Here is a 53,115-nt window from a genome sequence, read left to right as displayed (position 1 = left end):
TACGCCATGCTGGACGAACCAGCCATGGCCGCATAACTCAAACCAAATGGCCTCCGGCAAACCCGGTGCGGTTCAGTCGGCGCTCCGCAATTTCCCTTCTGAAATGCTAATTGGCGTATTGATTTTGGGTGTCGTTGGTACACATCCCACTCTGCAGCGTTAACCATATTGGGAACCGCCACACCAAGTCCGCTTCAGTTATGTTAACCGTTGGTAAACAGGGGCGATTGGCGGACCAACGATGTGAGCTTTGTGTTGGAGAAACACTGGGAGCGGCTGCTCAGGGAGATCGCGGCCTGCGAAATGGCAGTTCGAGAGATCGAAACCGATCTTCGACTTCGGGCAATGTCGAACGACGCCAACGACAGAGAGTTGGCCCTCCTGCGGCGATTAAAAGGTGAAAATGCCGATTTGCTTCATCGTTACCGGAATCTGAGAGAAGCGTTCATTGCGTTGCTGTGTGAAGACGATATCGCGGCCGAGCAATTTCCTGCCTGAGATCGCAGGCTACCTATCCTCGTTGCTGCGCAGTTCAAATGTCCAGCCCATATCGAGATCAATCAGCACAGTGATTTCGGTGTCCGTGTAGTTCACGGCTGCGATCCCACTCCTGTCCTTTATGCTCCGTCACAAAACGCCCGCGGGGTTCGTTCAAGAGCAATGTTTATATGAGGAACCGCTGAAGACGCATTCATTTGGCCCTGTAGGTGCCTATTCGCCTTGTTGCTTTCCAAACAGGAGGAAGCCAAGATCTTGATCATCTTCCGTTCTGATGACAAACTCGCCACAATAGTGCCTCCCTCTCAGATTTTACTGGTGTCCATCGCGCTAAAAAATGGCAGCGTGAGCGGTACTGGACCCGATGATCTCCTTCCCTCCCAACTATGCGAGCGGTGGGTGGAATAGAAGCGTCCGTGCCACCAACCAGGAGAGTGACGATGACGCATGAAATTCATTGGCCTTGACATTATAAAGAAACGGTTGCGGTCGCAATCGCCGGCGCAAGAGCCATGCGTTCGACTGCATCGGTGATGGATTGTATGCAAACATCCAGTCCTTGAAGCCGAGCAGGAGGAAAAGCTTCGGCCTGCATGTTTTTCCTGTGGCCAATCTTCACGTCAGCGCACCGGTACGGCATGGTCTTGCCGGCGTGGCCCGCCGCCATACTTGCGTCTGAAAAGCTTGATAAGCGGTTTCTCGAACAGGAAATGCGCCAAGACCGACACGGCCAGTGCAACGATGATGATAACCGCTCCAGCGAGAATACCGGGCGCCAATATCTTATGAATGATTGAGATCACCAGGCCATGCAGAAGATAGAGGGCGTAGGACGAGTCCCCGATAATCTCGATTGGTTTCAGCAGACGTCGCGGCCATAGTCCGGCATTTTCGAGCCACACGCATCCGGCCACAAGGAAAAAGGCAGGTACGCCCCACGTCATCAGGCGCAGCATTCCAGATTGCTCGCTTATCATAGCCGCGGCAACAAAACCCGTCAGTGATATGACAAGCGCGGCGATACCCGCTTGTCTGCCCTGGAACATAAAGCGCGACAGCAGAAGCCCGCCGAGGAACTCCAGCAAGAGCGGCGAGGTCCAGGTTTGTATGAAGGGGGATTGTGAGGGTAAAACCTGTCCCGCCAAGGCCATGACGGACAGGATGCCGACCGTTACAGCCAGCGGTGCGCGCACGGCAAGTCCAAGCGCGAAGACAATATAGAAGAACATTTCCATATTAAGGGTCCAGCCCACGACCAAAAGGGGAGCTACCTCGCCGTTATCGCCTGTATAGGGAATAAAAAGCAGCGATTTCCATAAATGCTCGAGGGTAAAGGTAAAGGTAGAAAAAACGCCCGCCATCGCACCGGCGCACATCACCAAGGTCACGGCCCAGTATAAGGGCACAATACGGACCAGCCTGTGATATAAAAACGCCCCCGGTCCCCCCGCCGTTGCGAAAGAACCCATGATGAGGCCGGAGATGACAAAAAAGACATCCACACCTGCCGCCCCAATCGTAAATGGGTCACCGACTATATGAAACAGCAGGACCGAAAACGCCGCGAGCGCCCTCAGAAACTGGATGGAATAAACCTTTTGCATTACCGCTCCTGAAGTACTCAACCGTTCACGTCCTTCGCCTCAAATGCAGACAGAGGCAGCGATTCGCACCAACTCGAAAAAGTCGCAGAACTCTCCTGATTTCGATGCTTGCAAGAATTGATGAGGGATACGTTCAAAAAATACCTAAAATCTGAAGAGCCAGATGACCAGAATTATTCTTACCAGAAGCAGCCATCTCATGTGTAATTGAGTAAATGCCCTGGTTACAAACGTTTATATGCCGCAACGTAGTCGATTTTGACAGTGTTGGGATAATCTGCCGGGTCTGGCGTCCCTGGCCAAACGCCTCCCACTGACTGGTTCAGGATGAAGTAGAACGGAACATCGAATGGTTCTGCTCGGGCGTAAAGTCCTGAGCTGTTGGGAAGGGGAAATGTGGTCTTCTTGACAAAGTTGTCATCGATGAAGAACGAGATTCCTGTCGTATCCCATTCGGCGGCGTATACCGTCCAACGGTCGACGCTGGGGATAACGTTTGCCGAACCGGAGTCCTGTGTATGTCCACCAGTCGATGTACCCCAGTGCAAAGTACTGTGCACTGTTTTGTCTTCAGTGGCATTGGTCGTCGAGTTGAGTTGCCCTACATATTCAAGAATGTCGATTTCGCCGCCGCAGGGCCAGTACATGCCGCAAGTTCCCCAGTTCTTTTGCAACTGCGGCATCATCCAGAACGCTGGCCAGGCCCCCCTTGCGACTGGCATTCTGATCCGTGCCTCCAGACGGCCAAAAGCCTGCGAAAACCGGTCTTTCGAGATGACAAGCCCGCTGAGCCACGATTTGGTGATCCCCAGGCAGCTCACGGACTGCTGCTTTGCGGTCAACTGTAGCGATCCGTTTTTGATCGCTACTTGCGAAGCATCATAGCACTCCGTTCCCCAGGTCTCGCCAAAACCCTCCGTGCTAGACCCGTATGTTGGGCCCGTGGTGATTGCCACCCACTTTGCGGGATCAAGTGTACCATTCGAGAATTCATCCGAAAAAGTCAGAGCCCAACCATCGCGAACGGGAACGGGTACATTGTCTGGCTGAGTTGGGAGGGAGGCGGCGATGCCTGGATTCAGCATGACATCGTCCACCAGCACCGAGACCGCACCGCCATCCTGTCTTTCGGCTGTGATACCGATCAATGTTGTATTCGGCATCGGAACGTCAATAACGACGCGCGTCCAGGCCGTTGAAGAAACGGCAATCGGGCCGGTGTTGGTATCCCATAGTGTTTCGTCAGTTACCTGATCGACGAGTTTTGTGTGAACAAGAGCGCTTCCCGTCTCCGCTCGGACATAATAAGCAACTCGGGTTAATGGCTGAGGGCATTCGCCGGGGCTTATATCTCGCTTGGCGGTGCCATATGGAGAACCGCTCAGTTTGAGCGACCAGTCATCTGTTCGTCCGGGGGAGGTTATGGCCACCGCATTGCCGCTCCACCAAACCACAAACCCGCCGGTGTCTTGCGTGAAAGACTGGTTTGCGCAGGCATCGTTCGCAACGACGACATCATCAATATAAACTGTTGTGTTGGTTGCCGGCGAAACCGGCTCGGCGGTAATGCCAATGAGCGTCTCATTGGTGATCATGACGGGAATCGAAATCCTGGTCCAAGTCGTCCCCACAACGGTCGGTCCGGCGTTGACCGAATCGTACAGGACGGCGTCGGTCATCTGATCAACGAGCTTTGTGTAAATACGAGCGCTACCCGTTTGGGTGCGCACCCAATAATTCACATAAGCGATGCCGAGCGGGCATTCGGTGGGCAATATGTATCTGCTTGCCGTGCCAGGACCGCCCTGTAAGCGCAAGGATTGTGAATCCGTGTGGCCGACGGACGTATCCACGACGGGGGTCGACCCGCTCCACCATGGTCCCCAGCCTCCGAGCCCGGCCGAAAATGACTGGTTCTCCCCGCAATCTACACTTACAGCGTGAGCTGGAGAGCCCGCAGCATACAAAATCATGGCAAGTAGCCAAGTCAGTATAGAACCTCTCACGGCACCCCCAACAAAGACATCTTGTAGTTGAATTCCAATAAGCCTGAACTGGCATCTTCTCGTCAAGTGCGGAGTTGGGGATTCGTCGAAAAGGCACATCTTTATCGCGATGATGAAAGAAACTAACCCGAGCCAGAATCTGCGCACCGTTTGATTGCAGAAGGCGTCTGTTTTTCCGCTTAGGCCTCTTTTCTTCATGACGGATTTGCTATTCATCCGTGCATTCGGAATAACTAAAAAATAGGGTTTTCTCGGGATATTGGTGTTACCGGAATGAAGCATCGGGCACACATGGGAAAAATGGCAGAGAAGATCCCCTTATGGATGCAGCGCACGAAGAACAGACGCGTGGAAATTGGCGGAATACACTGTTTTATGTGACGTTCCTTTATTTTACGGTCGGTTTCTCACCCTATATTTCACTCTCGTCGACCTATCAGGGCTCTGCCATGGCGGAGGGGTCCAACCTGTTGAACCAGCTCACCGCGATCATCCTGCTTTTCAGTTTCATGGTGTTCATGGTGAAGGAACGGTCTTTCTCCATCGTCTTCACGCCGCGTCTGCTGATGGCGACGATTTTCGGCTGGTACGCCCTCACCTCTGTCGTGGGGGAGGCGCCGATGTTTTCGCTGCGTCGGCTTGTCATGTGCGCCATCATCTGCGTGCTTGCCGGTTGCTTTTTGCAATTGCCGCGCACGGAACGGCATTTCACCACGCTGCTTGCCAGCTGCGCGATGATTATCCTTTTCCTGTGTTATTTCGGCGTCATCGCCCTGCCGTCACGATCTATCCATCAGGCAAGCGACGCGCTGGAGCCGCTTCTGGCGGGTAACTGGCGCGGAGTCTTCCAGCACAAGAACGAGGCTGCCTCGGTCATGGCGGTGCTGATCATCGTGGCGATTTATCTCTGCAGGCGCTGGTCCTTCATCGGCGGCCTACTGGTGCTGCTATTATCGCTGTTCTTCCTGATCAAGTCAGGCGGCAAGACGGTGCTCGGCCTGATGCCGATCGTCGTCGCGGCGGGCTGGTTCATCGTGCACTGGCCCCAGTGGCGTTATGTGGTCTTGGCCCTGCTTCTGTTGGTCTTCACCGTCGTGACCGTCGGCACCACGGTCGACCCGGTGTTTTCGCAGATGCTGACTAGGATGGGTGTCGATGCCAGTTTTACTGGCAGAACCGATATCTGGGTCGTCGCCATCGATTACATCCGCAAAAGTCCGATCCTCGGATATGGCTATCAGGCCTTTTGGCGCAGCGACGCCCTGATGTCGAGCATGGATAGCAACAGTTGGGCAACGACCGCGCCAGCGGCCCACAGTGGATATTTCGATCTGCTGCTTGCGGGTGGCATCCCCGGTCTGGTGCTGGTGATGATGTGGATTTATCTGCTACCGCTTCACTATCTCGGCAAAATGAACGAGGCGACGCGCAAAAGTCCGCTGACCCGCCTTTACGTCGGTATCTGGCTTTATGTGCTGCTCTACGGCTTTCTGGAAACGCTATTCTTGCTCAGTTCGGGCTCCGTCTGGTTTTTTCTCCTCGTGGCGGTAATGGGCCTGCATCTGCAGGCGAACGCCAGCCTTGCCGAAGACGAGGCAGAGCCGGAATCTGCCCGAACCGGCGGTGATGCCGACACGACACCCCACTTGCGATTACCCGTTGCTCGAAAGACGTTCGCGACTGTTCGGTCGGTACGAAACTCAGAATCTACTCGAAAATGATTGAGTGAAATCAGATAGTTGTGTTTCTGTTGGCTTGCTCAGGATGAGCACGCCGACAATCAGCTATAAGAACCACCGCTTTCCACCACAGATCATTGCCCGTGCTGTGTGGCTGTATTTCCGGTTCCCTTTGAGCCTGCGGCTTGTCGAGGAAATTCTGCTGGAGCGCGGCATCGTCGTTTCTTATGAAACGATCCGCCGATGGGGTCGAAAATTCGGTCCGGCCTACGCAAAACAGTTGCGCAGAAAGAGGCGTGTCGCGATACCAAGGCTGCCAAGCGACTGCTGCTCAGGCTGCTGAAGAAGCAAGGCCTAACGCCGAAGCGCATCATCACCGATAAATTGCGCTCCTACCGCGCCGCAAAACGGAATGTCATACCCAGTGTCGAACATCGATCGCACAAGGGCTTGAACAATCGAGCGGAGATTTCTCACGTGCCACTGCGAAAGCGAGAACGGATGATGCAGGGATTTCGATCGGTCGGCAGTTTGCAACGCTTCGTCTCGATCTTTTCGGTCGTTCGAAATCTCTTCGTCGCACCACGCCAGAAGCGCTCAGCTCTGGCCACCACATTCACCGTATCCGCGCCATGGCGCAGCGGAAAGCTGTGACCGGCGCACTTGCCTGATCTATGCGCGGATACTCCTCCTGGCATGGGCGAAACAACGTGACAACGCCTCGCAAGGCACTCGCGCCCACCTGCATCCTGCGGGTCACCGTCAATCTCTGAAATCCAGTAGTTGCACGCCGTGACGAAACAAGGTGCGCCTTTTCACACCATCTGGCGATGTCCAAGCCTAACGCCGTCTCGTTCGCTTCACTGATAAACCGTAGAATAATTATTTCTCTACAATTGCTAACCGCAGGGACGTTGGTTCGTATCCGCTCAAGAGCTTGAACGTGAAGGAGAAAACCACGGCTTGCAAGGTACAAGGGGCTCACCTGATGTGGCGCCCCTTATGTTACCCGCAACGGTCTTTATCTAACCGACAAAATCACTTGGCATGTGCTTTCGAAAGCTGTTTCCTCGACGATGCCCACGCCACCAATGCCAAGGCAAGGGCCATCAGCGAGAGGATCGCGCCTGCCCAGTTTGGTGATGCGAGGCCGAACCCTGCTGCAATCGTCGCCCCGCCCGCCCAGGCGCCAATTGCGTTACCAAGATTGAACATACCTATGTTGACGGACGCAGCCATGGTGGGCGCGCCGGCATAATCTGCGCGGTCCATCACCAGTTTCTGGATCGGAGAGACGGTAGCAAAGCCGAAGGCGGCCATAAGGAACACGGCTGCCGAGGCAACGACAGGGCTGCCGACGCCGATCCAAAACACCAGGAGCACCGCTGCTTGGGCGGCGAGCGTCACGAACAATGTGCCAAACAAAGAGCGGTCCGCAAACCGGCCCCCAATCCAATTGCCAACGGCCAGACCGAGGCCGAACAGGACCATCAGCCACGCGATACCCGTGTCGGAAAATCCGGCTTCGGAGACCATCATCGGAGCGATATAGGTGATGGAAGTGAAGAACGCGGCGGGTCCGAAGATTGTAATGCCCATCGCGAGCAATACCTGCGGGTCCACAAACGCGCGCAGTTCCGTCTTCAGTGCGATCGGCTTGCCCGCTTCTATCCGGGGAACCAACATCGCGATGCTGACGATGGTCACCACGCCAATACCAGCGACCAACCAGAACACCAGACGCCAATCATAAACCTGCGCAAGCCAGGTGCCCAGCGGAACACCGAAAAGGTTCGCTAAAGTCAGCCCGGAGAACATGACGGCAATTGCGCTCGCCTGTCGGTCCTTGGTCACCAGCGACGCAGCGATGATCGAACCGAGACCGAAAAACGTGCCGTGGTTAAGGGCCGTCAGTACGCGACCAACCAGAGCAATTGTTAAATTTGGAGCGAGGGCCGTCAGCAGGTTTCCCAACGTGAACAGCACTGCCAGTCCGATCAGCATCGTTTTGCGCGGGACCCGTGAACCCGCAACGGTCAGGATTGGTGCACCAACAAAAACACCGAGAGCGTAGGTCGTCGCCATCAGGCCGGCGGTCGGGATGTCTAAGCTAAAGTCGCGAGCTATCTGAGGGAGGATGCCGGCAACGACAAACTCGGTTAAACCTATACCGAATGCGCCAATGGCCAGCGCGAAAAGAGCGAGAGGCATAAAATACTCCAGATGCGATATTGTTTGCCGAATACAGTTCGGCGATAATGCCGATATCGGATATGAAATTCGGGAGTAAAGCCAAAATGGCTTCGACTGCAAAAGAAACAGATGTTATTCGGCAAACGAAGCATCGGCCCGTAGAGCTGGACACTTTCGACCGAAAGATATTAGGCGCGCTCGCAGAGGACGCTTCTCGAAGCTACGCTGAACTCAGCACGATCGTGAACCTGTCAGCGCCTGCGGTGCATGATCGCGTGAAGCGGCTGAAGCGGGACGGCGTGATCAGAGGCACCGTCGCGAAACTCGACGGATGCAAGCTCGGCCGCTCACTTCTGACATTTCTGGTCATCGACACCAGCAGCTATAGCGCCACTCGTGCGCTTCTCGCGTTCACCGAAAGACCAGAGGTCGAGGAAGTCCACACGGTGGCGGGTGACGGCTGCGTTCTCGTGAAGGTGCGGGCAGCCGACACCGAGTCCTTGGAAAATTTCCTGATGGAAGTCCAGAGCCTCGACGGCGTGCGCTCTGTACGCAGTTACATCGCATTGTCGACGTTCTTGGAACGCGGACCGATGCCAGATCGATAGTTGGCTCGATCTTGGTGGCCGGGTATCGAGTGCGAGCTTGAACAGGGTCGTTGGTTCATATCCCTTCAAGACGAAGGGTTCAGGGCTGCAAGACTAGTTGCCCCCTGAACGGATCGCATGCCGATGGTCGAAGCGGCTAATATTTCTTCTTCTTGATGACCTTGTTGCCGCGCGGTCCGCTCACGACTGGCGTCCGGTTGCTATTTTCAGCGTGCAAACCTCGCCAACGTTCAAGGCGATCGGCACTAAGCTCGCCGCTGGCGATAGCGCCTCGGATGGCGCATCCTGGTTCATGTGCATGGGTGCAATCGCGAAACCGGCACAACGGCGCCAGATCGGTGATTTCGGCAAACAGCGTATCTATTCCGTCGGTAATATCGCTGACATAGAGCGTCCTGATCCCCGGCGTATCGATGACCCAGCCGCCGCCTGGAACAGCATGCAGGGATCGCGCCGTTGTGGTGTGCCTGCCCTGCGCGTCGTATTCACGGATGGTGCCGGTTTTCTGCTTCGCATCAGATCCCGCCAGGGTATTTACAAGCGTTGATTTTCCAACCCCGGAGGACCCCACCAGCGCAACGGTCTGGCCAATGCCCAGCCAGGGCCTCAACAAGGCGATGGCATCGACTGAGCGTCCATTCAGCGCTATGACTGGCAGGTCGCGTTGCAGTGCCTCGGCCTGTGACTGAAACTGTCTGACGTCGTCCACCGTATCGGCCTTGGTCAGCACGATGATTGCGTCGCTTCCGGCCTGGTTCGCCATGATCAGATAACGTTCAAGCCGGGCGGGATCGAAATCTGCATTGCACGAGGTGACGATCAGCAGGGTGTCGATATTGGCGACAACCAGTTGCTGGCCATGTCCGCCTTCAGGCCTTCGCTGGAACAGGCTTTTCCGATTGAGACGGGTGACGAACATACCGGTCAGCGGATCGGCAAGGACCCAGTCCCCGACTGCGAAGTCGGCTGTATTACTATTGCCCGGCAGCTCCAGTGCAACGGGTCCTGCGATATCGATCGCCTCTATGCGCGAGCGGTGGACCGATGCTATCCGTCTGGGCAAGAGGCCGGCTTCGCTGTCTTTCACTTGATCCGCAAAAAAGGCGGACCAACCGAGTTCTTCCAGCGCCGAGGTCATCGGTATCGTCATCGACTGTCGTCTCGCCTACTGATGAGGATCGCGTTTCGGCAAGGACTTGGCGTGCGCAGCGGCCTCGCCGGAATAGGGAAAATCGTCGCCCGATTGACGATCGCCATCGAACACCTTGAAGACCGGGCCATCGGTTTCGACGATTTTGTAGCCATTGACGTACTCGAATTTCGGCGTTTTCCAGCCCATCGGAAGTCCTTCCGTCGGTCCAGCATTTCTGGTCTCGAAATGATACCGGACAATGTTACCTATTGAACCGTCGATCTATCAGGTTGCGGCGCAAAATACGACCGGTGAAATTCCTGAGTGAATCAATACTGGTCTGCGTGGTCGCCGCAACAGTGCAGGCTGCTGTAGATGCCCGCACCGATGCGCTTCAGAAACAGAAGCGATTATGACGTCAGTTTTTCTTCTTCTTCTTCTTTTTCCCGGAAGACACGACGATATCCCGGTACTCGTCCATATCACCTTCAAAGGTGGTGACGGTGCCGTTGTTGACGAGCCACAGGCGGTCGACGGTCGCTTCAATCAGATGGCGATCATGCGAAATCAGGATCACCGCACCATCATAATCGTTCAGAGCCTCGATCAGCGCGCGGCGGCTGTCGATATCCAGATGGTTGGTCGGTTCGTCGAGGATCAGCAGGTTCGGTGCATGGAATGCCGCCAGACCCATCAGCAGGCGAGCCTTTTCTCCACCCGACAGATCCTTGGCAGCGGTTGCCATCTTCTCTGTGGCAAGGCCCATCTGTGCCACGCGGGCGCGCACCTTGGCTTCCGGTGCCTGTGGCATCAGTTTGCGCACATGCTCGACGGCGGATTCCTCAGGCACCAGATCATCCAGCTGGTGCTGGGCAAAAAAGCCGACCTTCAGGGACGGGGCCGTGCGCAGATCACCCGTTTCTGGCGAAAGACGGCCGGAGATGAACTTGGCGAACGTCGATTTGCCGTTGCCATTCGAGCCCAGCAGCGCGATGCGGTCATCATTGTCGATGCGCAAATCGATGCCCTTGAGGATGGGACTGCCGGGTTCGTACCCGACAGAACCGCCATTGATGGCGACGATGGGGGAGGCAGGCTGCTTTTCCGGGGTCGGAAACGTGATCGGCTGAACGTGATCTTCGATGACCGAAGACACCGTTCCCATGCGCTCCAGCGCCTTGACGCGCGATTGTGCCTGTTTGGCCTTTGATGCCTTGGCCTTGAAGCGGTCGATGAAGCTCTGCAGGTGCTTTCGCGCGGCATCGTTCTTGACTTTGGCCTTAGTCTGCAATTCGTCGTTTTCGGCCTTCTGGCGCTCGAACTGGTCGTAACCGCCGCGATAGAAGGTCAGTTTCTTCTGATCGAGATGCACGATGGCATTGACGGCGTTGTTCAACAGGTCGCGGTCATGGCTGATGATGATCACCGTATAGGGATAACGGCGGATGTAATCCTCAAGCCAGAGGGTGCCTTCCAGATCGAGATAGTTGGTCGGCTCGTCGAGCAGCAGCAGGTCAGGTTCGGCAAACAGCACCGATGCCAGTGCCACGCGCATGCGCCAGCCGCCTGAGAAGGACGAAGCCGGACGAAGCTGGGCTTCCTGATCGAAGCCGAGCCCGGCCAGAATGCTTGAAGCGCGCGCTTCCGCCGAATGCGCGTCGATATCGACGAGCCGCATCTGGATGTCGGCGATGCGTTCAGGGTCGGTCGCGGTCTCCGATTCCAGCATCAGCGCGGCGCGTTCCTTGTCGGCTGCCATGACGATCTCGATGAGACTATCTTCGGTGCCGGGAGCCTCCTGCGCCACCTGTCCGATCCTCGCATTTCGAGGGATCGATATGGAACCGGTTTCGGGACCGTGATCGCCGGTGATGACCTTGAACAGGGTGGATTTGCCAGCACCATTTCGGCCAACCAGGCCGGCCTTGGTGCCGCTTGGTAGCGTCACATTGGCTTTATCAAGGAGAAGGCGTCCGGCAATGCGGGTGGAAAGATCGGTAATTGAAATCATGGCGCCGTTTTGGCGAAACCGCTGCGTTATAGCAAGCTCAATGAGCATATTGGCAATCGCCACGGAAAACATAAGTGATCGTGGATGCTGCGCTGCAACAAATGGTTGGTATCTATATCGAGTTCAGACGTGGGTCTGATCAGCTATGATCTCTTCCAATTCCCTTTTCCGTTCTCCGCGGAAAATACATTTCTAACCGTAGATCTGGCGTCGGCGTACCCGAGCATTGCTCTGGACGGTCACGCAGGCACTTCCTCGCAAGGGCCTTCGATTATTGACGCAGTGTCAGAGATCAAATGTACCGTTTTCTTCGCCATCCCAATATTCGACAGGTTGGCCGTGAACCTTGTGGTGGAAGATCTACCTCCCACAGTCGAGGTGATAAACTGCTAAGGTTAGTCGCGGAATAGCGTTTGACTTGACCCTATACAAAACCGCTGCTTCAAGTGAGGCATCGAAACGTCACTTTGAGGCTCAAGTGAAAATCCTTCTCGTGGAAGATGATGTCGAGCTGGCCCAGTGGCTCATCAAGGCGATGAACCAGCGCTACGAGTTCATCATCGAATGGGCGGAAGACGGTCGCGCCGCCGACGCCCGGTTGCGCAACGAGGAATTCGACATCCTCATCCTCGATCTTGGCCTGCCGTTAATGGACGGCCGATCGGTTCTGGCTGCGATGCGGGCAAGGCAGGACAATACACCGGCTCTCATCCTGACCGCACGCGACACCTTGACCGAGCGGATCGACAGTCTGCACCAGGGTGCCGACGACTTTCTGGCCAAGCCCTTCGCGATCGAGGAACTGGAAGCGCGCCTTGTTGCGTTAGTGCGCCGCGCCCATGGCCGTCACGCGGGAATGTTCACCTGCGGAGACCTGTACTTTTCCTCATCCGAGCAGAGGTTCACGCTCGCAGGCTCCGCCCTGGAATTGACGCCCAGAGAACATTCGATGCTGCGGATCCTGATCCAACACGCCGGCGAGCCGATGTCGAAGCAGAAAATCCTCGACCGCATGTTCTCCTACGATGCCGAAATACAGCTGGAGGCCATTGAAGTCATTGCCCATCGACTTCGCAAGAAGCTTCCCGGCTCGGCACAGATCAAGACCCTGAGAGGCATCGGCTATGTTTTGGAGGACGCCGGGGCATGAGTGGGCAATCGCATAGTGAAAGGCCCGGTCATCGTCTGGCTATTTCGCTCGGTTTCTGGATCGTGCCGGCAATCATCACTGCGATGGCGTCCACGCTCTGGTTCAGTGCGACCACGATCGCAGAGATGGCTGACAGCGCTTACGACCGTTCGCTGGCGGGAGCAGTCCGAGCCATCGACGGCAATATTTCCACGGAGAGCGGAGGCGTGGGCGTAGAGCTTCCCTACAACCTCTTCGAATTCTTCCAGCTGACGGCTCAGGGTGCTGTCTACTTCAACATCTCGACAAGCGATGGCTTCGTGCAGATAGGGGACGTCCTGCTGCCAAAGGCGCAAAGCCTGACGAGTGGCGAGCTCAGCTTCGAGGATGCCTCTTATTTCGGAAAGGAGGTTCGGATCGGGACGCTGACACGGCCGCTTGATCCTTCGAAACCCGACGGCACGCAGGTGACGATCCAGGTGGCGGAAACGAAGGTCTCAAGGACCTCCTTCCAGAACGAATTGATATTGCGGGCGGTGCTGCGCGATCTTCTTGTTGTTCTCGTGCTCGCCGCGCTCCTCAGTATCGGTGTCTATCTGGCGGTGAAGCCCCTCAACAGACTGCGTGAAATGATCGATGCCAGGGATCCGGACGATCTCAAACCGGTCGAGGCCGCGTCACTGCCCTTGGAAGTAAGGCCGCTGGTGCAGGCGATGAACCGGTTGATACAGCGGACGGTCGATGAAGCCGAGCAGCAACGCCGGTTTCTCGACGACGCGTCGCACCAGCTCAGGACGCCCATGGCGATCCTCAGAACTCAAATCGACTACGCTCTGCATCAAATGGATTTCAAGGACGTCCATCAGACACTTCGCGCATCACGAGACGTTCTCGATCGCTCCATCAGAACCACCAACCAGCTTCTATCTCTCGCCAAGGCGCGAACATCGCAAGGAACGGATATTTATCCCCAAGCGCAGCTCGACGTCACGGAGATTGCTGCCGACACGATACGGATGCTGTGGCCCCGGATCCGTGCAAGACGGATGAACTGTGTCCTTGAAGCTTCGGAGGTGCCGGTCAAAGTCAGGGCGAATGAGGGGCTTCTGCAAGAGGCCTGCATGAATATAATCGATAATGCGATTACCTATGCGCCGGAAGGCACGCTGATCACTGTCACGGTGCAAAAGCAGCGCGAAAGCTGCACCCTCGAGGTGATTGACGAGGGGGCCGGAATGAGTGCGGAGGAACTCGCATTCGCGGGCACAAGGTTTCGGAGTGGAAATCGCAAATCGAGCGGCAGCGGACTGGGACTGGCGATCGCACTGACCGTAGCTCGGGCGAGCGGAGGTACTATGACGGCGGAAAATCGCCAGGATAGATCGGGGCTTATCGTACGGATTGTGCTTCCGGCAACTTGATGAAAGCCAGTTGAAAGCTTGGGTCAGTTATAGCAGCGTTGCAGATTGGAGGTCTGCACACGTCATATGGAGGAGAAAACAATGACTTCTATTTCCCGCGCCGCCTTCGCGGCCACGCTCGCGTCGGCTGCGTTTTCGGCCACGCCTTCCACATCGCTTGCCGAACCGAAAAGCCCCGAATGTGTTGCTCCGGCTCAGCCCGGCGGCGGGTTTGACATCACCTGCAAGCTTGCCCAGGCGGCGTTGCGGGAATCCGGTGCCGTGAAGTCGCCGATGCGCGTGTCCTACATGCCGGGCGGCATCGGAGCGGTCGCCTATAACTCGATCGTAGGCCAGCGTCGTGCAGAGCCCGGAACGATCGTCGCTTTTTCCGCCGGATCGCTCCTTAACCTCGCACAGGGCAAGTTTGGCGCTTATACCGAGAAGGACGTGCGCTGGGTTGCCAGCGTCGGCACGGATTATGGCGCGGTCGTGGTGCAGGATAACAGCGAATACAAGTCGCTTACAGAACTGATGGAAGCGATCAAGAAGGATCCTTCATCCGTCATCATCGGTGCTGGCGGCACGATCGGCAGCCAGGACTGGATGAAGGCGGCCATGACGGCACGTGCGGCCGGCATCGACTACAAGACGATGCGGTTCGTGGCATTCGAGGGCGGCGGTGACTGCGCCACGGCCCTTCAGGGTGGCCATGTCAATGTCTGCATGAACGACGTCGGGGACAGCCAGGCGGCCATCGATGGCGGCGCGCCGCTCAAGCTTCTGGCGATCTTCTCCGAGAAAAGACTGCCGGGCAAGCTCGCCGAAGTGCCGACCGCCGCCGAACAGGGATTCGACATCAAATGGCCGATCGTGCGTGGCTTCTATGTCGGTCCGGATGTCAGCGACGCGGATTATAAGTGGTGGTCCGATGCGTTCGCCGCGACCATGAAGGCGCCTGGCTACGAGGCCGCTCTTCAGAAGCGTAACCTCCTTCCCTTGCCGATGACAGGTGAAGAGACGACAGCCTTCGTCGAGAAGCAGGTCGCTGCATACAAGACGCTTGCGACCGAATTCGGTCTCGCCACCAAGTAAGGGGCACTTGTCATGAATACCGACCGTCTCCTGGGAGCGGCCGCACTCGCGGTCGCAGCATCGATGCTCGCCTTCGGCTATGGGCTTCAGGCACCGTTCGCATATGAACCTGTCGGTCCCCGGACCTTCCCGCTTCTGGCAGCGGCAGTGATCGCCATCTGCGGCATCATGTTGCTGCTGAAGCCCGGAGAGCCGGATCAGGCTCACAAGGCCGGGGCCGGCATGGCGATTGCTGCGCTTTCCGCGTCGCTGCTGGCTTATGCGGTTCTATTCCAGCCCCTCGGCTTCGTGATCTCGACAGCGATCTTCATGGTTCCGATTGCCATGATCTTCGGAGCCAAGTGGTGGCAGGGGGCCGTGACGGGAGTGGTTCTTGGCCTTGCTTCCTATCTTCTATTCGACCACGTTCTCGAGGTCGTTTTACCGGGCGGCCCGCTTGGAGGAATTATCTGATGGACACACTCGGCTATCTTGCCCATGGCTTTGGGGTTGCGCTGGCTCCCACCAATCTTCTTCTCGCAACCCTGGGGGCCATTGTCGGCACAATGGTCGGCGTCCTCCCGGGACTGGGTCCGATTAACGCCGTCGCCATGCTTGTCCCGGTCGTCTTCGCGCTTGGACTGCCGCCTGAAGGTTCTCTGATCCTCATGGCCGCCATCTATATCGGCTCCGAATACGGCGGCCGCATCAGCGCCATCCTGCTCAACGTCCCCGGTGAAGCTTCGGCCGTCATGACGGCGCTCGAAGGCTATCCGCTGGCGCGACAGGGAAAGGCGGGAATTGCGCTCTCCCTGTCGGCCTGGACTTCCTTCGTCGGCTCGGCGATCGCGACATTCGGTATCGTGCTTGCCGCGCCCGTGCTTGCGCGTTGGGCGCTCGCCTTCGGACCGGTGGAATATGTCGCGTTGATGATCTTCGCCTTTTCCTGCCTGACGGGCCTGCTTACTGACCAGCCCGTGAAGGCGCTGCTGGCGATCATGCTCGGGCTCGCCATCTCGACGATCGGCATCGATGCAAATTCCGGCGTCTACAGATACACGTTCGGCTCGCCGAACCTTGCAGACGGCGTTCAGTTTGCGACCGTCGTCATCGGCCTCTTCGCCATCAGCGAACTGCTGATCATGCTGGACACGATGCACGGAGGCGCGTCGATCCGCATCGAGCAACTCGGCCGCAGTCTCTTCAACCGTGCTGAAATGCGCTTCACCAACATGGCGACGCTGCGCGGGTCGCTGATCGGCTTCTTCGTCGGCATCCTTCCGGGGGCAGGCGGCACTGTCGCCTCCGCTCTTGCCTATACAACCGAGAAGCGCGTCGTCGAAAAGAGCGACCCGGAAGGCAGCCGTTTCGGTGACGGTGACATCCGTGGCCTTGCGTCCGTCGAGGCCGCCAACAACAGCGCTTCGAACAGCAACTTCATTCCGATGCTGACATTGGGCATCCCGAGCTCGGGGACCACGGCGATCATGCTCGGTGTCCTCACCCTCTACAACCTGACGCCCGGGCCCGCCCTTTTCCGGTCGCAGCCCGACGTCGTATGGGGTCTCATCGCCTCGCTGTTCATCGGCAACATCATACTGCTTGCGATAAACATTCCGCTCGTCGGCCTGTTCGCGAAGATGCTGTCGGTTCCGGCGTGGGTCCTTGTCCCCTTCATCGTCGTGGTCAGTGCGATCGGCGTCTATTCGTGGAAATCGACGACATTCGACCTCGTCCTGATGGTCGCGCTCGGGGTCGGAGCCTATTTCCTTCGCCGCGTCGGCGTGCCGATGGCCCCCCTGATCCTGGGGCTGGTACTGGGCAAGATCCTCGAGCAAAGCCTTCGCAGAGCACTGTCCCTGTCGGCTGGCGATGTTTCCATCCTCTGGTCGAGCCCGATTTCCATCACGCTCTGGATCATGGCTGCAGGCGTTCTGCTGGTCCCCCTGCTGATGCCGAAATTCAGAAGCTGGCGCCACAAGACGATCGTCGAGACGGACTGAGAGAGGGGCTATCGCGTGTCGTATCTTGTTCCTTCACACGATGAGGACGTGCCGTCAGGTCTTCGGCTGCGCCGGATGCTTGACGGCCCCGAAATCGTCCGGATGCCTGGCGCCCATAACGGACTGGCTGCGCTGCAGGCAAAGGCTAGCGGCTTCCAGGCGCTTTATCTGTCCGGCGCGGCGGTTAGCGCATCCATGGGCATGCCTGATCTTGGGATACTGACCTTGGACGATGTGCTGTTCTTTACACGGCAGATCGTTCGGGCATCTGGGCTTCCACTGCTTGTGGATGGAGACACGGGCTTCGGCGAAGCGCTCAACGTCATGAACACCGTTCGTCGTCTTGAGGAGGCTGGTGCCGCCGCCATCCAGATCGAGGACCAGATCCTACCGAAGAAGTGCGGGCATCTCAACGACAAGAAGCTGGCAACACCGCAGGATATGGCAGCCAAGGTCGCGGCCGCCGCCAAGGCTCGGCGCTCGCTGCTGATCGTCGCCCGCACGGATGCCGCCGCCGACGAAGGGATCGACAAGGCTATCGACCGGGCGAGGCTGTATGTCCGGGCTGGTGCCGACGCCATATTTCCGGAAGCGTTGAAGACCGAGGCGATGTTTTCGGAATTCGTATCGGCGATGGGAGACGTGCCGCTGCTCGCTAATATGACGGAATTCGGTCGCTCGCCGCCGATGACCGCGGACAGACTGGAAGCGCTTGGATACAAGATGGTTATTTGGCCAGTGTCGTCCTTGCGCGTAGCGAACAAGGCGCAGCAGGCACTATATGGAGAGATCAGCCGGACAGGGACGACCAGCGACATCCTTGACTCCATGCAGACAAGGGCCGAGCTCTACGATCTTATTGATCTCAATGGCTATGAAGCTCTTGACGCCAATATCGTGGCAAGCAGACTTCCGTCCTGATCATCAGAGCCGATACGAGGAGACACCAGTGACCAGCGTGGATCTTAAAGCGGAGAGGACTATTGTCAGGCTGCTGGCGAGGTTCTTCCTCTCGTTCGACGACAAGGACTGGTGTCGTTTGGCAGACCCGGCATGCTGAACAATGGCCACACCTGCCAAGAGGGCAGGGCGCATAAGTTCGTCTTCACGCGAACGCTGCGTCGGCGTCGAATTCTGGCTCCCACATCCCCGGAAGTTACATCGCCAGACCGGCGCTTCAGAAACTCTCGGATTGCCTCGGCGCGTCGACACGCCTCGTCCCAAAGCGTTGCGTCAATCTCGTCTGGGAACTGAGCATCCATCCTGAAGCACCGCAGATTTCATCAACGAATTAGTGCCGGGCTGACTTGTTGAAAGTGTTGGGGCGGAATCTCACGATTAAATGCACCTACGTCAGTAACGTTAGGTGAGGGGGATGGCGGTTTCGAAAAAAGGGGCTGGAAAAATAGGCCCCCGGCAATCAGTTCTTGCTGCAATATTTGCAGCAGAGCCGTTGAACGAACGTTCGGCGTTGGGCCGAGCGCGCTGGCTTCGTATTCGCTATCATTGCTGTTTTGTCGGTCTTTAACCAAAAGAATCACTTCCAGAGGGTGGCGATCAATCCGTCTCCTCGCGACTTGAGCCGCCGCTGGCTAGATTACGGAAAGGTTGCCGAATGGTCACACCGTGGATTGGAGGGTAAGTTTTCACAGATTTACAACCGCCAAAGTTGTTGCGATGACGCAGCTTGATGCTATCTCTGCGTTAAGTTGAATCATCGAGGGGATGAGGTATGAAGAAGTTGGGGGCGGTTCTGCTGGTGGCTCTGCTGAGCGCATGTGCAAAGCCATCTGACGGGCCGACCGCGGGCAATATCCGGTCGGCGACTTTCCCTCGAACCAACGAAAAAATACCCGTCATCGAACTGGCGAATGCGCCGGCGGCGACCGTATCCGCGACCAGCCTGCAAGGCGCTTCCGGCCCTGGGCTCACCGCGCTTCGTAACACCGGCTATAATGCCCAGAGATTGCGACGCGGGGATGTGGTCGACATCACCGTGCTGGATACGGGTGAGGACGGGCTTTTCTCCCCGACGCAGAGCAAGACCCTCAACCTTGGCCGCTTTACGGTGGACCAGAGTGGATCGGTCAATATTCCTTTTGTCGGCAAACAGAGGGTGGTGGATTCCACGCCCGAGGGGCTGCAGTCTCAGGTCGTCGCAGGACTCAAGGGTTCGGCCGTGAACCCGCAGGCTGTCGTCACCGTCGTCGACAAGCCGACGAGCGCCGTGATGCTCAGCGGTGCGGTGAAGAGCCCCGGAAAGATCACGCTCACCGCCCGTCAGGAGCGGGTGCTCGATGCGCTCAATCAGGCCGGCGGCCCGACTGTCGCTCCGGGCGCGGCAACGGTGACCGTGGTTCGTGGTTCGCACAGGGCCAGCGCATCGCTTGATCGCGTCATGCGGGAAGACCGCCAGAATATCCGTCTTTCGCCGGATGATCAGATCATGATCGATGGCGATGCCGCAAGTTATACGGCGCTCGGCGCTTTCAAGAGCGCCGGTGAATTCCAGTTCGAAGCTGGAAAACTGACCTTGGCGCAGGCTGTCGGTCGTGCCGGTGGGCTGCTGGATGACCGCGCCGACGCGCGCAATGTCTACGTCTTCCGCAACGAGATCATTCAGGTTCCGTCCACATCCGCGTCGGGTGCAAAAGGCCCGGTCGCGACCGCCACGACGATGCGGCCGGTGATCTACCACGTCAATATGCGCGATGCCTCGAGCATTGCGCTCATGCAGCTGTTCCAGATGCAGAAGGGCGATGTGCTTTATGCCAGCAACGCCCCGCTGGTGGATTCGGCAAAGCTCTTGACCGTGTTCCAGAAGAGCGCGTCGACGGCGGCCGCGCCGCTGCCCGGCAGCGGCAACTGACAAGCGGCGCTACAAGAGCTGTAGCGCATCCATTGCCGATTGCGGACGCAAGGCGGGATCGTCATGGCAACAGGCATCGGCGAAATGCGCCAGCCTTTCCGTCGTCTGCGCTCCCGTTGTCGCCATGAGGCGTGAGGCAAGCCGCCCGACTGAAAATATATCCTGATTGGGATTTGCGGCAGCACCCCGCATCTGCTCCGGTGCTGCAAACCCCGTGGAGCCGGCGAATGCCATGCCCCGTTCCCCATGCCGTCGGCCAATCTCCAGCGCAATGCCGAAATCACCGAGCCTGCCGGTTTCGAAATCATCACCCCGCATAAGAATATTGGCAGGCGTCACATCGCAATGAACGTATCCTTGCGCATGCATGACGTTCAGCCCCTCCAGCGTGCGACGAAGGATCACCACTGCATTCTGCCCGGTGACCGGCACGGCGGATGCCCGCGACGCCAGTGAGTGCAGGAACCAGGGTTGCAGAAGGCCGGGGCGCCCGTCCGGCAGTCGCAGCAGCACGGAAGTTTCCACCAGACACGGGTGGCGCAGGGCCAATCCGATCCCGGCCTCCTCCCGCAGTCTTTGCAGCAGCGCCGCGTCGTCTCGCAATGCCGGCGGCACCGTTTTCAGGGCATGGAGGGAGCCGAGATCCCGGTGCCGCAATTGCAGCAGCAGCGTGGTCTCACTCTCATAGGCAATTCGCTCGACGGCGAAGCTGTCGGCGATCCAGTCGGGTTTTGTTGCGGAAAACTGCGAGACTTTCCGATCCAGCGCATTTCTGAGCTGATCGATCAGGTCTCTCTGTTCGTCACCGGGTCTCTCGCGCGTGCCGTCATGGCGAATGCTTTGCCACAGGTGCGAAAATCGCTCGCCCACCTGCGGATGGACCGGATTTCGGCCTTCCCGTTCACCCTTCTTCACGCCCGTTTCCAATCACGATGGCGCTGATATTCTCGCGCGCGTCTTCGATGAGCGCCTCTTGAATGAGGGCGTTGGCGCAGTCCTTGACCGGAGTGTCGCTGACGATTTCGGCGATCGTGCGCTCTTTCAGGATTTGTACCAGCGGGTAACTGCACAGAAGCAGCCTGTCGCGCGGGCTCCAGTCCTCATGGACGATATCCGGCCGGAACTGCTGGGAAAGCCCGACACATTGGGACAGCTGTTTTTTCATGCCGACGATGACGTGATCGCGGGAAAGTTGATGCATTGTCCCGTTTTTCAGGAGGTAGGCGCGCGCGTCACCGGACCACACGATGCTCAGCCCGTCGCCGATGATGTGGGCGATGACGAGGCTGGCCATGGGCCTGCCGTCGGCCCCTGCAATCTGCCGCGACAGAAGAAGGCTGTTGACGGTGCCGAGCTTTCCCCTGATCTGCTGTGTCATCATCTCCGGGTTTGGGGCCGCCTGTATCTCCGCCAGAATGCTGGTGGCCAGACGTGCGGCCTCCACCGCGCCATGGGTATCGCCCTGTCCGTCGGCTATGGCGAAGAGGTCGGGGTTTCGTGAAACGAACAGCGAATCCGCATTGAGGGAAAACCGTGTTCCGGGATGGGTTGCATAGCTGTAGGTGACCGATGACGGGTGTTCGGCTGATGGTGCAGGCCGCGTTACCGCAGGCTTTTGGGGGGACGCGCCATCGCGCGACGGCGCTTGTGCGCGCGTGGCGCTCACCCCGTCTTCCTCGCCCTTCGCTCCTATCTCGCTGAACAGGCGCACGAAATCGGCCGCCTGCGGCTTGCCGTCGAATTTCAAACCGCGCGCGCGCCGGCTGAGAGGTTCGATATGCCACCAGAGGCTCGTCGGCGCGCGGCCGCGCATCGTCTCCGGGGCGTCGTCTTCTTCCCGTGGTTTTGGCAAGCGGAGTTTCTTGACCGCGGCGTTGAAGCGGGACATATCGAAATCACCCGCCATGGATGTTTCGGCCAGCGCTTCGGCAGCCATGAACCAGGTATCGTCCAGATAAAGCGTTCTTGGATGTCGTCTGAAGCCGTTGAGCTGGGCGATGATGGCGAGGGGATATTTGCGCCCCACCCGGTCCGTACTGGGCACCAGGACACCCGCATAGGCGCAGTTTCCCCATATGCCCCTCTCGATGATGAAGCGAATGGGCGGCGATGACGAGAATATTGTTGGCCAGCGGCCGGAGAACATTTCAGCGCAGGCATGCAGGCCGGACCGCATCCAGTCGTCAAAGGTGCCGATCAATTCCCGTTCAAGACCGTCGGAGATGAAATCGCCATGGCTGGGAACCTTGCCGAAAAAACCGATGCGATCGCTTTCCGCAGCGGTTTCCGCGGGTCTCGATGCTTGATTGGCCATCAGACGGGAATGACCGCTGAGTTTGCCGTTATCGCTACAATCATGAATCCCCTCCGTTGCAAATCCATATCTCGCCTGCCGTCAAAATTGCTGAGGGCAGGTGAAGCTGGACATCGCCTCCAGCCTGAATGGATTGAGAACCGACCCGAACTGAATATCGAATTCGGCCCTCTGGCCGCCATTCTCAAACCGTACCCGCAAAAGATCACCGGACTGGCTTTCGATATTCGCACCGTCGAACAGGCGGAATGGCGACCAGTCGCCGTTTTCGGTTTTCGCCTGCTGCCAGCCGCCCGGCTGGAAAGCGATGCGGGACAGGCTGGCCGTGTTCTCCCGGGATGGCCAGGTGATCGACTTCGCCTGTATCGGCCCGTGATAATAGACGACCCGTTCCCCCTCGATCTCCAGCATCACAGCAGTTGAGGCATTGGAGAGCGAAACGGGTTTGACATTGATCGCGACCGCCGGCGTCTCGCTGCCATTCGGGAAAAAGGCGCGCGAAATCCTGTCGGCATTTTCGAACTGGGCAATGGCGCTGCTGGGAATGCCGGCGGCGCCAAAGGTGCCTTTCCAGCTCCAGGGAGTCGTCGTCTTGTCGACGAAAGGCTCCATGCGCTGCTTGAAGAAGGTCTGGAAAACCCCGGTCGGGCCGAACAGGCGTGTGAAATCCGCGATCGCGACATCGCGGGAAGACGACCTGTCGAACGGATAACGGCCGGTCACGATCGAAGAGCACAGGGACGCTGAATCGGCCGCCCAGAGTTCGGCGATGCGGCCGCGGGCGGATTTCACCGCAAGCGAGCCGACATCCGCGGCCACGCCCGCCACCCACACATCAAGCGGTGCCGGCAAATCGCGGGCCTGCTGCAACAGATCCTGATTGGCCTTGGTCAGCTGACTGTCGACATCGAACACCCTGGCGACCTCGTCGGAGGTGGTTGCCGAGCGGGCGAGCTGCTCGTTCAGCATCTTGAAATTCGCAAGCAGCTGCTCTGATGGAGAGGCCGCGCCCTTGCCCGCACTGGTTTCTCTGCCTGCCGGGGGTGCGCCGCTTTTGGCTGCCAGCATATCCCGCAATCTCGCATAGGGGTCTGCGGCATTGACGGTGGCAGCAAGGACGGCTGCTGTCGTGTCGCCTTCGGCGGCGGAGGCGAGGGTCGCAGGGTTGGCCCCGACATCGGGGCGAAGATCGGTCGCATCCGCGATCGATTTCGCAGCCTCCGCCAGAATGTTTCGCTCATTGGCAAGCGTTCGGGTTGTTTCCACCGCGTCGCCCAGCGTTTGGGACGGTTTGACCCTGAGATCGGTGAGGGTGTCGGTCCATTTTTTCTCGAACCGGTCGAAATAGATTTGCAGCGCGGCCTGCGCCACCTGTTCGACCGTTGCGCCGCGGATTGGATCGTCGGAACCGCGCACCCACCCTTCGGAAAGCGCGATACGCGCCGCGTTGGCGACCTGCGGAATGACGACGCTGCGATACCCTTGCGCGGTGAAGAGGCCTTCGATGCCATCCGCCATCGGCGCTTTGCTGCGGCGTTCGAAGGCGCGTTCTCCGAGCGGGCCGAAGGCCGTCGCCGGTGTCCATTCCATCAATTCCTGCGCCTGCGGAAGGCCGGCGAGAATATCATAGGCGCGCGTGCCGATCGCCTGATCGCGGATCGTGTCGCGTGCGGTGGCGATAAGCCGCGCGTCAAGTTCGATCGGGGCGAGAACGCCGTCCGCCAGCGCCCTTGCGTGCTGGTCGAGAGCTTCTCTGGCCGCCGCCCTGCCATCACCGGGATAAAGCGATGCAAACATCTGATGCGTCTGCGTGGTCAGGAAGTCCCGGTCCAGTGCACCCATTCCGCCGAGCATTCCATAGAGTTTCAGCGAGTTGAACGTGCGGGTGATATCCTTTTCGTCTTTGAGCTGTTTTTGCAGCTGCACGATCATGCGCGGCAGGAGAAGGGCATTGAGCGCACGCTGATAGGCATCGCGCTGCCGCCCGGCAATCTTGTCTTCCTGATCGAGACCGAAGCTGACATTCCACACTCTTTCCCGGGCAAAGCCGGAATTGACGCCGCGCAGATTGTCGAGTGCCGGAAGGATGCGCAGGAAGTCGGCGTCCGAGACATCACGCACGGGAATGCCCTGAACCAGCTGTTCATAAGCGCCGAGTTTGCGATCGGCCTCCGCCAGCGCCTGCGTATTGGCGAAATAGGTGAATATCCAGCCGGTGAAGACGACGGCGACCGCCACGGTGCAGGCCGCATAGGCAATACGCCGGACAAGCAGTTGCCGCCCTGAAAGGCGTTTGTCACGGGTCACCAGCGCGGCCTCGGGGAAGATGACATCCTGGAAGAGCCGCGACAGGAAGTAGCTTCGGCGGGCCTTCGGCGCACTGACGGGCCTATCCGTTTCCGGCTGGGTTCCCGAAGCGAGATAGACGCCGCGCAAAAGCGGCGCTTCGATGAGAGGCGAGCTTGCGCAAAGCTCGCTCAAAGCCTCATGCAACCGGTCTTTCAGCCGTGCGAGTTCTGCCGGAAAACGGAAGATGCGACCGCGTATCTCCGCATTCTGTTCCTGCTGCAGGCGCTCGATCAACATCGCGTCGACCCGCTGTTGCAGCAGTTCGAATTCCTCCGTCAGCCGTTGCGGCAGGTCCTTGGCGGCATAGCTCTCATCCAGCTTGAAGGTCGTGCCCCACACCTGCTGGCGATCGGTCTTGTTGAAGCTGTCGAAGAATTCCACGAAACCATGCAGCAGGTCGGCCTTTGTCAACACGATATAGACCGGCACGCGCGCGTGCAGATACTCATCCAGTTCCGAAAGCCGCTGGCGGATGGAGCGCAGTTCCTGCCGCTGTTCCTCGGGATCGCGGGTCAGGAGATCGGGGATGGACAGGGTCACCAGCGCGCCGTTGATCGGTTGCGAACGGCGATATCGTCTCAGAAGGCCAAGGAAACCCTCCCAGCCGGCTTTCGAGGAGCCGTCGAGATCATCCTGGGTGGTATAGCGGCCGGCGGTATCGATCAATATCGCCTCGTCGGCGAACCACCAGTTGCAGTTGCGCGTGCCGCCGATGCCTTTCACCGCGTTTTCGCCAAGCGCATCGCCAAGCGGAAATTGCAGGCCGGAATTGGTCAGCGCCGTGGTCTTGCCGGAGCCCGGTGCACCGAAGATCACGTACCACGGCAGGTCGTATATATAACCGAACCGCTTTTTCGTGACCCGCCGCAACAGCGCCAGCGCTTCCTTCAGACGCGTCTGGATTTCACCTATTTCGGCCTGACGGTTGGCGAGAGCCTCCCGCTCGATGCTGTCGACGAGTTCCTTGTCCTGCTTGCGGCCGCGATAAATCGTGACGACGATATAAACAAGCCAGATCGCCAGAATGATGCCGATGGCGATAAGCCGCGATTGCGTCGTTCCCAGCGGCTTGAAATCGCCCAGTGCGACCAGATAGCCGTAGAACCAGATGACGACGCAAAGCGCGATCACCCATAACAGCGACAGGAAGCGACGTCCCACAAGGGCGGCATAGCTTTCGACATAGGAACGGATCGTATAAAAATAACTCAGCGGATTCATGGGCTGGCCTCTCCCGGTTGCTGTCCCGAACTGTTCTCAATGGTCGGCGAGAGAATGCCGGCGTCGCTCAATTTTTCATCGGGGTTGGTCAGGACCATGATCTCGGTTCTGCGGTTCGTCTCGCGGCCTTCCTGCGTCTTGTTGTCGGCAATGGGATCGCTGTCGGCGCGCCCTTCGGTCAGGATTGCTTCAGGGCCGGCAAATTGCGAGAGAATGGCTCCGACTGCTTTCGCCCGCGCTTCGGAAAGATGCCAGTTGGAAGGAAATTCCACGGTTTTGATCGGCACATTGTCGGTATAGCCAATGACGACGGCGCGGAATTTTTCAGCGGCGAGCGCGCCGCCGATACGCTGGATCAGATCGCGGAATTGCGGGCTGACCTCGGCGCTGCCGGTGGCGAAAAGGCCGGAATTGTTGATGCGTACGCGTAGCCGCCCGTTCACATCCGCCAGCGTGACCAGCTTCTTCTCGACTTCCGGCTGAAGGAAGGCCATCAGCTTTTCAAGCCGCGAGGGTTGCCTTGGCTCCACGATTTTCGGTGGTTCGACAACCTTCGGGACTTCGGTTTTCACCGGTGGCGGCGGGGGGGTCGCGATCAGCACGCTCGGCGTTTCCGTCGGCGGCAGATGCGCCAGCCTTTCGAAAGTGACATCGGATGCGTTGTTGAGCGACAGCGTAAAGAAAAGATAGCCAAGCGCGAAGGCAAGCGCCATCAGCGACAGCAACGTCCAGAGTGCGGCCATCGTCCGCAACGGCGTATGCCGGGCCTCGACACCTTTCCAGTGTGGTGAAAGCTCCCGTTCGAAGGCGCCGTATTGGCCGATCAGCGTCTTGTAGAGACTGTCGCGGATACGCGAAAGCTCCAATGCGCCTTTCGGAGAAACGCGGGTGCGTCCTTCGAAAGCCAGCGACAGGCACAGATAGATCAGCAGCAGCAGATCCTTGTTGGCGCCGGGCGACTGGTGAAAATGGTCGAGAATGTCGAAAACCCGGTCGCCGCCGGTGACATCGTTGTGGAAGGTGGACACCAGACCGGAGCGCGCCCAGCCTGCGCGCACGCCCCAGGGCTTGCTGAGAACGACATCATCCACCGTCGCGCAGACGACATAATGCGCCGCCCGCGCCCGTTCGGCGCTGATGCGGGCGGAAGCAAGATCGCGCTCATAGCGGGTGATCGCTTCAAGGCAGGCGCGGCGAAGATGATCCGGGTCCGGTTCGGCATCGCTGAAGCGCAACAGATGCGCGAGATTGAGAAGGGGAGCTGCGGATTGCACGAGTGTCGGCACGTCGTCGCCACCGAAGCGGAAACCGGAAAGCAGTTCGTCAACCGGCATGGCGGCCGCGCTGCCCCTGGCCCGCCCAGCCGGCTCGTCGGTCTCGATGATATCTTCGAGGATCGTCGCCATGTTGCGGGCGTTCTGGTTGCGGCGGCGGCTCTCCTCGGTGATTTCGACCACCGTGGGTAAATCCTGCCAGGAGGAAGGCTTTTCATTGCTCATTCGCGTAACGCCCACATTTCCATCTCAAGTCCGGGAAATTCGCCCGCCAGATGCAGGGCGATGGCGCCGGAGGTCTCGAGCTGTTTCCAAAGCGGTGATGTCGTGTCGATTTCGAAATAGATGGTGCCGGATCGATAGGGCAGCTGCCGCGGCAGAACGGGCAGGGAGCGCACGGGAATGCCCGGCAGCGCCACGTTGACCAGTTCCGAAATTCGCTCGACCGGCCCGACCTTGATCTGTGCGGGCAGCCTGCGGCGAATGTCTTCGGCGGCCATATCCGCGCGCACGGCGAGCACGAAACCGGCATCGCGCAGCAGCGTGCGATCGTGAATGGTGCCGACGCGGACGCCGTGACGGCGCTCCACCAGTTCGATGGCCACCGCCGCCTGCTCCAGAACCGCTGAAAGCGAGGTGCGCAGATCGTCGAAAACCGCGCCGAAGGTGGCTTTCAGATCGTCATGCCGATAGGGCGGAAAATCCGTCGCTCGTTTTTTGTCCGTCGTGAAAGTGGCAAGCTCGCCGGCAAGCTGGATGCAGTCCTCGTAAAAGCGGATGGGATGAAAACGCGTGGCGTTGGCGCCGCGATGCGCCAGCAGCGGATCGGCCCGGTTGAGAATCTGCAGCAGGAAATAATCGCCGACTTCCGCGGTTCCCCTGATCGTCGGGTCGCCGATGCGCTCCGCGATTGCCTGGGCGCGATGGCGCACGATCCCCAGAAGCTCGGTCATCAATTCGTTGAGACGCGGAGCGGCCGCGCAGGTGAGGCTGGGTGGAATGAAATCCGGATCGAGAATGACCGCCCGGTCGGACCGGACCTCGATCACGCGTGCGAGACCGATGAGATCGTAACCGGAGAGATCGTCGCCGGTCTTGAGGAATTTCAAGCTCAAACGGCCAACATCGATCGGCGCCACGAAGTCCGTTTCGATGTTGGTATCCGTGACTTCATAGGTGGAGGCGGTGAAGCGCACGTTGTTCGTGTCGTTCCGGCCTGTTGCAGACATGTCCGCCTTGCCGGGCTGCCGGGCTGGCAGGGCCAGGTAGATGACGGCGTTCTTGACGCTGTCATCGAGATCGAGCGGCGGCGGCAGATCGGAATCTTCAGGCGCTTCGAAGGGCGTACCGTCAGGCAGGACGCCGCGCAGGTTCGAAAGGGCGAATTGCCCGATGGAGAGCGCGCTGCGATCCAGACCGATCTCGGCAATCCCCCAGGGGTAGGGGGAAAGGTTGCGCGTGGTATTGCGCACCAGGCGTTCGGTCCAGCGGTCGGATTGCTGGAAATGTTGAACGCGCAGAAACATGCCCTCGCTCCAGGCAACACGGTTTTCATGTCTCATCGTTGTTGTTTACCCCCTTGGCATCGGTCGCAATCACGTCATGCTCCGGCGCGGTGTTTGCACGCGCCGCCCGTTGCAGAAACTGCCTGACCGGCAATTGACGACCGTTTTCTTCGAATTGTTTTTTGTAGGCGGACCAGTAATCAGTCTTGGTGATCAGCGCCTGCCAGTCCTTGCGCCCGATTTTCGAGCGAATGTCGTTGCCCGCATCGACCGAGGCTTCCAGAAGCCTGGGCTCGAGTTTTTGCGTGCAGGTGTGGATGAGCGTTTCGAGAGAAGCGGCCAGACGGCGCTGCTGATGAACGAGCTTTTCCATACGCTCGCTCAATGATGTGTGCGGCCCTGCGGAAACCTGATCGCCTTCGATGCCGAGAATGGCGAGACAATCGGTGCTTTCCCTTTCCAATACGGCCAGAAGGCCGGCGATCTCCGCCTGCGCCGTGGAGACACCCGCAGTCGATGTCTCCCGCGTGTCCGGGGCTCCGCTTCCATCCGGGAAAACGCTGTCGAAATCCTCTGCCTGCGGCATCACCGCCGGACGTGCGATCATGACAGGCGTGTTCAGTGCATCGGTGTGCTCGTGCTCGCTGCTTGCAACCGGCTCGTCGTCCCAGTCTTCCGGGAGAACAGAGTCCAGTCCGCCCGCCGAGGGGGGAGCGTTCCAGCCGATCTCGACATTTCGCGAGATGGATCTGGCTTTCCGGCCGGAGCTGTCGCGGCGGGTTTCGGGCCAGTCGTCGAGGGATATGGTGTTGCCCAGCACACCGTCCGCCGAGCGGCCGTTGGGCGCGATATCCGCAAGGATCGCCGAAATGGTCAGGGGCTCGTCACTCATGCGCAACGATGCGTCCGGATCGCTGAAATCCAGCTCGGCATCGCCGCTGATGGTGACCTGAAAAATCTCCCCGCCGATATTGATCTGCGAACCGTCCCTGAGGCGCGCGCTTTCACCTTCCAGCAGCAGGCGACCGTCAACCAGCGTGCCGTTTGCGCTCTGGTCGAGAATGGTGAAGCCTTCACCGTCGCGGCTGAGGGTGCAGTGCAGCTTGGAAACGCGCCTCTGATTATCGTCGATCTGCCAGTCGCAATCCTGTGACCGGCCAATCACGCGGCGGCCCCGCTCGAAACTCCACGGGGTGGATCTTGCGGACCGGCTGTTTTTTGTGTCCTTGAGCGCCAGCTTCATATCCATGCCTCACGCGGAAATCGCCGAGCCTTCCCGCTCGGTCACTATGGCGTCGGTGCTGTCTTTTTGTGCGGGCGCCACGCGGGCCCAGCTGTTCCAGCCAAGACGGGCGGGAGCATCGAGCTGGCCCAGTCGGCAGAAGGGAATGTCTTCCTTTTTCAGGATCACCTGCACATCGAAATCGAGCGCGCTTCCGACAAACAGCCGCGTCAGCGAAAATATCTCTGCCAGCCGTTTCGATCCGGGCGTCAGCGCCAGATAATCCGCATAGGCAACCGGACCGATGACGACCCGGAAACCGCCGCTCATATCCTCCACGGCGCTTCCCGCCGTCGTGTTCTGCCCCAGCCGAAGCCCGGATGCCTGCCCGAGTTGGCTCTGCTCGTGAAGCGGCAGGGGTACCCATCGCCTGCGGAACTGTTCAATGGCGACGGGAAGCCCCGTAAATTCGCAGAGCACGGAGGTCAGGGCAGAGACATTGCGATTGCGGCTGGCCAGAAACCCGCTGAAACGCAGAAGTGCATCTTCGCTCACACCGGCCTTCCGCGTCAGGCCGGCGGTGCGGAACCCGGTAAGCGCCAGCAAGGTCTTGCGGAAACCGTTGCTCTTGTGCTGGTCTGACCAGCGCAATGCCCTTGCGAGGCGATATTTTTCCGTCGCCGATACAAAAAGCTCGCTGAACCTTGCGGCAAACAGGTTGAAGAAGCTCGTCAGCGCGCCGGAACGGTTGCGCTCTTCCCGCTGCAGCAATTCGCCGTAAGCTGGCGGCAGCGACCCGAGCGGCCCGACAATCGGCGCGAATGCGGATTTCAGTTCGGCAGCACCGTGTTTGCGGCCGAAGCCGCTGACCGCCAGCGCCGTGGGCTGCACACCGCCATGCGCCGCAATCGTCAGCCCGTCATCCGACACGTGCTGGGCAACGCGAAAAGCGGTGGCCGGTTCGAAGCGACCGGGATCGGTGCCGAGAAGCGCGGCCTGTTGATCTTTCATGTCCGGCGTTTGCAATCCCATCCCGGTCTCCTAGAGCAGCGGCCGGTCAGCCGCGCGGGCTGGCCATCGGGCGATGGGTTTGGAATGGCCGCGCATTGTCGCCGTCAGCCGCGTGAAACTGTTGATCGAGGTGTAGAGACCGAAGAAATGGTTGAGGACATTGGCGAAAACGAAGGCGACGGGGCGCGCGATCAGCGCCGGGTCGAACTCCACGGCTATGTCCGTTCCCGGCACCATCACCGAGCCGATCCGGGCATGGGAATTCTGCGCCTCGACATTGCTGATCGATTCAACCAGTTGCCGGGTTTCGGGACTGTCCCTGAAGGAATAGAGCGACAGAATATCCTTCAGCGGCGCTCCGCCATTGTCGGCGAGGGAAAGGTGATTGAGCAGCAGATGCGAGATGAGCCGCCATTCACGCGCCGAGCGTTCGTTCACGCGTATGGCGGCGGTTGGCGGCATCAGCGCCTGAACCGAGCCCACCGCCTCATTGCCCGCCGAAAGCTGCAGGAACGGGTGGCCGCCGCCGAAGGGAAGCTGGCTCGGCAGCTCACGGTTGAGACACAGCGTATCGATGCTTGCTACCATATCGAGCGGTCCCAGAGGCCCGCGTTTTTGATCCACGAAGGCGATGTCGGTATCGGAAGAGCCATCGTCATCGAAACGGCGCTGGATCTGCCAGAACACATTCGAGCCGTTGTTACGCTGGGTGCGTCCGAAAAAGGGGGAGGTCTTTTCGGTCTGGCCGGAGCGGCTGGTCAGCTGGACATTTTCGACGGCGTAGATCTCCCGTGTCCGCTGCCGCCTCGCATCCGGCAGAAGGCGATATTCCGTGCGCGTTCCGTCAAGGCTGAGCGGCTCGCAACTCTGCTTGAACAGGTTGATGACCGGGGAGGCATTGAGCACGAAATCCTTGACGGAGACCATCCGCTCCAGCCGCGTGTCCGCCGCATCCAGATAGATGTAGAGTTCGCAATCGCCGCCGCTCCATCTGTGCAGCCCGTCAATATCGAGAAAGAGAAACTTCTGCGGCAAGGCGAAGAACTCGGTGAGCAGCCGGTATCCGTCGAAACTATTGGCGGGATAGGGCAGCATGGCCTGATCACGTGTGTAGCCGGAAGGCCTGAGATTGCCGGCGGGCAGGAAGACAGCCTCCTTGTCTTCCGAGTGACGCGCAAGCGCCATCCCCACGCAGTGATTGGTCAAAAGCTCGTAAAGCGCAGTTGCCTGCTGCCACGCGGCGGACAGGAATAGCTGGAGTTTCGTCACGCCCATTTCGGGGAATGTGCTGCCGCGCGGCGCGGTGCTGCGCAGGGAAAGCCGCAGGCAGCTGGCCGCGCCGGCGAAGGACGGCGAAAATGGCGCGTCGATCGGCTGTCCGGCCAGGGTCGCTGCGGAAATCTGCAGCGGAACGATCTCCACCTCCTGCGTCGTGCGGAAACGGCAGCTCTCGCCCCCAACCGGTTCGGCGAGGATTTCGCTGTGACGCGGCAGGGTCTGCACGGTTGCCAGCGCCGGGCTCTGGGCAAACTGCACGACGCTCATCGATGGGATCGGGGCAAGATAGTGGGGGTAGAGCGTTTCCAGCAGGCTGTCCGACAGTTCAGGGAACTCGTCATCCAGTTTCTGGCGAACGCGAGCGGCGGAGTAGGCGAAACTCTGGATCAACCGCTCGACATGCGGATCGTCGGCAACATCGCCCGTCATGCGCAGCCTGCCGGCGATTTTCGGGAACGCTGCCGCGAAACGCGACGCCCGTTTCCGCAGCGCGAAAAGTTCGTCATTGTATTTTTCGAGAAAGCCGTCAGCCATTCGTCGCCTCCACCAGAAACCGTTGCGTGGACGGATCGATCCGGGATTCAAAGCTGATCGGCGGCATGCCTTCCTGAAGACGGAACGTCGCCTGAATGCGCATGCGAAGCGTGCGGTCGCCATCCGTGCGGTTCTTCAGGATCGTGACATGCACGTCCGCAAGGCGTGTTTCGAACAGGGAAATCCGCCGTTCGATACTGCGCGCAAGCCGGGCCTTGGAGGCATCCGTCACCAGATTGGCGGAAAGAATGCCATCGACGCCATAGCTGACCAGCGCGTCGGAAAGCTCCTTCAGCGCCGCCGGTGGGCCGGCGGGATTGCGGCGTGTGTTGAGCAATGCCTCGAGATCGCGGCGGATCACCTCGCGCATTTCACGCGCCTGATCCTTGAGGCTCACGAGCGCATCCGTTTCCGCATCCGGCGCGTCATCCAGCAGCCGGTCCAGAATGGAGCGGGACAGCGTTCTCTGCCGTGTGCGATATTGCTCCAGCGGATCAACCACGCGCCGCCCGCCTTTCATCGTCGGATATGGCGGAAAGGGTGCCGATTTCATGGAACGGGACCACGTCGTCGCCAATCAGAAGGCAGCGTTGGCCTTGCCCGGTCGCCAGAGGCTGGCTTTCCTCGCTCCACCGTGTTTCCCGGCCGAGGAGGAGGCTGACATCGTCCTGCGCGCCGTGATAGATCGTCGGGAGCAGTATGGATGCGACCGCGCCATCGCGCAGTGTCAGTTCAGCATCGCGGAAAGCAAGGTCGCGCGGGCGACTCATGGGGTCGATCCTCAGGCTCTCGATGCGATCATAATCGATCCACAGATAGCGGCCGCCATTGGTCAGCACCTCCATCGCATGCGGAATCCGGTCGTCCAGGTCGCGGATATCGGCGGCGCGCTTGCCATCGTGGTCGATCGGTACTTCGCCGCGTTTTTCATCCAGTTCAGTCAAGGCGCTTCTGGCGCCTTCACCATCACCGCTGCGTGCGGCGAGGTTCGCCTTGATCGCCAGTTGATCGAGTTCGGACGGGCCGCCGGGAAAATCCGGCACCGCACCGGTTTCGAACCAGGCGTTTCGCGCCGCCATGGCGCGCAGCTGGTGGCGAAAAAGGGAAAAGCCGACACTGTCCTGCGGCGAAAATGTCGCGGCGAGATTGCACTGCGCATCGGCTTTCTCGTATTCGCCGGCAAGGACAAGCAGGTCGATGTAGAAATGACGGCCGACCTTGTCGGTGGGCTTGGTCTTCACGTGCTCGCGCGCAAGGCCGATCGCTTCCTGCAGCCTGTTATCGTCGAGAAGGCGGGAAATGTCGTCGCGCAGCGTCATGCGGATATCCTTTGCGGCTCGGCGGAAGGCCTTGATGTGGCGGCAGGCGGCATCATGGCTTCGGCAATGAGATGGAAGCTCGTGGAGACGTCGTCCAGTTGGAAGTGCGGCTGAAGACGCACGGTGCAGGAGAATGTTCCGGGCTTGCCGGGAACCTCGAAGACCTTGATCCCGGCGGAGCGCAGCGGATAACGGGCGCGCAGGGCGGCCTCGGCGTCGTCGTTGCCGAGGGTGTAGGAGGAAAGCCACCCTTCCAGCTTGCGCTCGATTGTGGAGGCATCGCTCAACTGGCCGATGTCGTCGCGCATGATGACCTTGAGGTAGTGGGAGAACCGCGACGCGCAGAGGACATATTGCAGCATGGCGGCCAGACGGGCGTTCTGCCGCGCGGCCTCGCTGGAATAATGGCCGGGCGCATGGAGCGACTGGTTGGCGTTGAAAATCGCCATACCGGAAAGATAGGTGGTGGAGACGGGCACGATCCCGAGATCCGAAAACTGCTGTTCCTGTCCCGTCGTCAGCTGCACTTCGACGGGGGGCTGTGCGGAGAGACCGTTGCTTTCGATGCCCAGATCGAGCGGAGGCAGTTGTCGGGATGAGAGCATGCCACCGTCAACCGCATCCTGCGTGACCCCGCGCAGATCCGAGAACCAGCCGGAATCGACGAAGTTTCGCACGACCACCGTGGCGAAGGCGAAGGCGGCGTTGCCCCAAAGCAGGGTTTCACCGTTTTCCGCCACATGCTCACGGAAGGGAAATCCGTCATCCCGCTCGCGGGCGTAGGGTCTGTAGGGGGAGCGCAGCAGGACACGCGGCGCAACGAGGCCCAGGAAGCGGGAATCGTCGCGCGCGCGAAGCGCATTCCACCGCAACCGCGATTTATCCTGTTTCAGGGAGGAGAAGTCGTGAACCCGGCTGAGTTCGGAAAAATCCTGCAGCCCCACTGCGGAGGGTGCCGCAGCCGCGACGAAGGGGCAGAAGGCGGCTGCCGCCACCATGCCGATCTGCGAGAGCGTCGTGATGGAATCTGCGCCCTGAACATCACCGGGCGAAAATGCATAGTCGCCGATCAGCAGGCCGACCGGTTCGCCGCCCGGCATGCCGAATTCGCGATTATAGACAACCTCGAACAGATGGCTCTGGTCGAAATCGGTGGCGCGTTCCGTGTTGCGGGCAAGGTCGCGCCAGTTGGCGTTCAGCAGTTTCACCTTGACGTCGGTGCTCCGGCCCGCTTCGCGCACGACCATGGCAAGCCCGCGCCATCTTGCTTCCATCGCCTGAAAATCAGGATGATGGAGAATGGCGTTCACCTGGCCGGTCAGCGCCTCATCGATGAGGGCGATAAGCTGGTCGGCAAAAATGCGGGCGTCCGGAAAGGACTGATGCGCCATGGATGGGCTCCGGGTGAAGAACGGATGACGGGGTGGCGAACCACCCCGGTCCGGGTTCAGTTCTTGGACGGAATACGAGCGACCATGCGTAGCGAGGTCGTCAGTTCTTCCATCTGCAACCAGGGTCGCATCCATGCGACGGCGTTGTACGCGCCGGGTTTGCCCGGCACTTCCTGCACCGTTACCTTGGCGTCGCGCAGCGGATATTTCGCCCGGCTTTCCTCACCGGCCTCGTCATTGGCGTTGACGTAGTTGGCGATCCAGCGATTGAGCCAGACCTCGCAATCGGACGCCTCCATGAAGGAACCGATCTTGTCGCGGCCCATCACTTTGAGATAATGCGCAAAGCGCGAGGTGGCCATGATATAGGGCAGGCGGGCCGAAACGGCGGCGTTGGCCGTCGCTTCCGGCTTGTCGTAAAGCTTCGGCTTGTGTGCGGTCTGGGCACCGAAGAATACGGCATAATCCGTGTTCTTGTAGTGGCAGAGCGGCAGGAAACCGAGCTTGCCGAGTTCGGCGTCGCGACGGTCGGTAATGCCCACTTCGGTCGGGCATTTCAGATCGAGGTCGCCGTCATCGCTGGAGAAGACGTGCATGGGCAGATTTTCCACCCGGCCGCCGTTTTCCGCACCGCGGATTGCCGTGCACCAGCCGCTTTTTGCAAAAGCCTCGGTCAGCTTCGTGCCCATGACATAGGCGGCGTTCATCCAGCAATATTCATCATGCTGCAGGTCGCCATTGGCGGCGCCTTTTGTCTCATCATAGGCGAAGTCATCGATGGGATTGGTCTTCGGGCCATAGGGCATGCGCGCCAGGACACGCGGCAGGGCGAGCGTGACGAAACGGGAATCGTCGCTTTCGCGGAAGCTGCGCCACTTGGCATATTCCACCGTATCGAAGATTTTCTCCAGGTCGCGCGGCCGGGCAAGATCACGATAATCCTCAAAGCCGAACATGTGCGGGCTCGCCGCGGAGATGAACGGTGCGAAGGCCGCTGCCGCGATCGACGATACGCCCTGAAGCAACTGCACGTCATCGAAGGAATTGTCGAATTCGTAATCGCCGACGATGGCCCCGAGCGGTTCGCCGCCGGGAGTGCCGAATTCGTCTTCGTAAATCGCCTTGAAGAGGCGGGACTGGTCGAATTCCACGGCTTTTTCCAGATCCCGCGCCAGTTCCCGCTTGCCGGCATTCATGACGCGGATCTTGAGATTAACGCTCGTCTCGGAATTCTTGACGAGGTAGTTGAGCCCTCGCCACGTGCCTTCCAGCTTGGCGAATTCCGGGGCCTGCATGATGGCGGCAAGCTGTTCGGAGATCGTCCGGTCCAGTTCGGCAATGGCGTGGTTGAGAGTGACGGTGAGGTTGCGGTCGTATTTGACCGTTCCTTTCAGGGCCTGGTCGGTCAGCGTGCGCAGCAGATTTTGCGCGCGGTCCGGTTCGGTCTGGCGGGTTGCGGCAACCACCTTGGACAGTAATCCGTTCTCTTCGGCGGTTGTTGCCTGTGCCTCGTTTTTTAGCAGGCTTTCAGCGCTCATGTTTCAGTCCTTCCACATGCGGCTTTGAAAATGCCGCTTGAACAGTTGAAGCCCCGCCATGGGGCCGTTCGGGGAGGTTTTCCTCCGCACAGGCGATTATTCGCTCGCGCCGTTTTTTTCCTTCAGTTCGGAAACCAGCGTTGCGAGATCAGTCTTGTTCTGGAGAATATCCTCGAGCATCCGCTCCAGATCCTCCGAACGGTCGGCCTTGGAAAGCAGGTCGCGCAACTCGTTGCGAGCATCCAGAAGCGCCTTCAGGGCCGGTACCTGCTGCACGACGGCGCCGGGTTCGAAGTCGTCCATGCTCTCGAATTTCAGGTTGACCTGCATATCCGTCCCGTCTTTCTGCAGCGTATTGGCAACGGCGATGTTGAGGCCCGGCGTCATGCGGCGCATCACCTCGTCGAAATTGTCGCGGTCGATCTGAACGAATTTGCGTTCGCCGAACGGCTTGAGCGGCTGGGTCGGGTTGCCGGAGAAATCACCGAGCACGCCGACAACGAAGGGCAGTTCCTTGACCACCATCGCGCCTTCGGTCTCGACTTCGTATTTGATGTGGACCCGGGGCTTGCGAACCCGCTCCAGCTTTTCATGTACACTTGCCATTTCAACCTCCTTGATGCCCCGTTGGCATAGATGACTGTTTCGGGACGGCGTCTCGTCCCGCTATTTCCCGTTGTTTTCTCCGCCGGGTTTGATGCCGGCGGCCGTCAGAACTGCGTTGCGGGCCTGCGTTTCCGGCAAAAGCTCGGCCAGCAGCTCCGAGAAATCCATGCGTCCCCTGCGAACCAGCGTTTCGATGGACAGGGAAATCGGTGAATGCGGCTCGGTACGGCGAAAGTAACGCGCAACCGAAAGAAGAGTTTCAAACGCCTCATCCCGCGAGGATATGCCTTCGGGGGAGGCCGAGGGCGCTCTTGCCGCCGGTTGCCCAGCCTCGTCCGCACCCGGAACCGCGGCTGTCGCCTGCGCGACGGGCGCCGGTTCCTGATCCCGCCCGCCAAGCGTGCGAATGGCGGCGGCGGCCTCGATGAGCGTATTTCGTATGTTGGAACTCGGCGGCGCGGCCTGGCCGCAGCGCTCGGAAAGAACAGCGGTGATGGCGTCAAATGCGGCGAGACAGGCCGTCACTTCCGCCAGATGGGAAGACATGGCGGCAACGCCGGCTTCGGAGGCGGCGCGATACAGTTCCTCGCGGCGTTTGCTCTCGTTCGGCCGCTGCGCCAGCTGGAAATCCCAGAGACTGTGTTCCGCGAATTTGCCTCCCGGGATGAGGGGCGCAAGCCGGAGCGGTTGAACAAGTGTCCCTTCGCTGCCAATGCCGTTCAATCCCGCAAAAGGTGCAAATTTTTCTTCATCATTATCGTCGCTGATCGACCGCAATGAGTCCCACTGGTTGTAAAAAAGATCGCGGCAGAGGTCATAGATTTCGCGCAGTCCATGAAAGCCGCGCAGCCGCAGGCTTGCTTCGGCAAGCCATGCCAATATTTCTATATCCTTGCTTTCGGAATATATAATCTGCAATCCCAGATTGCTGACACTGTCCCAGCTACTGGAGATCTTCAAGTTATCTTGAGGGGAAGCGGCACGCTCTTCTGTGCGTGCGTGGTTTCTTTCATCCTTAATTCTATAGTATATTTCACGCGTTCTTGAATCGATGCGGATATTTTCTCCGCAATCTCCAAACAATTCTACATCTCTTTTAACTTGCGGCGCGTTCAAGAGCAGTCTATCCCCAGAAAATAGTAATGGATTTTTTGTAGTTACTTCCCTTACGTAAGGCTATTCCTCAGACAGACTTATTCAAAATGTGTCTAAATTGTGGCGTCTATCGCTTAATCTCACCTGACAAAAAATAAACTTCGGGGTGGACAACCGGGTTTCATCATCATAGTTATTCCACGTCACGTTGTGGAATGGACCGGGGCAGGAGGCTCATTGCATGTCGCATATCGATATCAATCGCCTCGTTGAAGCGCTTGAGCCTGACCTGCGCGTCACCCTTGAAGCTGCGGCTTCCATTGCGGTGCGTATGGGGCACAGGTACGTGGATATCCCGCATTGGCTGCTGGCGGTTGTAGATGCCGGTATCTATGCGGAAACATTCGAGGAATTAAAAATTCTACTTCCGGTGTTGCGGGCTGAAATCGGCCGCAGCCTCGAAGAGGCGATTATCGGCGATGGGGAGGCGTTGTCGCTCTCCCAGAACATCCTGACGGCGGGCCGGGAGGCCTGGGTTCTGGCTTCGCTGGAGGCCGGACGTGACCGGGTGACGCTTTGCGACCTGCTGCTGGCGATGGATGAGGAAACCTCACTTCGCTCCTTCGTCCGTTCGGCATTCCCGTCCTTGAAGGCGATGGATCGGGCAGCGCTCGAACGCCTTCGCAGTGCGGTTGACGACAAAAAGGGCGGGGATTTTTCCGCCACGCCCGCCAGTTCGGGACCGGCCGCCGGCCAGAACGACTTTCTGCGCCTTTACACTCAGGACATGACCGCCGATGCCCGGAACGGCAAGGTCGATCCGGTGATCGGCCGCGATGACGAGCTGCGCCAACTCGTTGATATTCTGACGCGCCGCAGACAGAACAACCCCATCCTGGTGGGCGAGGCGGGTGTCGGCAAAACCGCGGTTGCGGAGGCGCTGGCGCTTGAGATCGTGTCGGGAAATGTTCCGGAGAAACTGCGCAACGTCCGCCTGCTGAACCTTGATATTTCGCTGCTTCAGGCCGGTGCCGGCGTTAAGGGCGAGTTTGAGCGGCGTCTTCACGGCGTGATCGATGCGGTAAAACGCTCGGCAGAACCCGTCATCCTGTTCATCGACGAGGCGCATGGCCTTGTCGGTGCGGGCGGCGCGGCGGGCCAGGGCGATGCGGCCAATATCCTCAAGCCCGCCCTCGCAAGAGGCGAGGTGCGGACCGTCGCGGCCACGACCTGGAGCGAATACAAGAAATATTTCGAGAAGGACGCGGCGCTGACGCGTCGTTTCCAGCCCGTGCACGTGCGCGAGCCCGACGAGGCGACCGCAATACGGATGCTGCGGGGTGTGGCGGATACTTTCGTCAGCCATCACAACGTCACCGTTCGTGACGAGGCGATCGTCGCGGCGGTGCAATTATCCGCGCGCTACATGCCGGCAAGGCAATTGCCGGACAAGGCTGTAAGCCTTCTCGACACGGCTGCCGCTGCCGTTTCGCTGGCGCGGCAGACCCCGCCGGAGCGGCTGCGCGCCATGGAAAGCGAACGACGCCTTCTGTCAGACGAGTTGAACTGGCTTCTGCGTGAACCGAAGGATGAAGACATGCAAGGCCGCATTCAGTCGATACGCGACGAGTTTGAAAGGCTTGAGACCGGGATCGTTGATCTGCGTGGCCGTTACGATGCGGAAATGGCCGAACTTGCCGCGCTCAGCGAAGAGCAGACGGATGAGACCGGCGCGTCGAACATATCGCGCCTGCGGCCCGTCGGTGAGGATCAGCCGGCAAATGTGGAAAGACTTGTGCCGACGGTGGTGGACCGCGACGCTATCGCCTCCGTCGTTTCTCGGTGGACGGGGATTCCACTCGGCAAACTTCTCGCGGACCAGATCGAAAGCGCACGCACACTGGATGATCGCATGCGGCAGCGGGTCGTCGGGCAGGATGCCGCAATCGGCCGGATTGCCGACGCCATGCGCACCGCCCGTGCCGGGCTGTCCGATCCGCGCCGCCCGCCCGCCGTATTTTTCCTTGTCGGCATGTCCGGAACGGGCAAGACCGAGACGGCGCTATCGCTGGCGGACCTGCTCTACGGCGGCAACAGCCACCTGACGACGATCAACATGTCGGAGTTCAAGGAGGAGCACAAGGTTTCGCTGCTTCTTGGCTCGCCGCCCGGCTATGTCGGTTTCGGCGAAGGCGGCGTGCTCACGGAGGCGGTGCGCCGCAGGCCGTTCGGGGTTCTGCTGCTCGATGAAATCGACAAGGCTCATCCCGGCGTCCAGGATATTTTCTACCAGGTATTCGACAAGGGTGTGCTTCGTGACGGCGAGGGCCGCGATGTCGATTTCAAGAACACCACGATCTTCATGACGGCCAATACCGGCTCGGACCTGCTTTCGGCACTTTCCGCCGATCCCGATACGATGCCGGAAGGCGAGGCGCTGGAAGCGCTGCTGATGCCGGAGCTGACGAAACAGTTCAAGCCCGCCTTCCTTGGGCGCACGATCATTCTGCCCTTCATGCCTCTCGGGGCGGAACAGCTGGCGAGGATCGTGGATATGCAGATTGACAAGATCAGGGAGCGGGTTCTGGCGACATACGGCGCTAACCTGACCTTGTCTGACGGAGCGCGCGACGCATTGGTGACGCGCGCCGGCGCAAGCGACATCGGTGCGCGCGCCATCGAAATCATGATCGGCAAGGATCTCCTGCCGCCTCTCTCCAGCTTTTTCCTCGCGAAAGTCGTTGCGGGAGAACGGGTCGGAAAGGTCGTTGTCGATTTTGAAGAAAATCGGTTCGGCATTCGTGCCGAAGCGGCTGGGGAAAAGAATGAATTCGTCGCGACCGAAGGGGTTGGGATGGATGAAGTTGCCGCGTCGGAAGGGACTACCCGACGCATGCGGCATTAGACGAAGGGCAACTCGGCCTCGAAGCAAGAGGTCATTTCAGCTACAGGAGCTTACAGCATGCCAATTTATCTGCAGATTGACGGTATCCAGGGCGACGCTACGCACGAAGAGCACCGCAAGTGGATGGACATCGAAGCCATTCACTGGAACGTCGCCCGCAACATGAACACTTCTGCTGGTTCTGCTGCAAACCGCGAAGCATCAGAACCGACGATTTCGGAAGTCATTCTGACCAAGGTTAGCGATTCTTCTTCCACCAAGCTTTTCCAGGAAGCCTGCGCTGGCCGTACCGGCAAGCTGGCGACAGTCCACATGGTAACCACCGGCAACCCCGGCAATACCTATATCGAGTACCTGCTGACGAATACGCTTATCGCCAGCTACTCGGTGGATTCCAGCGGCGACCGTCCGGTTGAGACCATCAAGCTCAACTTCACCAAGATGGAAGTGAAGTACACGCCGTTCGACGACAACAACTCGCCGCAGTCTCCGATGATCGCTTCCTACGATCTGGCGACGACCAAGGCCGCTTGATAGCCACGCGACCCGGTGCCGGTATCGGCCGGCACCGGACCATTTTCATTGCAGTTTTGCAGTTCACGTCGTGATGTTTCTCAGGACGAAGCGGGTTTTTCATGCGCTCCCAATATGCGTTTCTTGTTCCCATGTCGTTTGTTCTGGCTCTTTCCGGTTTCTCACCGGCCGGGGCGGCGGAACGGACATGGATATTCTCCGGTGCCGAACTCAAGCAGGCAATCGAGGGCAAGCTCGCTCCGGAAGTGTCTGATCCGGAAATGCGGCGGCTGGTTTCCGTCGCCAAATCCAGCGCCTATATCGCCGGTGTGGCCGACCTTACAGGCGGATCGGACTGGTGTGGTGCAGGCACCGTGGCGCCTCATGAACTCACCGACCGGATCTACACCTATCTCGGCGATCTCCCTGCGGAAAAACTGGATGAACAGGCAGCCATCCTCGTGCGGGAGGCGCTTGTGTCCTCCTTTCCCTGTGAGCCGAAAAGTAACTAGTGGGATAAGCCATGCGCGTTAACTTTGACACTCTTTATGCCAATTATCCGAGCAGCGAACCCTCGCATTCCAACTATATCAGCCAGCGTGATCTGTTCACCGAAATCGGCTGGGAAGATTATATCGGCAATCCGAACTATCATAATACCTGCGCGATCCGCATCAGCATCGCATTCGTGAAATCGGGCATCAATATTGTACCCGCCTCGCACCGCATCCAGAAGGGCGCCTATGCCGGAAAAGGCATCGAGGTCAACATGCGCCGCCTTGCCGCTTTGCTGAGAAGGACCGGCTATCTCGGCGAGCATGAGCCCTTTACGCCGGCAACGGCGCGAACCGGTATCGGTGCACGCAACGGCGTCGTCGCATTCAACACCATTCCGGGCTACAGCGGCGGCGGTCATATCGACCTCGTGCGAGGTGGTGCGGAGGCCGCGCAATGCGCATCGGCTTGCTACTATAATTCGGAAACGATCTGGTTCTGGCCCCTGCAGGCCGGTCGCGTATCCTGATTCAGGAGTGTCTCATGACCGATCAACCTTCATCTGCTGATTTCGTTCAGGCCAGCCGCGTTCTCAAGGTCAAGTCTCCGCTCGGCGAGGATCAGTTGCTGCCGGAGCGTCTGTCGGTCGACGAGGGCGTGTCGCAACTCTTCGATATCCGCCTGACGGTGCGGGCAAAGAAAGACGCGGTCAAGCCCGAAGAACTGATCGGACGGCTGGTTGATGTCTCGGTGGAGGTAAGTCAGGGAGATGGTGAAGACGGCGGCGGTACCCGCCGCCCCTTCAACGGCCTGGTGACCGAACTACATGAGGGACCGCCGATCACCCGCGGGCTGCGCTCCTATGCGCTGACCATCCGGCCGCAAATGTGGCTTTTGTCGCGCCGTTCCGATTGCCGTATCTGGATGGACAAGACCGCGATCGAGATCGTCGAGACGCTGTTTTCCGAACACGGCATTCCCGCTCCCGATACATCAGGTATCATCTCGCCGCCGCCGGCACAGCATTACAGCGTGCAATTCAACGAGACCGACCTGGATTATCTCACCCGTCGTTTCGAAGAGGACGGGCTGTTCTACTGGTTTGCCCATGAGGATGGTTCCCACAAGCTGCATGTGGCCGACAGCGCCAGCGGCTGGCTTGCCCCGTCTGCTTCGGCGCAGGGCGAGGGCACGGTGCGTCTGGCGCAGGGGTCTTCGGATCGCAACCACATCAATGACTGGGCGCGGCGCTTTTCCTACGTTTCGGGCCAGCGGGCCGGTGCCGACTGGAACTTCGAGACGCCGGGCATGGTGCCTGGTACGATGACGCCATCGCTGGTGCAGATGCCGGATGCGACCAAGCGCGAGCTTTATGAATATCCGGCCCGGATCAGCACGGTGGAAGAGGCGGAGCGGGCGCAGAAACTGCGCACCCAGTCGATCGAGGCTGATCATGACCGTGTGTTCGGCGCGTCCACCTCGCGCACTCTGGAGGCGGGCCGCCGCTTTACCCCATACGAGGTCGCCCACCCCGAACATGCGTATGAAGAGCATGTCATCATCCGTGCGAGCCACAACATCGTGGACCTCTCCTATGAAACAAACGGCAACGAGCCGGAATATCGCAACAGTTTCGAGGCGATCCCCGCCCGCGTGCCGCTGACACCGCATCGGTCAACAAAACGCCCGCGCATCGAAGGCACGCAGGTGGCGATCGTCGCCGGTCCGGAAGGCGAGGAAATCCATCCCGATCAATATGGCCGTATCAAGCTGTGGTTTCCCTGGGACCGCAAGGCGAAGAAGGATGGAACCGATACGTGCTGGGTGCGGGTGGCGCAGAACTGGGCCGGCTCCACCTGGGGCGGCCAGATCATTCCCCGCATCGGCATGGAAGTGATGGTCGCCTTCGTGGACGGCGATCCCGACCGTCCGCTGGTGACGGGTGTGGTGCCGAATGCACGCCAGACGGTGCCCTATGAGTTACCGGCAAATAAGACGCGGAGCACTTTCAGGACCAATACACACAAGGGGGCTGGATTTAATGAACTGCGGTTTGAGGATGAAGCAGAGCAGGAAGAGGTATTTCTGCACGCTCAAAAGGATACAAACTTTGAAATTCTAAATGATTATTCCAAGCGCGTGGGGCACGACAAATCGGAACTCGTGGCCAACGATAAATCGACGGAAGTTGGTGGCGATCATGATGAGGTTATCGCGGGCAATATGTCGATTGCGGTAGGCGAGAATGCCTTGTCAAACCTTTTGAGAGACAAGACGAAGCTTGTTTTCGACAAGGTTGGCGCGGCATTGGGTAAACTCAAAATTCCGGACCCTTTCAATTTCGCAAAAGGGAATTTCCAGCTTTTCGTCGAGAAAAATCACTCGCAGGTCGTCGGTATTGGTTCCTCGGAGGTTGTCGGCGGGGCCAAATCAACCGTTGTTGGACACACCTATCAAACAACGGTCGGCAAAGCTCACAGTGTCATCGTTCGGGGGCGCTCTGACACGGATATCGGGCGCATCATGAACATCCGGGTGGGCGAACAATTGACGATCAAAGTAGGAGAGAATTCGATGCTGACGATGTCGCGCGAGGGGCATATCGTGATTCAAGGCAAGCATATTCATTTCCAAGCCGACCAGATTACGCAGAACTGAGTGTAGGCCATGGCTGAGAAACCATCAGGATTGCCGCCGTCTCGTATGCTGGGGGTGCCTTTTTCCGCATATGACGACGACAATGTCCTGGACATGTTGAAAACCGACCTGTCGACATTCAAGCGCCATCCGTTTTTTCCGGTGTCTCCGGGGATCACGCCGCCATTTCGCGCGGATGCTCCCCAGCCGTCGTTCAATTCCAACGGCGGATTATGCGAATACATACCCGCTGTCGATGAGACCGTGCTTTTCGGGCGGTCGTCCAGCGCAAACAAACTCCTTCCTCAGAACGAGCGTGAAAACGAGAACAAGGAAAGCGCCAGCGCTTGGAAGTTTGGTGAACTAAGCCAGGACTATAAGGACGCCGGCATCGGCAAGAAATATCAACGCGGCGTCAGGGAGTATCTTGCTTCGGGCTACACGCGCCGCAACCCGGATGGAAAGACCGCCCATGACACCGACTGGCGGGGTAAATGGAAGGAACGCAATTTCCAGGTTGCCGAATATACCTGGTGGAAACACGATAAGAAGGTGGCTGGAGACAGCTTTGGCGATCCGGCAAAGGATTGGGCTTCGGGAGAATACAAGCTCGGGGCACGAGAAGGTGATGGTAAGGCCGGGTTCTCTATCACCAAAGGCGGAATTGACGCCAAATTGAGCGCAAAAGCCAGTGCCGCCGCTGCTCAGGGCAAGGTTGAAGTTCTCAAGGACCAGGTCATCTCCGGAGCCGCGAAAGGCGCGGTGCTGAAAGGAGAGGTGGAGGGTGAGGTTGCTTTTGTCGGTAACCCGGAAGAGGTAACGGGGACACTGAAACTTGCCGCCAAGGCGAATGTCATTGAGGGCTCAGTCAACGGAGAACTCTGCCTGACGCCGAGCCGTGTTGGCAATCCTGTCATCAAAGCGTGGAACTGGCTGTTTGAAGAGCACAACCAACTCATCGAAGATAAATGGGATATTGGCGTGTGTCTCGGCGGTGAGCTGCAGGGAGCTGTTGGGGCTCAGGCTGAGGCATCTGTGGAAGCAGGTGTGAAAAATGGCAAGGCGCGCGCCGAAGTTGGCGCAAAACTTGGATTCGGCCTGGGCGGCGGTGCGAAAGTATCGGGCGGACTGACGGGTCTTGATAAGGCCGCAGACCTCATCAAGGGATGGCAGGGAAAATGATACGGAGAACCGAACGTTGAAGCCTCTATTTTTGGTGCTGCGCCGACTGTCTTTTTCGGCGATGGTTTTAATGACGACCGCAATTGGATTGGATGTTATGGCTGAAGATTATACAAGCCGTTTGACCCTCGACAGCACAGCGAAGGCGTCGGAGCCATATACATTTCAGGAAGCCAGGGATCTTAACTTTCACTCAGTGAAGATCGATAGCTTTATGTGGTTCAAGGAGCAGCGGGCACTGTCCGAATGGGATAAGTATGAAACCTTCGACAACGTCACCCTGCAGTCGATTGGCTATGATCCCGCCAATCGCGATCATTTTGAAATCCAGATAATCACCGCGGAGATCAAACCGGAAAAGGTTGCGCGTGGGGTTGATTACGCCCGGCTCTTTGCAAAAGAATGGGCGCCTTCGGTCTCTGCGATGAAGGAATATGGTCGCGACGCTGGCGATGTGTTTGCCCTCGGGCCGGATAATGGATTCAACCGCCGTGAGAGGGTTGCGGTCCGGCGCGATGACAAGTCTCTGCTCATCGTGCGCGCTGGCTACGCGCAAGAGGAGGCTGCCCGCGTCGAACCCCAGATCGCACAATTTTTCGGCGCTCTGAAGCTTGATAACGAATTGACTGACAGCATTGATGGCTCGATGCACTCGCAGGAGCTGCCATCCAGCGGTGGTACCGTTTATTCCGCACGCCTGCCGGACGGATGGAAGAAACTGACGCAGAACAGCGATCCCAATCCGTCCTATACCGGGGCGATGTTCACAAATTCCAATGATCCTGACGGAAACGCTGCCGTATCGCTGTTTATCTTCCCAACACCTAAGTCGGACCTATCGCCTACTGACGAACAACTGCGACAGCTCGCCGCGAAAGTGGTGGAAATCGAGCTGCAGAACTTGATGCCGGATGTGGGCTATAAGTTGGATCAGGACGTGACTTTCGTTCCGGATGAGAAAGTCGGTGACGTTGATCGAGGCTTCATCGATATCGTCACCCTGCAAGGCAGCGGCCAGAAGATACGCGCCAAGACCGTATTGAACGTCAAGAAGGGCATTGTTGCTGCGGTTGCTTCGGTGACGGCGTTCCCTGCTGCGCCGACGGATGTTGCAACGATGATCCATACGGACTTCGTCACTCGTGTCATCGGCGACGGTTTGGTGGACCAACTGAAATGAGCCGCTGAGGTTTTAACAGAACAGCCGGACATTTTTTGAACGGCCTTCCACCTGGATCATTTTTGAGAGGAGTTCGCACGATATGAACCAAATCCCTGATCGCAAGGTGCTCTTGGGACAAATGCTCCCGTTATCGGAGGACGCCTGGGGTAAGCTGCTGAAGCTTGCGGCGATGATCGAGTTCGACGGTTCCGGGACGATGACGATCCGCAACGGCGAGGCTCGTATCACGTTGGGCTCTGATGGGGTCGTCAGGGTGGAAGGCAAGAAAATTATCCAGACGGCTCGCCAGAACATCGCGCTGGACGCCGCCTATATTGACCTGAACTGACCGGCATGTGGGCAGTCAGCAACAACACGCCTTTCTCCGCGGACGGCTATTTCATTCGCGACCGCGATGGAAAGGAATATTGGTGTGTCGCGGTGCGCGGACGATTTCGCGCGCGTCCGGACGGCATGACCGACCTGCTTGAGCCGCAGCCCATCCGGCTCTCTCCCGTCTACCGTGATGCAGAGGCACGCGAGCTTGTTGCAGATGCCGATTTCGCCCCTTTCAGGCCCGCTGCCGATATTCTCGTTCATGGCTCAGCTGTTGCGCCTGACGAGCAGCCAGTGGACCGTATCGACGTCACCGTTGGTGTCGGTACATTGACCAAGCAGGCCGTCGTTACGGGCAGAGGGTGCATGGTCAAAAAAAGGCGTGGCTGGGAGATTGCCGAGAAGGATCGCGTCGCTCGCACCGAACTGTCATGGACGCGGTCATTGGGCGGGAAGGATCCCTTTGCCGACGATGAGGGCGCCGAGTGCGACGCCAATCCGATCGGCTTGGGCTGGTCGGGTCATTTCGATCGCGCGCCGGAGGGCGCGGAACTAGATATGCCCCAGATTGCAGCCCCTGCGGATGTCTTCGAACCAGGTCGGCCGCTTTCGCAGCCAGTCGGGTTTGGCGCGATTCAGCCTGCCTGGGCAGCACGGCGTATCCACGCTGGCACCTATGATGACGCTTGGATTAAAAACAGGTCGCCGCTTTTGCCCTCGGATTTCTCCGAAAATTTCCACCAGACCGCGCCGATCGATCAAATCTATTCCGGCGAGTTGCGCGGCGGTGAGCCGGTACGACTGGAAGGGCTTCATCCGGAAGGCGGTTATGCATTTCGCCTGCCGCAATGTATCCTCGAAGCTGATACGCGTATTGCCGGAAAGACGCTGACGCACAGGTTCAGGCTCGTTCAGGTGGAGATCACTGGCGATGAGCGTCTCGTGGATCTGGTATGGAATGCCCATGTGCCATGTGCCGGGCGCGACCAGGATGTCGAGGTCTCTTTTCTCCGACTAAGGCAGATGGCCGGAGTTGTCGCATGAGAGCGGCGGTTTCAATCCTGGCGGCCGGCCTGACGTGTCCGGCGGGCAAAGACTTTGAAACGGCAATTGCCGCCTATTCGAGCGGCGAAAGATTCACCGAGAAGGACCGCAGCCTGGTGATGGCGGACGGGCGACCACCAACCCTTGCGGCGGTCTTTCCGTTGACGGAAGAGCGGGACTATGTCGAGCGGCTGCGAAAATTACTTGCCTGCGCGCTTGCCGATTGCGTTGCGCAGCTGACGAAGCGCGGACAGGAAAGCGCCGACTATGCGATGCTTCTGCTGCTGCCCTATTGGATGGAAGGCGGACCTGTCGCCGAGGACTTTAATGCCAGGCTCCACCAGGCCCCTCTGCCGCAGGTGACGAGCCTCTCCGTTTCCTTCGGCGGACAGGCTGAAAGCCTGCAGCTTGTTGGCAGGGATTGTCCGGAAATCGTGAGGAGAACGGGGAGAATTGTTCTCGTTGCCGTCGTTGACAGTTATATCCACTCAGACATGCTCGACAGTCTGGCCTATCACGGTGAACTGCTGACACGAGACAACCCCTACGGCATGGTTCCCGGCGAAGCTGCGGCCGTGTTGGCACTTGGGCCGGAAAATGATGTGCGGCTCGGTCGAATTGCGCGCCTTTCTACCATGGAAGAGCCTGAAAGCCCGATTGATCCCGAGCGCGGATTGATGGGTCGCGCCCTTGCGAGCTGTTATGGGATGCTCCTCGAAGGAGGCTTTTCTCCTGATCGCTTTATTGTCGATCTCAATGGCGATCGCGTACGCGCTGAGGAATTTGGCTATGCGATCACAACCAATGCCGCGGAAATGGCCGAGCTGGCCGACAGGGCGGAAATCCCGGCGCTTCAGCTCGGTGACCTCGGGGCGGCAAGCGGGCTTGTGATGGCCGCTCTTGCACTTGCGCCGGCGCCGGGATCGCGCAGGGAAAATGCCGAACCGGACGGCGAAGAGTTTCGCTACAGTCTTCTGTCGGCCAGTTCCCGCGACGGGCTGAGAGCGGCAACAATTGTGGAGAGCGTCCAGCGCGACATGAAAACCGGTAGGGTAGACGCATGAAGGAAACAATTCGCATCAACGGGATTACGCTCTGCCACAAAAACTCCAGTGGCTACGTCCGCTCGACCTTGCCGGATGTTTGCCTGACCCCGCCCAAGCCTGTGCCCGTGCCATACACGAATACCGCATTTGCCCGCGATCTTGCCGACGGGACGACCACGGTGTTCTCGCATGGCGGGGCGATGAATGGCGTGCGCGGCTCCCGGTTCGCCAAATCGATCGGCGATGAACCCGGTTCGTCCGGCGGGATCAAATCCGGCACGCATCTGCATCAGGCCACCTTCCTTTCCTGGTCCCCCAACGTCTTCATGCAAGGCCGCGCAGTGACGCGCCTTACCGACAAGATGCTCCTCAACAAGGGCAACACCGTATCGGTCGGAGGTTACAAAACCGATCTGCCCGAAGGTGATCCTGAGCGTTACCTGTGTGAAGTGGGCTGCCGCTGTTATGCGCTGCATCGTCCGAGAAACAGCGTCACCGAGGGTCTTGAATGGATCGATCAGGTTTTGCCGCGCGACGACGAGTCGAGCCCCGGGCGCTATCAGCGCTGTGTCGACGCAACGATCCAGGCGCAATATCCAAACACTGTTCTTGGCAGCAGCATGCCCGTGGGAGATCCGCGCACGAACTACGGCTATGTTTCCGAGCTTGGATTCTGGGACCCGAACAATCCGAACAATACATTCCCGGATAAACCGCCCGGCAATATCATTCTGCAGGGAGAGGAACACGACATTCCGAAGGTTCCCCGTCGGGCGCCCTGGGGCGGCACGCGATGGTTCAACGTGCGTGGCTCCCGCTGGCTGGATGTGGTGAAAGTCGAGAACGGCCAGATGACCCACATGTATGATATGAAGTTTCCGGGGGACAAGTTTCCAAACGATGCGGCGAAGGCCAGAGCATATGAAGATATCGCTGACCGGCACGGCGCTGAATACAGTGAGTTTGTCGTGCTGGACGAGTGCGACAATTGTGAGGAAGCTGTAAGGCAGCGCGAACAGGAGCGGCAATGGGAAGCTGAGAGGCTGTGGCGCGAACTTCGGAAAGGTCTTGAGAATCCGATCTGGCTGCCCTTACCCGGTCGTCGGTTCCCCGGTCGCCCGATACCGATAAAGTAGGATATATCATGAATTTAAACGAACTCATCACCACGATGGCGATCCTCGAAGAGCGCGGTGAACTTGAAAAACTGGATGAAATCGGTTTGCCGCCCGGCAATGCCATCCAATGGCTGTTTGGGCTGACATCAGGGTTCTATTTTGCCGACGGAGAAACGCGCCAAACACGCCAAGCCATGCTCGGTTTGGCAGTGCGTTATTACGATCTCGTGGAGGGAAACACCAATTTATTGTCGTTTAATGAGCGGACACGCCGTCTTTCGGCGGGAAAACAGATCGAGGAATACCTGTCGCAAGGTGAATATTACGACGAGAAGGAGACGGCGAGTTTTTACATAAGGCATATGCCAAAACAGGCGTTGCGTTCGACCGATCCGGTTCACGACTACTTCACCACCCTTCTTCCCGGCGCCGGTTATCGTGGTGGCAATGGACACCTCATGTGCCAGACGAGGCTATCGGCGCTGTCGCGCGATCCGGATAGCGTGATCCGTTTTTTTGTTGACGCCTGCCGCGATCTGCGGGTTTTCTACGCGGTCTCGGGTTTGTCGCTCTTTTTCTATTCCTATGCGTCGGGCGCAACGGCAAAAGCCTATCCTCTGTTTCGCAGGTTTCCCGGGCTGCTTTACGAGGATGGGGCACGTTTCGGATTGGCCATACGAGACAGGACGGACACTATCCGCGACGTGAACTGGCTGACAGCCGTCAACGATGAGCTGCTCGCGCGCGCCGGTGGTCTTGACAAGGCGAGAGAAGTGCTGGGAGACGAGGTCGTCCTCCACCCCTATGAGGGTGGCGTCGTTTTCCAGGCGGGTGAACGGCCTGTGCTTGGCGACTTGAACAAGGGGCGGGTGCCCTTGGCATATCGTGCGGTCAATGATTTCCTCAAGCCCCTGCGTTATGAGAACTGGGAGCGCGCCTATCTTAGAGCGCCACATGATGTCGATAAGATGGAGTACACCGAATGGTGGACGCGCCGGTTTGATGGTGTAGAGCGCTAGGGTGGTTTCTTGGATATAGACGAACTCATCGCCACGATGGCGATCCTCGAAGAGCGCGATGAGCTCGAAAAACTGGATGAAATCGGCCTGCCGCCCGGCAATGCCATCCAATGGTTGTTCGGGCTGACATCGGGGTTCTATTTTGCGGGTGGTGAAACACGGCGTACACGCCAAGCAATGGCCGATCTGGCGCTAAGTTACTACGACCTAGCGGAGGGCAACACAAATTTGTTGTCCTTTAACGAGTGTGTACGTCGCATCTCGTCACGGGAAGACGTTGCGCAAAATCTGTCAAAAGACGAGTATTTTGACGAGGGGGAGACCGCGAGCTTCTATATCAGGCATATGCCAAAACAGGCGCTGCGTTCGACCGATCCGGTTCACGACTATTTTACTGTCCTTCTCCCGAGCGCCGGCTATCGCGGCGGCAATGGGCGCTTGATGCATCAGACGCGGTTATCGGAATTATCACGCGACCCAACTGGCGTGGTTCGCCTCTTCGTTGACGCCTGCCGTGATCTCCGGGTTTTTTATGCCGTTTCGGGAATGTCGCTTTTTTTCTATTCCTATGCGGCGGGTGCGACTGAAAAAGCATATCCTCTGTTTCGTCGGTTTCCGGGCCTCCTTTACGAAGATGGCAGTAATTTCACCCTGGAAATATTGCGCCGCACCGATGTGATCCGTGACGTGAACTGGCTGACAGCCGTCAATGATGAACTGCTTGAGCGCGTCGGTGGTCTTGAGAAGGCGAGAGAGGTGCTCGGAGAAGAGATCGTCCTCCATCCCTATGAGGGT

42 protein-coding genes and 2 pseudogenes are annotated in these 53,115 nt (G+C 58.8%); 24 read left to right on the top strand and 20 right to left on the bottom strand.

Annotation, left to right across the window (positions count from 1 at the left end; translation table 11 throughout):
- The first annotated feature begins 243 nt into the window (after positions 1-243).
- The gene (locus tag DXT96_RS26065) at positions 244-498 is read left to right on the top strand and encodes a hypothetical protein (RefSeq protein WP_174374390.1); all 255 of its coding nucleotides are present in this window, start codon (positions 244-246) and stop codon (positions 496-498) included.
- 620 nt (positions 499-1,118) lie between these two features.
- Here the strand turns inward: DXT96_RS26065 and uppZ are convergent.
- Both uppZ and DXT96_RS26055 read right to left on the bottom strand, forming a co-directional pair.
- Positions 1,119-2,102, bottom strand: coding sequence for a polysaccharide biosynthesis acyltransferase UppZ (uppZ, locus tag DXT96_RS26060; RefSeq protein WP_153517093.1), 984 nt, complete (start codon positions 2,100-2,102; stop codon positions 1,119-1,121).
- Positions 2,103-2,326: 224 nt separating this feature from the next.
- A complete protein-coding gene (locus DXT96_RS26055) occupies positions 2,327-4,324 on the bottom strand; it encodes a family 16 glycosylhydrolase (RefSeq protein ID WP_174374391.1) in 1,998 nt (665 codons plus the stop codon).
- A gap of 104 nt (positions 4,325-4,428) precedes the next feature.
- On the opposite strand from DXT96_RS26055, the gene uppW reads away from it, so the two are divergent.
- Both uppW and DXT96_RS26045 read left to right on the top strand, forming a co-directional pair.
- On the top strand, positions 4,429-5,829 hold the full coding sequence (gene uppW / locus DXT96_RS26050; RefSeq protein WP_236776631.1) for a Wzy-type polysaccharide biosynthesis protein UppW: 1,401 nt from the start codon (positions 4,429-4,431) through the stop codon (positions 5,827-5,829).
- 43 nt (positions 5,830-5,872) lie between these two features.
- A pseudogene (locus DXT96_RS26045) lies at positions 5,873-6,458 on the top strand (transposase).
- Positions 6,459-6,825: 367 nt separating this feature from the next.
- On the opposite strand, the gene DXT96_RS26040 reads toward DXT96_RS26045, so the two are convergent.
- The gene (locus DXT96_RS26040; RefSeq protein WP_153517091.1) at positions 6,826-7,998 is read right to left on the bottom strand and encodes an MFS transporter; all 1,173 of its coding nucleotides are present in this window, start codon (positions 7,996-7,998) and stop codon (positions 6,826-6,828) included.
- 86 nt (positions 7,999-8,084) lie between these two features.
- Here DXT96_RS26040 and DXT96_RS26035 point away from each other — a divergent pair, with 86 nt between their 5' ends.
- Positions 8,085-8,588, top strand: a complete 504-nt coding sequence (locus DXT96_RS26035; protein ID WP_174374392.1) for an Lrp/AsnC family transcriptional regulator — start codon at positions 8,085-8,087, stop codon at positions 8,586-8,588.
- Between the two features lie 136 nt (positions 8,589-8,724).
- Here DXT96_RS26035 and rsgA read toward each other — a convergent pair whose 3' ends face one another.
- The 3 genes and pseudogenes from rsgA to DXT96_RS26025 form a co-directional block, all read right to left on the bottom strand.
- Entirely contained in the window at positions 8,725-9,738 is a 1,014-nt protein-coding gene (gene rsgA / locus DXT96_RS26030) for a ribosome small subunit-dependent GTPase A (RefSeq protein WP_153517090.1), read from the bottom strand.
- A 15-nt stretch (positions 9,739-9,753) separates the two neighbouring features.
- Positions 9,754-9,927: a hypothetical protein gene (locus tag DXT96_RS27025; RefSeq protein WP_174374394.1), complete on the bottom strand. Its 174-nt coding sequence runs from the start codon at positions 9,925-9,927 to the stop codon at positions 9,754-9,756.
- A 220-nt stretch (positions 9,928-10,147) separates the two neighbouring features.
- Positions 10,148-11,731, bottom strand: a pseudogene (locus tag DXT96_RS26025) (ABC-F family ATP-binding cassette domain-containing protein); the annotation flags it as partial.
- A gap of 478 nt (positions 11,732-12,209) precedes the next feature.
- On the opposite strand from DXT96_RS26025, the gene DXT96_RS26020 reads away from it, so the two are divergent.
- The 7 genes from DXT96_RS26020 (at position 12,210) to DXT96_RS25985 (ending at position 20,206) form a co-directional block, all read left to right on the top strand.
- Positions 12,210-12,881 carry a response regulator gene (locus DXT96_RS26020; protein WP_149900643.1) on the top strand — a complete coding sequence of 224 codons (672 nt, stop codon included), beginning with the start codon at positions 12,210-12,212 and terminating at the stop codon, positions 12,879-12,881.
- Positions 12,878-14,281: a sensor histidine kinase gene (locus DXT96_RS26015; protein WP_153517089.1), complete on the top strand. Its 1,404-nt coding sequence runs from the start codon at positions 12,878-12,880 to the stop codon at positions 14,279-14,281. The genes DXT96_RS26020 and DXT96_RS26015 overlap by 4 nt, the downstream gene beginning before the upstream one ends.
- A gap of 81 nt (positions 14,282-14,362) precedes the next feature.
- Positions 14,363-15,355, top strand: coding sequence for a tripartite tricarboxylate transporter substrate binding protein (locus tag DXT96_RS26010; RefSeq protein WP_149900645.1), 993 nt, complete (start codon positions 14,363-14,365; stop codon positions 15,353-15,355).
- A 12-nt stretch (positions 15,356-15,367) separates the two neighbouring features.
- Entirely contained in the window at positions 15,368-15,808 is a 441-nt protein-coding gene (locus DXT96_RS26005; protein ID WP_149900646.1) for a tripartite tricarboxylate transporter TctB family protein, read from the top strand.
- Complete coding sequence (locus DXT96_RS26000) at positions 15,808-17,337, top strand: tripartite tricarboxylate transporter permease (RefSeq protein ID WP_153517088.1); 1,530 nt, start codon at positions 15,808-15,810, stop codon at positions 17,335-17,337. Before DXT96_RS26005 ends, DXT96_RS26000 begins: the two co-directional genes overlap by 1 nt.
- A gap of 15 nt (positions 17,338-17,352) precedes the next feature.
- On the top strand, positions 17,353-18,258 hold the full coding sequence (prpB, locus tag DXT96_RS25995; protein WP_371419012.1) for a methylisocitrate lyase: 906 nt from the start codon (positions 17,353-17,355) through the stop codon (positions 18,256-18,258).
- 811 nt (positions 18,259-19,069) lie between these two features.
- Positions 19,070-20,206 carry a polysaccharide biosynthesis/export family protein gene (locus DXT96_RS25985; protein ID WP_153517087.1) on the top strand — a complete coding sequence of 379 codons (1,137 nt, stop codon included), beginning with the start codon at positions 19,070-19,072 and terminating at the stop codon, positions 20,204-20,206.
- Positions 20,207-20,215: 9 nt separating this feature from the next.
- Here the strand turns inward: DXT96_RS25985 and DXT96_RS25980 are convergent, their stop codons facing one another.
- The 14 genes from DXT96_RS25980 to tssA form a co-directional block, all read right to left on the bottom strand.
- Entirely contained in the window at positions 20,216-21,121 is a 906-nt protein-coding gene (locus DXT96_RS25980) for a protein kinase (RefSeq protein WP_371419011.1), read from the bottom strand.
- Positions 21,108-22,520 carry a type VI secretion system-associated protein TagF gene (tagF, locus tag DXT96_RS25975; RefSeq protein WP_153517085.1) on the bottom strand — a complete coding sequence of 471 codons (1,413 nt, stop codon included), beginning with the start codon at positions 22,518-22,520 and terminating at the stop codon, positions 21,108-21,110. Before tagF ends, DXT96_RS25980 begins: the two co-directional genes overlap by 14 nt.
- 81 nt (positions 22,521-22,601) lie before the next feature.
- On the bottom strand, positions 22,602-26,090 hold the full coding sequence (gene tssM, locus DXT96_RS25970) for a type VI secretion system membrane subunit TssM (RefSeq protein ID WP_153517084.1): 3,489 nt from the start codon (positions 26,088-26,090) through the stop codon (positions 22,602-22,604).
- Positions 26,087-27,589, bottom strand: a complete 1,503-nt coding sequence (tssL, locus tag DXT96_RS25965; RefSeq protein WP_153517083.1) for a type VI secretion system protein TssL, long form — start codon at positions 27,587-27,589, stop codon at positions 26,087-26,089. Before tssL ends, tssM begins: the two co-directional genes overlap by 4 nt.
- Positions 27,586-28,926, bottom strand: a complete 1,341-nt coding sequence (gene tssK / locus DXT96_RS25960; protein ID WP_149900654.1) for a type VI secretion system baseplate subunit TssK — start codon at positions 28,924-28,926, stop codon at positions 27,586-27,588. Before tssK ends, tssL begins: the two co-directional genes overlap by 4 nt.
- The gene (locus tag DXT96_RS25955) at positions 28,916-30,118 is read right to left on the bottom strand and encodes a type VI secretion system-associated FHA domain protein (protein WP_194287749.1); all 1,203 of its coding nucleotides are present in this window, start codon (positions 30,116-30,118) and stop codon (positions 28,916-28,918) included. Before DXT96_RS25955 ends, tssK begins: the two co-directional genes overlap by 11 nt.
- Positions 30,119-30,121: 3 nt before the next feature.
- Complete coding sequence (gene tssG / locus DXT96_RS25950; protein WP_149900656.1) at positions 30,122-31,123, bottom strand: type VI secretion system baseplate subunit TssG; 1,002 nt, start codon at positions 31,121-31,123, stop codon at positions 30,122-30,124.
- Between the two features lie 9 nt (positions 31,124-31,132).
- On the bottom strand, positions 31,133-32,914 hold the full coding sequence (tssF, locus tag DXT96_RS25945) for a type VI secretion system baseplate subunit TssF (protein ID WP_149900657.1): 1,782 nt from the start codon (positions 32,912-32,914) through the stop codon (positions 31,133-31,135).
- A complete protein-coding gene (gene tssE, locus DXT96_RS25940; RefSeq protein WP_371419010.1) occupies positions 32,907-33,416 on the bottom strand; it encodes a type VI secretion system baseplate subunit TssE in 510 nt (169 codons plus the stop codon). Before tssE ends, tssF begins: the two co-directional genes overlap by 8 nt.
- Positions 33,409-34,233 (bottom strand): type VI secretion system accessory protein TagJ, encoded by an 825-nt coding sequence (locus DXT96_RS25935; protein ID WP_153517080.1) that lies wholly within the window; start codon positions 34,231-34,233, stop codon positions 33,409-33,411. Before DXT96_RS25935 ends, tssE begins: the two co-directional genes overlap by 8 nt.
- Positions 34,230-35,624, bottom strand: coding sequence for a type VI secretion system contractile sheath large subunit (gene tssC / locus DXT96_RS25930; protein ID WP_153517079.1), 1,395 nt, complete (start codon positions 35,622-35,624; stop codon positions 34,230-34,232). Before tssC (DXT96_RS25930) ends, DXT96_RS25935 begins: the two co-directional genes overlap by 4 nt.
- Before the next feature lie 56 nt (positions 35,625-35,680).
- Complete coding sequence (gene tssC / locus DXT96_RS25925; protein WP_153517078.1) at positions 35,681-37,162, bottom strand: type VI secretion system contractile sheath large subunit; 1,482 nt, start codon at positions 37,160-37,162, stop codon at positions 35,681-35,683.
- Positions 37,163-37,258: 96 nt separating this feature from the next.
- Positions 37,259-37,768 (bottom strand): type VI secretion system contractile sheath small subunit, encoded by a 510-nt coding sequence (tssB, locus tag DXT96_RS25920; RefSeq protein ID WP_153517077.1) that lies wholly within the window; start codon positions 37,766-37,768, stop codon positions 37,259-37,261.
- 60 nt (positions 37,769-37,828) lie between these two features.
- Entirely contained in the window at positions 37,829-38,884 is a 1,056-nt protein-coding gene (gene tssA / locus DXT96_RS25915) for a type VI secretion system protein TssA (RefSeq protein WP_153517076.1), read from the bottom strand.
- A gap of 220 nt (positions 38,885-39,104) precedes the next feature.
- Here tssA and tssH point away from each other — a divergent pair, with 220 nt between their 5' ends.
- The 13 genes from tssH to DXT96_RS25850 form a co-directional block, all read left to right on the top strand.
- Positions 39,105-41,768, top strand: a complete 2,664-nt coding sequence (tssH, locus tag DXT96_RS25910; protein WP_153517075.1) for a type VI secretion system ATPase TssH — start codon at positions 39,105-39,107, stop codon at positions 41,766-41,768.
- 57 nt (positions 41,769-41,825) lie between these two features.
- The gene (locus tag DXT96_RS25905; RefSeq protein WP_046801021.1) at positions 41,826-42,302 is read left to right on the top strand and encodes an Hcp family type VI secretion system effector; all 477 of its coding nucleotides are present in this window, start codon (positions 41,826-41,828) and stop codon (positions 42,300-42,302) included.
- Between the two features lie 101 nt (positions 42,303-42,403).
- Complete coding sequence (locus tag DXT96_RS25900; RefSeq protein WP_153517074.1) at positions 42,404-42,793, top strand: Rap1a/Tai family immunity protein; 390 nt, start codon at positions 42,404-42,406, stop codon at positions 42,791-42,793.
- A gap of 11 nt (positions 42,794-42,804) precedes the next feature.
- Entirely contained in the window at positions 42,805-43,305 is a 501-nt protein-coding gene (locus DXT96_RS25895) for a type VI secretion system amidase effector protein Tae4 (protein ID WP_153517073.1), read from the top strand.
- 14 nt (positions 43,306-43,319) lie between these two features.
- On the top strand, positions 43,320-45,434 hold the full coding sequence (gene tssI / locus DXT96_RS25890) for a type VI secretion system tip protein TssI/VgrG (protein ID WP_153517072.1): 2,115 nt from the start codon (positions 43,320-43,322) through the stop codon (positions 45,432-45,434).
- Positions 45,435-45,443: 9 nt separating this feature from the next.
- Entirely contained in the window at positions 45,444-46,595 is a 1,152-nt protein-coding gene (locus DXT96_RS25885) for a hypothetical protein (RefSeq protein WP_153517071.1), read from the top strand.
- Positions 46,596-46,611: 16 nt separating this feature from the next.
- A complete protein-coding gene (locus DXT96_RS25880; RefSeq protein WP_153517070.1) occupies positions 46,612-47,775 on the top strand; it encodes a hypothetical protein in 1,164 nt (387 codons plus the stop codon).
- Positions 47,776-47,857: 82 nt separating this feature from the next.
- Positions 47,858-48,106, top strand: a complete 249-nt coding sequence (locus DXT96_RS25875) for a hypothetical protein (RefSeq protein ID WP_153517069.1) — start codon at positions 47,858-47,860, stop codon at positions 48,104-48,106.
- A gap of 5 nt (positions 48,107-48,111) precedes the next feature.
- Positions 48,112-49,137: a DUF2169 domain-containing protein gene (locus DXT96_RS25870; RefSeq protein ID WP_153517068.1), complete on the top strand. Its 1,026-nt coding sequence runs from the start codon at positions 48,112-48,114 to the stop codon at positions 49,135-49,137.
- Complete coding sequence (locus tag DXT96_RS25865) at positions 49,134-50,201, top strand: hypothetical protein (protein ID WP_153517067.1); 1,068 nt, start codon at positions 49,134-49,136, stop codon at positions 50,199-50,201. The genes DXT96_RS25870 and DXT96_RS25865 overlap by 4 nt, the downstream gene beginning before the upstream one ends.
- The gene (locus tag DXT96_RS25860) at positions 50,198-51,319 is read left to right on the top strand and encodes a DUF4150 domain-containing protein (protein WP_153517066.1); all 1,122 of its coding nucleotides are present in this window, start codon (positions 50,198-50,200) and stop codon (positions 51,317-51,319) included. The genes DXT96_RS25865 and DXT96_RS25860 overlap by 4 nt, the downstream gene beginning before the upstream one ends.
- 8 nt (positions 51,320-51,327) lie before the next feature.
- Positions 51,328-52,320: a type VI immunity family protein gene (locus DXT96_RS25855; RefSeq protein WP_153517065.1), complete on the top strand. Its 993-nt coding sequence runs from the start codon at positions 51,328-51,330 to the stop codon at positions 52,318-52,320.
- Between the two features lie 9 nt (positions 52,321-52,329).
- The coding region (locus DXT96_RS25850; RefSeq protein WP_194287748.1) for a type VI immunity family protein at positions 52,330-53,115 on the top strand (786 nt) is incomplete at its 3' end.

The sequence above is a fragment of the Agrobacterium sp. ICMP 6402 genome (assembly GCF_009498615.1).
Lineage (GTDB): Bacteria > Pseudomonadota > Alphaproteobacteria > Rhizobiales > Rhizobiaceae > Agrobacterium > Agrobacterium burrii.
Note: the sequence above shows the minus strand (reverse complement) of the source record. Positions and strands in the feature narration are given on the sequence as shown.

Coding starts and splice junctions, on each gene's coding strand:
- uppZ (WP_153517093.1), bottom strand. CDS start 2,102: ATGCAAAAGGTTTATTCCATCCAGTTTCTGAGGGCGCTCGCGGCGTTT.
- DXT96_RS26055 (WP_174374391.1), bottom strand. CDS start 4,324: ATGAATAGCAAATCCGTCATGAAGAAAAGAGGCCTAAGCGGAAAAACA.
- uppW (WP_236776631.1), top strand. CDS start 4,429: ATGGATGCAGCGCACGAAGAACAGACGCGTGGAAATTGGCGGAATACA.
- DXT96_RS26040 (WP_153517091.1), bottom strand. CDS start 7,998: ATGCCTCTCGCTCTTTTCGCGCTGGCCATTGGCGCATTCGGTATAGGT.
- DXT96_RS26035 (WP_174374392.1), top strand. CDS start 8,085: ATGGCTTCGACTGCAAAAGAAACAGATGTTATTCGGCAAACGAAGCAT.
- rsgA (WP_153517090.1), bottom strand. CDS start 9,738: ATGACGATACCGATGACCTCGGCGCTGGAAGAACTCGGTTGGTCCGCC.
- DXT96_RS27025 (WP_174374394.1), bottom strand. CDS start 9,927: ATGGGCTGGAAAACGCCGAAATTCGAGTACGTCAATGGCTACAAAATC.
- DXT96_RS26015 (WP_153517089.1), top strand. CDS start 12,878: ATGAGTGGGCAATCGCATAGTGAAAGGCCCGGTCATCGTCTGGCTATT.
- DXT96_RS26010 (WP_149900645.1), top strand. CDS start 14,363: ATGACTTCTATTTCCCGCGCCGCCTTCGCGGCCACGCTCGCGTCGGCT.
- DXT96_RS26005 (WP_149900646.1), top strand. CDS start 15,368: ATGAATACCGACCGTCTCCTGGGAGCGGCCGCACTCGCGGTCGCAGCA.
- DXT96_RS26000 (WP_153517088.1), top strand. CDS start 15,808: ATGGACACACTCGGCTATCTTGCCCATGGCTTTGGGGTTGCGCTGGCT.
- DXT96_RS25985 (WP_153517087.1), top strand. CDS start 19,070: ATGAAGAAGTTGGGGGCGGTTCTGCTGGTGGCTCTGCTGAGCGCATGT.
- tagF (WP_153517085.1), bottom strand. CDS start 22,520: ATGGCCAATCAAGCATCGAGACCCGCGGAAACCGCTGCGGAAAGCGAT.
- tssM (WP_153517084.1), bottom strand. CDS start 26,090: ATGAATCCGCTGAGTTATTTTTATACGATCCGTTCCTATGTCGAAAGC.
- tssL (WP_153517083.1), bottom strand. CDS start 27,589: ATGAGCAATGAAAAGCCTTCCTCCTGGCAGGATTTACCCACGGTGGTC.
- tssK (WP_149900654.1), bottom strand. CDS start 28,926: ATGAGACATGAAAACCGTGTTGCCTGGAGCGAGGGCATGTTTCTGCGC.
- DXT96_RS25955 (WP_194287749.1), bottom strand. CDS start 30,118: ATGGATATGAAGCTGGCGCTCAAGGACACAAAAAACAGCCGGTCCGCA.
- tssG (WP_149900656.1), bottom strand. CDS start 31,123: ATGGGATTGCAAACGCCGGACATGAAAGATCAACAGGCCGCGCTTCTC.
- tssF (WP_149900657.1), bottom strand. CDS start 32,914: ATGGCTGACGGCTTTCTCGAAAAATACAATGACGAACTTTTCGCGCTG.
- DXT96_RS25935 (WP_153517080.1), bottom strand. CDS start 34,233: ATGACGCTGCGCGACGACATTTCCCGCCTTCTCGACGATAACAGGCTG.
- tssC (WP_153517079.1), bottom strand. CDS start 35,624: ATGGCGCATCAGTCCTTTCCGGACGCCCGCATTTTTGCCGACCAGCTT.
- tssC (WP_153517078.1), bottom strand. CDS start 37,162: ATGAGCGCTGAAAGCCTGCTAAAAAACGAGGCACAGGCAACAACCGCC.
- tssB (WP_153517077.1), bottom strand. CDS start 37,768: ATGGCAAGTGTACATGAAAAGCTGGAGCGGGTTCGCAAGCCCCGGGTC.
- tssH (WP_153517075.1), top strand. CDS start 39,105: ATGTCGCATATCGATATCAATCGCCTCGTTGAAGCGCTTGAGCCTGAC.
- DXT96_RS25905 (WP_046801021.1), top strand. CDS start 41,826: ATGCCAATTTATCTGCAGATTGACGGTATCCAGGGCGACGCTACGCAC.
- DXT96_RS25900 (WP_153517074.1), top strand. CDS start 42,404: ATGCGCTCCCAATATGCGTTTCTTGTTCCCATGTCGTTTGTTCTGGCT.
- DXT96_RS25895 (WP_153517073.1), top strand. CDS start 42,805: ATGCGCGTTAACTTTGACACTCTTTATGCCAATTATCCGAGCAGCGAA.
- tssI (WP_153517072.1), top strand. CDS start 43,320: ATGACCGATCAACCTTCATCTGCTGATTTCGTTCAGGCCAGCCGCGTT.
- DXT96_RS25885 (WP_153517071.1), top strand. CDS start 45,444: ATGGCTGAGAAACCATCAGGATTGCCGCCGTCTCGTATGCTGGGGGTG.
- DXT96_RS25875 (WP_153517069.1), top strand. CDS start 47,858: ATGAACCAAATCCCTGATCGCAAGGTGCTCTTGGGACAAATGCTCCCG.
- DXT96_RS25870 (WP_153517068.1), top strand. CDS start 48,112: ATGTGGGCAGTCAGCAACAACACGCCTTTCTCCGCGGACGGCTATTTC.
- DXT96_RS25865 (WP_153517067.1), top strand. CDS start 49,134: ATGAGAGCGGCGGTTTCAATCCTGGCGGCCGGCCTGACGTGTCCGGCG.
- DXT96_RS25860 (WP_153517066.1), top strand. CDS start 50,198: ATGAAGGAAACAATTCGCATCAACGGGATTACGCTCTGCCACAAAAAC.
- DXT96_RS25855 (WP_153517065.1), top strand. CDS start 51,328: ATGAATTTAAACGAACTCATCACCACGATGGCGATCCTCGAAGAGCGC.